Source organism: Bacillus sp. (in: firmicutes) (genome assembly GCF_031983925.1).
Taxonomy (GTDB): Bacteria; Bacillota; Bacilli; order Bacillales; family Bacillaceae_G; genus Bacillus_A; species Bacillus_A pacificus.
Genome location: NZ_DALYZR010000003.1, coordinates 519,044 through 572,545, shown reverse-complemented (window position 1 = coordinate 572,545; position 53,502 = coordinate 519,044). Strand labels below are relative to the sequence as shown.

Annotated in this window: 78 protein-coding genes (2 of these 78 only partly in view); 24 read left to right on the top strand and 54 right to left on the bottom strand. The window is 36.3% G+C overall.

The annotated features are described in order from the left end of the window. The 25 genes from RTP99_RS14530 to RTP99_RS14410 form a co-directional block, all read right to left on the bottom strand. Positions 1–182, bottom strand: the 5' portion of a protein-coding gene (locus RTP99_RS14530; RefSeq protein WP_270691815.1) for a hypothetical protein. Its footprint begins 64 nt before the window's first position; the window shows 182 of its 246 coding nt (coding positions 1–182); the start codon lies at positions 180–182; its stop codon lies beyond the left edge, outside the window. A gap of 37 nt (positions 183–219) precedes the next feature. After that, on the bottom strand, positions 220–642 hold the full coding sequence (locus RTP99_RS14525) for a hypothetical protein (RefSeq protein ID WP_270691822.1): 423 nt from the start codon (positions 640–642) through the stop codon (positions 220–222). Between the two features lie 162 nt (positions 643–804). Then, positions 805–978: a hypothetical protein gene (locus RTP99_RS14520; RefSeq protein ID WP_284994718.1), complete on the bottom strand. Its 174-nt coding sequence runs from the start codon at positions 976–978 to the stop codon at positions 805–807. A gap of 182 nt (positions 979–1,160) precedes the next feature. After that, entirely contained in the window at positions 1,161–1,697 is a 537-nt protein-coding gene (locus tag RTP99_RS14515) for a dUTP diphosphatase (protein WP_270691816.1), read from the bottom strand. A 60-nt stretch (positions 1,698–1,757) separates the two neighbouring features. Next, the gene (locus RTP99_RS14510) at positions 1,758–2,102 is read right to left on the bottom strand and encodes an organic solvent tolerance protein OstA (protein ID WP_270691817.1); all 345 of its coding nucleotides are present in this window, start codon (positions 2,100–2,102) and stop codon (positions 1,758–1,760) included. An 80-nt stretch (positions 2,103–2,182) separates the two neighbouring features. Then, complete coding sequence (locus RTP99_RS14505; RefSeq protein ID WP_046646661.1) at positions 2,183–2,467, bottom strand: hypothetical protein; 285 nt, start codon at positions 2,465–2,467, stop codon at positions 2,183–2,185. A 1-nt stretch (position 2,468) separates the two neighbouring features. Further along, a complete protein-coding gene (locus RTP99_RS14500; RefSeq protein WP_046646660.1) occupies positions 2,469–3,008 on the bottom strand; it encodes an ERCC4 domain-containing protein in 540 nt (179 codons plus the stop codon). Next, positions 3,005–3,385, bottom strand: a complete 381-nt coding sequence (locus RTP99_RS14495) for a YopX family protein (protein WP_073569429.1) — start codon at positions 3,383–3,385, stop codon at positions 3,005–3,007. Before RTP99_RS14495 ends, RTP99_RS14500 begins: the two co-directional genes overlap by 4 nt. Before the next feature lie 2 nt (positions 3,386–3,387). After that, positions 3,388–3,816: a hypothetical protein gene (locus RTP99_RS14490; protein WP_073569430.1), complete on the bottom strand. Its 429-nt coding sequence runs from the start codon at positions 3,814–3,816 to the stop codon at positions 3,388–3,390. Between the two features lie 266 nt (positions 3,817–4,082). Next, positions 4,083–6,437, bottom strand: coding sequence for a phage/plasmid primase, P4 family (locus RTP99_RS14485; RefSeq protein ID WP_270691818.1), 2,355 nt, complete (start codon positions 6,435–6,437; stop codon positions 4,083–4,085). Between the two features lie 71 nt (positions 6,438–6,508). Continuing rightward, a complete protein-coding gene (locus RTP99_RS14480) occupies positions 6,509–6,985 on the bottom strand; it encodes a DUF669 domain-containing protein (protein WP_073569432.1) in 477 nt (158 codons plus the stop codon). Between the two features lie 20 nt (positions 6,986–7,005). Further along, the gene (locus RTP99_RS14475) at positions 7,006–7,167 is read right to left on the bottom strand and encodes a hypothetical protein (RefSeq protein ID WP_154304926.1); all 162 of its coding nucleotides are present in this window, start codon (positions 7,165–7,167) and stop codon (positions 7,006–7,008) included. Next, on the bottom strand, positions 7,164–7,841 hold the full coding sequence (locus RTP99_RS14470) for an AAA family ATPase (RefSeq protein WP_046646653.1): 678 nt from the start codon (positions 7,839–7,841) through the stop codon (positions 7,164–7,166). The genes RTP99_RS14475 and RTP99_RS14470 overlap by 4 nt, the downstream gene beginning before the upstream one ends. Then, positions 7,842–8,258 carry a hypothetical protein gene (locus RTP99_RS14465; RefSeq protein WP_073569433.1) on the bottom strand — a complete coding sequence of 139 codons (417 nt, stop codon included), beginning with the start codon at positions 8,256–8,258 and terminating at the stop codon, positions 7,842–7,844. A gap of 2 nt (positions 8,259–8,260) precedes the next feature. Next, the gene (locus RTP99_RS14460; protein ID WP_073569434.1) at positions 8,261–8,515 is read right to left on the bottom strand and encodes a hypothetical protein; all 255 of its coding nucleotides are present in this window, start codon (positions 8,513–8,515) and stop codon (positions 8,261–8,263) included. Then, positions 8,512–9,066 (bottom strand): host-nuclease inhibitor Gam family protein, encoded by a 555-nt coding sequence (locus RTP99_RS14455; protein WP_073569435.1) that lies wholly within the window; start codon positions 9,064–9,066, stop codon positions 8,512–8,514. The genes RTP99_RS14460 and RTP99_RS14455 overlap by 4 nt, the downstream gene beginning before the upstream one ends. Next, positions 9,044–9,328 (bottom strand): hypothetical protein, encoded by a 285-nt coding sequence (locus tag RTP99_RS14450; RefSeq protein WP_073569436.1) that lies wholly within the window; start codon positions 9,326–9,328, stop codon positions 9,044–9,046. Before RTP99_RS14450 ends, RTP99_RS14455 begins: the two co-directional genes overlap by 23 nt. Then, positions 9,328–9,531 carry a hypothetical protein gene (locus RTP99_RS14445; RefSeq protein ID WP_073569437.1) on the bottom strand — a complete coding sequence of 68 codons (204 nt, stop codon included), beginning with the start codon at positions 9,529–9,531 and terminating at the stop codon, positions 9,328–9,330. The genes RTP99_RS14450 and RTP99_RS14445 overlap by 1 nt, the downstream gene beginning before the upstream one ends. Beyond that, a complete protein-coding gene (locus RTP99_RS14440) occupies positions 9,516–9,731 on the bottom strand; it encodes a hypothetical protein (protein ID WP_073569438.1) in 216 nt (71 codons plus the stop codon). The genes RTP99_RS14445 and RTP99_RS14440 overlap by 16 nt, the downstream gene beginning before the upstream one ends. Before the next feature lie 19 nt (positions 9,732–9,750). Further along, positions 9,751–9,906, bottom strand: a complete 156-nt coding sequence (locus tag RTP99_RS14435; RefSeq protein ID WP_165915393.1) for a DUF6906 family protein — start codon at positions 9,904–9,906, stop codon at positions 9,751–9,753. Next, positions 9,903–10,160 carry a hypothetical protein gene (locus tag RTP99_RS14430; RefSeq protein ID WP_239694354.1) on the bottom strand — a complete coding sequence of 86 codons (258 nt, stop codon included), beginning with the start codon at positions 10,158–10,160 and terminating at the stop codon, positions 9,903–9,905. The genes RTP99_RS14435 and RTP99_RS14430 overlap by 4 nt, the downstream gene beginning before the upstream one ends. 91 nt (positions 10,161–10,251) lie before the next feature. Further along, complete coding sequence (locus RTP99_RS14425) at positions 10,252–10,605, bottom strand: YqaI family protein (protein ID WP_046646643.1); 354 nt, start codon at positions 10,603–10,605, stop codon at positions 10,252–10,254. Further along, on the bottom strand, positions 10,606–10,773 hold the full coding sequence (locus RTP99_RS14420) for a hypothetical protein (RefSeq protein ID WP_166668129.1): 168 nt from the start codon (positions 10,771–10,773) through the stop codon (positions 10,606–10,608). 19 nt (positions 10,774–10,792) lie between these two features. Then, on the bottom strand, positions 10,793–10,981 hold the full coding sequence (locus tag RTP99_RS14415) for a helix-turn-helix transcriptional regulator (RefSeq protein ID WP_270691819.1): 189 nt from the start codon (positions 10,979–10,981) through the stop codon (positions 10,793–10,795). A 141-nt stretch (positions 10,982–11,122) separates the two neighbouring features. Next, complete coding sequence (locus tag RTP99_RS14410) at positions 11,123–11,350, bottom strand: helix-turn-helix domain-containing protein (protein WP_065383384.1); 228 nt, start codon at positions 11,348–11,350, stop codon at positions 11,123–11,125. Positions 11,351–11,508: 158 nt separating this feature from the next. Here RTP99_RS14410 and RTP99_RS14405 point away from each other — a divergent pair, with 158 nt between their 5' ends. After that, positions 11,509–12,141 (top strand): LexA family protein, encoded by a 633-nt coding sequence (locus RTP99_RS14405; RefSeq protein WP_144535507.1) that lies wholly within the window; start codon positions 11,509–11,511, stop codon positions 12,139–12,141. Positions 12,142–12,220: 79 nt separating this feature from the next. After that, positions 12,221–13,282, top strand: a complete 1,062-nt coding sequence (locus RTP99_RS14400; protein WP_270691820.1) for a tyrosine-type recombinase/integrase — start codon at positions 12,221–12,223, stop codon at positions 13,280–13,282. Positions 13,283–13,369: 87 nt separating this feature from the next. On the opposite strand, the gene RTP99_RS14395 is transcribed toward RTP99_RS14400, so the two are convergent. The 7 genes from RTP99_RS14395 to RTP99_RS14365 form a co-directional block, all read right to left on the bottom strand. Beyond that, entirely contained in the window at positions 13,370–13,723 is a 354-nt protein-coding gene (locus RTP99_RS14395) for a YxeA family protein (protein ID WP_000833156.1), read from the bottom strand. A 105-nt stretch (positions 13,724–13,828) separates the two neighbouring features. Beyond that, a complete protein-coding gene (locus RTP99_RS14390; RefSeq protein ID WP_000809688.1) occupies positions 13,829–14,467 on the bottom strand; it encodes an O-methyltransferase in 639 nt (212 codons plus the stop codon). Then, complete coding sequence (locus tag RTP99_RS14385; RefSeq protein ID WP_001224264.1) at positions 14,454–14,795, bottom strand: hypothetical protein; 342 nt, start codon at positions 14,793–14,795, stop codon at positions 14,454–14,456. Before RTP99_RS14385 ends, RTP99_RS14390 begins: the two co-directional genes overlap by 14 nt. A 172-nt stretch (positions 14,796–14,967) precedes the next feature. Beyond that, positions 14,968–15,156, bottom strand: coding sequence for a hypothetical protein (locus RTP99_RS14380; protein ID WP_000892291.1), 189 nt, complete (start codon positions 15,154–15,156; stop codon positions 14,968–14,970). 289 nt (positions 15,157–15,445) lie between these two features. Beyond that, on the bottom strand, positions 15,446–15,799 hold the full coding sequence (locus tag RTP99_RS14375) for a HesB/IscA family protein (RefSeq protein ID WP_000573827.1): 354 nt from the start codon (positions 15,797–15,799) through the stop codon (positions 15,446–15,448). Positions 15,800–15,840: 41 nt separating this feature from the next. Continuing rightward, on the bottom strand, positions 15,841–16,707 hold the full coding sequence (gene dapF / locus RTP99_RS14370) for a diaminopimelate epimerase (protein WP_000077382.1): 867 nt from the start codon (positions 16,705–16,707) through the stop codon (positions 15,841–15,843). Positions 16,708–16,948: 241 nt separating this feature from the next. Continuing rightward, positions 16,949–17,188 (bottom strand): YuzB family protein, encoded by a 240-nt coding sequence (locus RTP99_RS14365; RefSeq protein WP_000595026.1) that lies wholly within the window; start codon positions 17,186–17,188, stop codon positions 16,949–16,951. Between the two features lie 351 nt (positions 17,189–17,539). Between RTP99_RS14365 and RTP99_RS14360 the strand changes: the two genes are divergently transcribed. The 4 genes from RTP99_RS14360 to RTP99_RS14345 all read left to right on the top strand — a co-directional run bounded on the left by RTP99_RS14360 (position 17,540) and on the right by RTP99_RS14345 (position 20,509). Beyond that, complete coding sequence (locus RTP99_RS14360; protein ID WP_000682074.1) at positions 17,540–18,610, top strand: NAD(P)/FAD-dependent oxidoreductase; 1,071 nt, start codon at positions 17,540–17,542, stop codon at positions 18,608–18,610. A 230-nt stretch (positions 18,611–18,840) separates the two neighbouring features. Further along, the gene (locus RTP99_RS14355) at positions 18,841–19,014 is read left to right on the top strand and encodes an aspartyl-phosphate phosphatase Spo0E family protein (protein ID WP_001103326.1); all 174 of its coding nucleotides are present in this window, start codon (positions 18,841–18,843) and stop codon (positions 19,012–19,014) included. Positions 19,015–19,068: 54 nt separating this feature from the next. After that, positions 19,069–19,728: an ABC transporter ATP-binding protein gene (locus RTP99_RS14350; protein ID WP_000470287.1), complete on the top strand. Its 660-nt coding sequence runs from the start codon at positions 19,069–19,071 to the stop codon at positions 19,726–19,728. Further along, a complete protein-coding gene (locus RTP99_RS14345) occupies positions 19,712–20,509 on the top strand; it encodes an ABC transporter permease (protein ID WP_000679251.1) in 798 nt (265 codons plus the stop codon). Before RTP99_RS14350 ends, RTP99_RS14345 begins: the two co-directional genes overlap by 17 nt. A gap of 173 nt (positions 20,510–20,682) precedes the next feature. On the opposite strand, the gene phnA is transcribed toward RTP99_RS14345, so the two are convergent. The 5 genes from phnA to RTP99_RS14320 form a co-directional block, all read right to left on the bottom strand. Continuing rightward, positions 20,683–21,024, bottom strand: a complete 342-nt coding sequence (gene phnA / locus RTP99_RS14340) for an alkylphosphonate utilization operon protein PhnA (RefSeq protein WP_000212737.1) — start codon at positions 21,022–21,024, stop codon at positions 20,683–20,685. A 235-nt stretch (positions 21,025–21,259) separates the two neighbouring features. Further along, on the bottom strand, positions 21,260–22,054 hold the full coding sequence (locus tag RTP99_RS14335) for a DUF2628 domain-containing protein (protein WP_011040806.1): 795 nt from the start codon (positions 22,052–22,054) through the stop codon (positions 21,260–21,262). Between the two features lie 297 nt (positions 22,055–22,351). Further along, positions 22,352–23,029: a CPBP family intramembrane glutamic endopeptidase gene (locus tag RTP99_RS14330; RefSeq protein ID WP_000447121.1), complete on the bottom strand. Its 678-nt coding sequence runs from the start codon at positions 23,027–23,029 to the stop codon at positions 22,352–22,354. A 74-nt stretch (positions 23,030–23,103) separates the two neighbouring features. Further along, the gene (locus tag RTP99_RS14325) at positions 23,104–23,907 is read right to left on the bottom strand and encodes a nucleotidyltransferase domain-containing protein (protein ID WP_041184796.1); all 804 of its coding nucleotides are present in this window, start codon (positions 23,905–23,907) and stop codon (positions 23,104–23,106) included. A 52-nt stretch (positions 23,908–23,959) separates the two neighbouring features. Continuing rightward, a complete protein-coding gene (locus RTP99_RS14320; protein ID WP_000248590.1) occupies positions 23,960–24,268 on the bottom strand; it encodes a YuzD family protein in 309 nt (102 codons plus the stop codon). Between the two features lie 206 nt (positions 24,269–24,474). On the opposite strand from RTP99_RS14320, the gene RTP99_RS14315 reads away from it, so the two are divergent. Both RTP99_RS14315 and RTP99_RS14310 read left to right on the top strand, forming a co-directional pair. Beyond that, positions 24,475–24,711, top strand: coding sequence for a NifU family protein (locus RTP99_RS14315; RefSeq protein ID WP_000431159.1), 237 nt, complete (start codon positions 24,475–24,477; stop codon positions 24,709–24,711). A gap of 195 nt (positions 24,712–24,906) precedes the next feature. Beyond that, entirely contained in the window at positions 24,907–25,122 is a 216-nt protein-coding gene (locus RTP99_RS14310) for a hypothetical protein (RefSeq protein WP_001125488.1), read from the top strand. A gap of 61 nt (positions 25,123–25,183) precedes the next feature. On the opposite strand, the gene yutH is transcribed toward RTP99_RS14310, so the two are convergent. Further along, entirely contained in the window at positions 25,184–26,185 is a 1,002-nt protein-coding gene (gene yutH / locus RTP99_RS14305) for a spore coat putative kinase YutH (protein WP_000581277.1), read from the bottom strand. 120 nt (positions 26,186–26,305) lie between these two features. On the opposite strand from yutH, the gene RTP99_RS14300 reads away from it, so the two are divergent. Continuing rightward, positions 26,306–26,797 carry a phosphatidylglycerophosphatase A family protein gene (locus RTP99_RS14300; RefSeq protein ID WP_000665103.1) on the top strand — a complete coding sequence of 164 codons (492 nt, stop codon included), beginning with the start codon at positions 26,306–26,308 and terminating at the stop codon, positions 26,795–26,797. Positions 26,798–26,817: 20 nt separating this feature from the next. On the opposite strand, the gene RTP99_RS14295 is transcribed toward RTP99_RS14300, so the two are convergent. Next, positions 26,818–27,297, bottom strand: coding sequence for a GNAT family N-acetyltransferase (locus RTP99_RS14295; RefSeq protein ID WP_000402410.1), 480 nt, complete (start codon positions 27,295–27,297; stop codon positions 26,818–26,820). A gap of 161 nt (positions 27,298–27,458) precedes the next feature. Between RTP99_RS14295 and RTP99_RS14290 the strand changes: the two genes are divergently transcribed. From RTP99_RS14290 to RTP99_RS14270, 5 genes are all read left to right on the top strand, one after another. Next, entirely contained in the window at positions 27,459–28,562 is a 1,104-nt protein-coding gene (locus tag RTP99_RS14290; RefSeq protein WP_001106074.1) for an HpcH/HpaI aldolase/citrate lyase family protein, read from the top strand. Continuing rightward, positions 28,507–29,853 carry a phosphoribosyltransferase family protein gene (locus RTP99_RS14285; RefSeq protein ID WP_000856289.1) on the top strand — a complete coding sequence of 449 codons (1,347 nt, stop codon included), beginning with the start codon at positions 28,507–28,509 and terminating at the stop codon, positions 29,851–29,853. The genes RTP99_RS14290 and RTP99_RS14285 overlap by 56 nt, the downstream gene beginning before the upstream one ends. Before the next feature lie 5 nt (positions 29,854–29,858). Further along, a complete protein-coding gene (locus RTP99_RS14280) occupies positions 29,859–30,971 on the top strand; it encodes a cysteine protease StiP family protein (protein WP_000241499.1) in 1,113 nt (370 codons plus the stop codon). Beyond that, positions 30,968–31,783 (top strand): HAD family hydrolase, encoded by an 816-nt coding sequence (locus tag RTP99_RS14275; protein WP_000575371.1) that lies wholly within the window; start codon positions 30,968–30,970, stop codon positions 31,781–31,783. Before RTP99_RS14280 ends, RTP99_RS14275 begins: the two co-directional genes overlap by 4 nt. Before the next feature lie 544 nt (positions 31,784–32,327). Then, a complete protein-coding gene (locus tag RTP99_RS14270; protein ID WP_000683407.1) occupies positions 32,328–32,909 on the top strand; it encodes an NAD(P)H-dependent oxidoreductase in 582 nt (193 codons plus the stop codon). A 225-nt stretch (positions 32,910–33,134) separates the two neighbouring features. Here the strand turns inward: RTP99_RS14270 and RTP99_RS14265 are convergent, their stop codons facing one another. The 3 genes from RTP99_RS14265 to RTP99_RS14255 all read right to left on the bottom strand — a co-directional run bounded on the left by RTP99_RS14265 (position 33,135) and on the right by RTP99_RS14255 (position 35,153). Further along, entirely contained in the window at positions 33,135–33,899 is a 765-nt protein-coding gene (locus RTP99_RS14265) for a TIGR01457 family HAD-type hydrolase (protein ID WP_000276467.1), read from the bottom strand. Between the two features lie 109 nt (positions 33,900–34,008). Further along, positions 34,009–34,641 (bottom strand): helix-turn-helix transcriptional regulator, encoded by a 633-nt coding sequence (locus RTP99_RS14260; RefSeq protein WP_000503352.1) that lies wholly within the window; start codon positions 34,639–34,641, stop codon positions 34,009–34,011. A 71-nt stretch (positions 34,642–34,712) separates the two neighbouring features. After that, on the bottom strand, positions 34,713–35,153 hold the full coding sequence (locus RTP99_RS14255) for a DUF86 domain-containing protein (protein ID WP_000274011.1): 441 nt from the start codon (positions 35,151–35,153) through the stop codon (positions 34,713–34,715). Positions 35,154–35,300: 147 nt separating this feature from the next. Between RTP99_RS14255 and glpX the strand changes: the two genes are divergently transcribed. The 3 genes from glpX to RTP99_RS14240 all read left to right on the top strand — a co-directional run bounded on the left by glpX (position 35,301) and on the right by RTP99_RS14240 (position 37,425). Further along, positions 35,301–36,272: a class II fructose-bisphosphatase gene (gene glpX, locus RTP99_RS14250; RefSeq protein WP_000439091.1), complete on the top strand. Its 972-nt coding sequence runs from the start codon at positions 35,301–35,303 to the stop codon at positions 36,270–36,272. 17 nt (positions 36,273–36,289) lie between these two features. Then, complete coding sequence (locus RTP99_RS14245) at positions 36,290–36,556, top strand: DUF3055 domain-containing protein (RefSeq protein ID WP_000392606.1); 267 nt, start codon at positions 36,290–36,292, stop codon at positions 36,554–36,556. Between the two features lie 371 nt (positions 36,557–36,927). Further along, a complete protein-coding gene (locus RTP99_RS14240; RefSeq protein WP_001174570.1) occupies positions 36,928–37,425 on the top strand; it encodes a hypothetical protein in 498 nt (165 codons plus the stop codon). A gap of 36 nt (positions 37,426–37,461) precedes the next feature. Here the strand turns inward: RTP99_RS14240 and RTP99_RS14235 are convergent, their stop codons facing one another. Continuing rightward, positions 37,462–37,764 carry a YutD family protein gene (locus RTP99_RS14235; RefSeq protein WP_000435941.1) on the bottom strand — a complete coding sequence of 101 codons (303 nt, stop codon included), beginning with the start codon at positions 37,762–37,764 and terminating at the stop codon, positions 37,462–37,464. A 118-nt stretch (positions 37,765–37,882) separates the two neighbouring features. On the opposite strand from RTP99_RS14235, the gene RTP99_RS14230 reads away from it, so the two are divergent. Further along, positions 37,883–38,461 carry a YhcN/YlaJ family sporulation lipoprotein gene (locus RTP99_RS14230; protein ID WP_000744038.1) on the top strand — a complete coding sequence of 193 codons (579 nt, stop codon included), beginning with the start codon at positions 37,883–37,885 and terminating at the stop codon, positions 38,459–38,461. Between the two features lie 38 nt (positions 38,462–38,499). On the opposite strand, the gene RTP99_RS14225 is transcribed toward RTP99_RS14230, so the two are convergent. After that, positions 38,500–39,231 (bottom strand): MerR family transcriptional regulator, encoded by a 732-nt coding sequence (locus tag RTP99_RS14225; RefSeq protein ID WP_000178117.1) that lies wholly within the window; start codon positions 39,229–39,231, stop codon positions 38,500–38,502. Between the two features lie 100 nt (positions 39,232–39,331). Here RTP99_RS14225 and RTP99_RS14220 point away from each other — a divergent pair, with 100 nt between their 5' ends. Beyond that, positions 39,332–40,147: a YhfC family intramembrane metalloprotease gene (locus tag RTP99_RS14220; protein WP_011040809.1), complete on the top strand. Its 816-nt coding sequence runs from the start codon at positions 39,332–39,334 to the stop codon at positions 40,145–40,147. Positions 40,148–40,170: 23 nt separating this feature from the next. Here the strand turns inward: RTP99_RS14220 and RTP99_RS14215 are convergent, their stop codons facing one another. Beyond that, on the bottom strand, positions 40,171–40,614 hold the full coding sequence (locus RTP99_RS14215; protein WP_000738183.1) for a hypothetical protein: 444 nt from the start codon (positions 40,612–40,614) through the stop codon (positions 40,171–40,173). 132 nt (positions 40,615–40,746) lie between these two features. Here RTP99_RS14215 and RTP99_RS14210 point away from each other — a divergent pair, with 132 nt between their 5' ends. After that, positions 40,747–41,301, top strand: coding sequence for a histidine phosphatase family protein (locus RTP99_RS14210; protein WP_000721033.1), 555 nt, complete (start codon positions 40,747–40,749; stop codon positions 41,299–41,301). A 74-nt stretch (positions 41,302–41,375) separates the two neighbouring features. Continuing rightward, positions 41,376–41,855, top strand: a complete 480-nt coding sequence (locus RTP99_RS14205; RefSeq protein ID WP_000272744.1) for a YbaK/EbsC family protein — start codon at positions 41,376–41,378, stop codon at positions 41,853–41,855. Between the two features lie 20 nt (positions 41,856–41,875). Here the strand turns inward: RTP99_RS14205 and lipA are convergent, their stop codons facing one another. Then, positions 41,876–42,772, bottom strand: coding sequence for a lipoyl synthase (gene lipA, locus RTP99_RS14200; protein ID WP_000166370.1), 897 nt, complete (start codon positions 42,770–42,772; stop codon positions 41,876–41,878). Positions 42,773–42,961: 189 nt separating this feature from the next. On the opposite strand from lipA, the gene RTP99_RS14195 reads away from it, so the two are divergent. After that, entirely contained in the window at positions 42,962–43,945 is a 984-nt protein-coding gene (locus RTP99_RS14195) for a M23 family metallopeptidase (RefSeq protein ID WP_000944661.1), read from the top strand. Between the two features lie 36 nt (positions 43,946–43,981). On the opposite strand, the gene yunB is transcribed toward RTP99_RS14195, so the two are convergent. The 3 genes from yunB to RTP99_RS14180 form a co-directional block, all read right to left on the bottom strand. Continuing rightward, positions 43,982–44,713, bottom strand: a complete 732-nt coding sequence (gene yunB / locus RTP99_RS14190; protein ID WP_011040810.1) for a sporulation protein YunB — start codon at positions 44,711–44,713, stop codon at positions 43,982–43,984. A 54-nt stretch (positions 44,714–44,767) separates the two neighbouring features. Then, a complete protein-coding gene (locus RTP99_RS14185; protein ID WP_000248463.1) occupies positions 44,768–45,070 on the bottom strand; it encodes a YunC family protein in 303 nt (100 codons plus the stop codon). A 65-nt stretch (positions 45,071–45,135) separates the two neighbouring features. Continuing rightward, a complete protein-coding gene (locus RTP99_RS14180) occupies positions 45,136–46,527 on the bottom strand; it encodes a bifunctional metallophosphatase/5'-nucleotidase (RefSeq protein WP_071713399.1) in 1,392 nt (463 codons plus the stop codon). 598 nt (positions 46,528–47,125) lie between these two features. Between RTP99_RS14180 and RTP99_RS14175 the strand changes: the two genes are divergently transcribed. Then, positions 47,126–47,455, top strand: a complete 330-nt coding sequence (locus tag RTP99_RS14175) for a PadR family transcriptional regulator (protein WP_000356633.1) — start codon at positions 47,126–47,128, stop codon at positions 47,453–47,455. Then, the gene (locus tag RTP99_RS14170) at positions 47,455–48,201 is read left to right on the top strand and encodes a VanZ family protein (protein ID WP_000151201.1); all 747 of its coding nucleotides are present in this window, start codon (positions 47,455–47,457) and stop codon (positions 48,199–48,201) included. Before RTP99_RS14175 ends, RTP99_RS14170 begins: the two co-directional genes overlap by 1 nt. 241 nt (positions 48,202–48,442) lie before the next feature. Here RTP99_RS14170 and sufB read toward each other — a convergent pair whose 3' ends face one another. The 5 genes in view from sufB to sufC are tightly spaced (at most 48 nt apart) and all read right to left on the bottom strand, a layout consistent with a single transcriptional unit that may run on beyond the window. Then, on the bottom strand, positions 48,443–49,840 hold the full coding sequence (gene sufB, locus RTP99_RS14165; RefSeq protein ID WP_001118823.1) for a Fe-S cluster assembly protein SufB: 1,398 nt from the start codon (positions 49,838–49,840) through the stop codon (positions 48,443–48,445). Positions 49,841–49,888: 48 nt separating this feature from the next. Continuing rightward, positions 49,889–50,320, bottom strand: coding sequence for a Fe-S cluster assembly sulfur transfer protein SufU (gene sufU / locus RTP99_RS14160; protein WP_000009523.1), 432 nt, complete (start codon positions 50,318–50,320; stop codon positions 49,889–49,891). Beyond that, the gene (gene sufS, locus RTP99_RS14155) at positions 50,310–51,530 is read right to left on the bottom strand and encodes a cysteine desulfurase SufS (RefSeq protein ID WP_001020761.1); all 1,221 of its coding nucleotides are present in this window, start codon (positions 51,528–51,530) and stop codon (positions 50,310–50,312) included. The genes sufU and sufS overlap by 11 nt, the downstream gene beginning before the upstream one ends. Further along, positions 51,530–52,822: a Fe-S cluster assembly protein SufD gene (gene sufD, locus RTP99_RS14150; protein ID WP_000152160.1), complete on the bottom strand. Its 1,293-nt coding sequence runs from the start codon at positions 52,820–52,822 to the stop codon at positions 51,530–51,532. Before sufD ends, sufS begins: the two co-directional genes overlap by 1 nt. Positions 52,823–52,837: 15 nt before the next feature. Beyond that, positions 52,838–53,502: the 3' portion of a Fe-S cluster assembly ATPase SufC gene (gene sufC / locus RTP99_RS14145; RefSeq protein WP_000929157.1), read on the bottom strand. The gene runs 121 nt beyond the window's last position; only the last 665 of its 786 coding nucleotides appear in the window; its start codon lies beyond the right edge, outside the window — the gene reads right to left on this strand; its stop codon occupies positions 52,838–52,840.

The window sequence follows — 53,502 nt, the reverse complement described above, 5'->3', positions numbered from 1 at the left end:
TAAAACAAAATACTTGCACCTAAATTTGCTCCAGGTATTAATACTAAAAACAAGAGAAATATGTCTGGACCAGTTTTTGTTTCTTTCATTACCCATTTCATGATTTTACGACTAACAAGTACGCTCCCTACATATAGAAACAACAATACTAGTGAAAATAAAATTTTATTAGCAACTGGCATATGTATACTCCCCCTTTCTCCCAAATAACTATTTTGTTTAGTTTTCTAATAAACTCACACGTTGCAAATATCTAGCTAAAAAGTAACCGCTAAATCCTTCTAAAAACACCACTTGCGAGCCACTACTTGATTTGAATTGATCCGTCCGACAAGTCCAAATTTTACCGTTATAGTGATCCGCTTCTCCACATGTATGCATCACTACTTTGTCGCCTATTTTTAATTCATCCACTACACCGAACGCCATTTGATACGCTTCTTTGTATTTACGTTTTATAAAATCAACTTGTTTCCACGTTCTAACGTTTTCGAAGCGCCCTTTCATGTAATTTATACAAACATGATCTATATCTTCTGGTGGGCTAGGGAAGTAAGTGGATGATTGCTTACCGCTACTCGTTGTATAAGTCATTTCTACGCCACCATCTTCATTCTTTATCATTTCAAATGTAGGTTTCATTTTCATTCCTCTTTTCTCCCAAATAACGCTTTGGTTATAAACTAATATCCCTGAATCCCCAGTTCTTGACGTCTAAGAATCTCTTTTTGGATTGCTGTACGTAACGTAGCTATTACTACATTCTTATCATTACCAATAAACAGCAAAGCATCTTTTAAAACACTAGTAGGATACATTCTTAAGTCCATCATTTAATAGCACCTCACTTTTATACGAAATTAAAATTTGACCAGTAGCAACTGGTACTACTGGTGCTACTGGCACTGGAAAAACGACCTCATTTCCAATACTTACAGGAAGTCCTAACCCAACAGTTGGTTCAGCTATTTTCAACAAAATTCAAAATTGGTCTTTATCAAAAACTTCAATATCATGTAAAACCTGCGTAAAGATTACGTTGATTCAGCCTATCTACCCAATAATCGTTATATAATGAACTTGCAAATACCCGATTTGCACAATACGTCCTTTCCATGCGACTTATGCTTGAGTGCTAGGAGAAATCCTAGCCTTTTTTATTAATATCCAACCGCTAATCGTTTGAAATTCTCTTCATTCTTCTCCTTATACATATGAACCACGTCATTCCATGTAAACCCAGCAAATACAATTGTTTTATAGAATAGATCCATGATGCCTAACATAGATTTCTTCGCACCAGCTTTATCCTTATACTCAACTTTTCCTATTAAGTAATTAATGTTTTTATCCATATGGAAGAATGCTTTATTGAAACCATTAATTTTACTTGTTGTAATTTCAACTTTTCGTAATTCACGTTCTAATTTAAAGTCCATCGCAACAGATAACCAGAAATGAAGAATATCAACCATTTCTTCTAATAATGATTCTTTCGGCTGTTCAAATTTTGTTGACCACATCTTGAAAGCATTTGTAACGTTCCATGCTTCATTTACTTCATTTTTTAATGCATAAGCTTTATTGAACATCATGTCATAGCGAAGATAATTCTTTTTATGCTTTGATTTAATATCATCATCAAGTGCCTTTTGCATTTTAAATAATTCTGTTAGATCCACTACAGTATTAGCCATTTTTAATTACATCCTTTCAATTTATAAGTGATATCCTGAGCCGAAGCCCAGGACTATTATTTATTCAGCAATCGTTTCTTCATCAACAATCTTTAATTGACCAGGAGCAACTTCCGTTGTCCCATCTGGATTAACTTTGTAATCTACACCTTCATGTGGCTCTTCAAAACTCATTTGTCCTTCTGGAACATCATCATTTTGTGGACGACTCTCCATCACTTCTTTAGGAGTTTGATAAGCGAACGTTAAATCAATCAAGAAATACTGACCGTATTTGTTATATTTCTCTGCGATTTTGTGCATTTGAAGGTTGTCATTTTCTTTAGCAGCTGAAATGATTTCCTCCGCCTCTTCACGTGTATCTGCATAATGTTGTTCCTTTTGATTAAGTTGTACTTTTGCCATTGATAAATCCCCCTAATTAATAATTGTTTTTTGTGATTCGACTTAAATTAAACCAATTAGACCTTATTGAATGTTCAATGTTATTTTTCGTTATTAATTACAGCGTTTCTAGCCTTAGAAAGTCTTTCAGCCGCTTTCAGTCTTTGTTCTTCTGTCATAACTCGTAAATTCTTCATTGTTACTTGTTTTTCTTGAAGAATGCCTTTAACAGCCGTTGGCCTTCCATCCTCTTCTTCTAAGGTTTGTAATTCACATAGATTACTAAGTTTTCGAATATGTTTAGGAACAGTAGAGTAAATATTCCACTGACCTGTACTATTATCAAAAACTAGTGTAGTTTCTTGTTCTTCACGAGAATATGTCATATTAAAAGGCTCCTGTTTTAAGATAATGTCTAGCTTGGTAGTAAAAGTGATAATATATCCAGTTACCGCTGTACTTGTTATCTAAATACACAATTTCAAAATCGTATTTTGCTTTAAATGTATTAAGTCTTCCAAGTAACGCTAATGGATTATATTTCGAACGATATTGACCCTTTAGCATCTTTTCGTACCCTTTAAGGTCCTCCACAATTAAAGTGAATGGAATGTCCTTTGAACGAATTAATTCATTTTCAAACGCTGTTTGAGTATCCTTTTGTAAGTTCCCTGTGATCTCATCCATGTGAGCTTTTCTTTCTACTCGACTATCTAAGTAAATGTCACGAGAAATGCCTAACTCTTCATTTTTGGGAATCATGCAGCCGTAATCACCCGTATCTAATTTTTGTAGCTTTACTGGTATATCCTTTTGATTTAAATAATCAAGGATATGACCATTTACGTTTTCACGAGTATCGATAACGATTGTGAGTGTTTTAAGGATTTTATCTATTTCTTTATCTGTGTAATGGAAACGAATCATTCTGATGCCTCCAGTAACTCTGGGTTTTCGTAGGTATTTCCGATGACTTCAAATGTTTGTTTACCGTCTTTTCTATTTCTTAAAAGTTCGAATAACGACCATTCATAAGTGCTGAAAAATCCTTCTTCATACGTAACAGCTTGGCTCTGTACATCTTCTCTTAATTCAAAATTTGATACGATTTTTAAAATGTCACCCTCGTAAATTTCGCTGCCGTTCTTATCTTTTAACCCTGTATATTGTCGTGGTTCCGAACACATAAGCCATTCATCAGTTTCACACTCTAAAATCCACCAAGTATTATCATCATCTTTTGATATACATTCGCTATAAATCCAAGCACCGCCATCATAAGCCTTAAACTTAATTTCTCTCATCTTCATGCTCCTTTCCTTGCATATAAAACCGCACGTTCATATATTTTTCTAGCCATTGCATTCGATTCATCATTTTCAAATTGTCGATGATCGTCATAAACATCTGTCCATCCGTTCTTAGCAAGGACAATCGTCCAGTCATAAAATAATTGCAGCGAATCTTCTTCATCAAGTAACCACTTATGTAATTTCTCGTTATGCTGCCATCCGCAAAAGTGATGGAATATCTTCATTAATGTGATTTTCTCCGAACTTTCGTCTTTCCAAGATTTAAACCAATCATAAATAGCTTGATAGTTTTGTTCGGCTGCTTGCATAACTTCCGTTGGAATTAAATTTTGTTTCTTTATCGCAACTTGATTGTCTTTTTCATCAAGATAGATATTTGCACCAGATTTCCAAATTGCACTTAAAATTAATAAAACCTGCAAATCTATCACCTCTGTTATCAAAAGTTACTTAGAAGTGTTACTAAAAAACACCGAAAATTAGTATGTGTTACTTTTTAGTAACCCACTTGACCCTTAGAGCTCCAAGGGATTAAGGCACCTAGGTTACTTTTGTTACCTATTTTGAGCATTAAGCTCCCTAATAGAATACTTATATATATATTTATTTTTTGTTTATATATATTTTTAGTAACAAAAGTAACAAAAAGAGTATAAAAAGTACCTTGAGCCCTTATGTATCAAGGGTTTTAAGTAATTTTAAATGGGTTACTTTTAGTAACACTTTGGCTATTTTCATCGTTTTTCAGTAACTTTTGCTGCTGAAAAGTATTTTTTCGGTCTGTTAAAGTAACACCTTTGATGTAATACTTATTTTTGTTACCACGTTCTCTTTTGAATCCTTGGGATTCTAAAATTCGGTAAAATGCTCTATTTTTCAATTGATGCTCACCATTTCGAAAACACCAATTGGAATAAACTTCATATAATTCTTTTGCTTCAATTTGAACATCTTCTCGTTTAAAACAACATTCGAATATAAACGGACCGAGAATATCCATTTCCTCTTTGTAATCACCAGTTGCTTTCATTACAATTGCTGGATCGCTTAGTCCCGACTTCTGCCACTTCAAGCAACCCTCAATCGCCCAATTCAGAATGCCAGGCATTTCAAGACTTATCTTCTCTGGTAATTTCTTATCACGCTTCTCTTTTGGAAGTTGTAAGTTAAATGGAATTAAGCGAATACGTCTCCAAATACCTTCATCAACACCCTTAATTACTGGCTTATGATTTGTAGTGAAGAATACTTTAAACTCTGGTATGAACTCAAAATATTCTTGTCTAAGGAAACGTGCTAACACTGGCTCTCCACCTGTTATTTGTTTTACAAAAGCTTCTGAGAGTTGTTCCCCCTCTTCACTTTCAATTGCAGATACAAAGCGTGCGCCTACTAATCTAGCGATATCATTATTGGCTCCTGTTTCTTTTTTCTTGATGAAAGTATCAGATTTCGCTTGTTTACCGTATTCACCCAACAAGTCCTTAATTGTATTAATAAAGGTCGATTTTCCGTTGGAACCTCCACCAATCAAGAAGACCATTATTTGCTCCGTAATTTCTCCTGTTAGGGAATAACCAATTAACCGCTGCATATATTCCACAAGTTCTTTATCACCTTGGAAAATTTGATCTAAGAAATTAAGCCATTCTGGACATTTCGCATTTTCATCAAATGAAACATTAGTAATTTTAGTTAAACCAAGTTCCCGATCATGTTGCTGCAGCTTCCCTGTTTTTAAATCCACAATACCGTTCTCGACATTGAATAAATATTTATGTCTATCAAAGTCCTCGCGTTCTCCTGGTACTAATGGCATAAGGTCCTTAATACTGTTCATTCGGATGTTTCTACGTTCACACATTCGCGCCCATTTCGTTTCCGCTTCATCTTCTGACTTATATAAGCTGCGAAGTACTTTGGCTGTAATTCTTTCAATCTCTTTTTTTGTATCTAGCTTCCAACGTTTGCCGTCCCATATGTACCAGCCAATATCGCTAACATATTTGATTACATGGCCATATTCATATGCGATACGTTCAGCATTTCCCAATTCAGTTAAACGGAATTTCTTTTTCGGCTTGTCCTCCACAACTTCAACCGCATCTTCATTAATGAAATCAAAGGAAAATTCTTCGAATTGCTGTTTGTTATCTAAAATAGTTGTGGAAGTAGATGAAATGGCTGTTCCTATCGTTCTTTCGCCGTATGTTTCATTTGTATCGCTAAAATGGATAACGTCCCATTTATCACGAATCAAGCTAGTCTCACGGAACATCGTATCCATTCGAGTTGCTGATTTACCTGTCCAGAAAGCTAAGTGGTTACATAAAGCAAGATCAGTTGCCGAATGGTCATTATTTATTAAGTTGCCGTTGTATAATGAACGAATCTCATCACCGTTTTTACTTCTAAACATTCTTTCCCACAAAACTTCATTTGAAATTTTAATTTCATCTTTTTCAAACTCTGCTAAATTCACACGACCTTGAATGTCGCTATCATCAAAATATTTTTCAAATACTTCAGCTAGTTCATCCGTTCGCTCGTATACATCATTGGAATTCTCACGATTTCCAGTAAAGGTAAAGAAGCGGCCGTATGAGTAAATTTCTAAACCGTGCTTTGTATTTTTACGACCAGTACCTAAAACAGATTGTGGAAGACCACCTCTGATAATGATGTGAATCCCATTTCCTGAAGGTGAAAACTCTGTATAGCTATCTAATGTATCGATAATCTCTGTTGCAAATGCATTTGTTTTTTCATCTACAACGCACTTATCAATATCGACTCCTATATACTTATCCTGCTTACTGAATACAAAGCCTATTCCGTCATAATCACCTTCTAAGTAGAATTTGACCGCTGTTGCAAATGTTGACCATGTACGTCTGTTATTTGCTTGAGCCATTTCACCAGTGACTTGATATGGAACTTTTGTTGGTTTGCCGTTTCTTTTTTCCTTACGCCATAAGATCCATTGCGGAAGGGCTTTTAACTCAGTAGGGATTTCATTAAAATTGTATGGATTTTCTTTCATTGCGCCCTCCAATTAGCTTTTTAGGGTATAAAAAAGAGAAGTCGGCAAAACCAACCTCTCTATTTAGTTATTTAGAATGGTAAATCATCATCGCCCACCGTTACTGCTGGACCACTTGTAATTGGATTTACATCCGACACATCATAGTATTTTGCTTTAGCAGCTGTTCGTTTTTCCTTCTTACCATCAACTACTTTGTCATACTCTTCATGCTTTACAGTGATTTTTAAATTCTTATTGATAAGTTGTTTCCCCATATCTTCAGCAGAAGTGAAAGCATGATTATTACCAAAACCGCATGCTTTTAATAATGAGTTAACGATTCGTACTGAAACCTCATGTTCGAATGTAAACATGTTATAAAGTACTTTTGCACCTTGATGATTTTGTGGTACATCACTGCGAATCTCGAAATCTACCGATAATTTATCTTTACCAGCTTGTGTTTTACCAGCTTCCGCATTTACAATTACCGCTTCATATTTACCTTCGGCAACTAATTCAAATCCTGTGTTTACGTTTGTTTCATCAAATTTAAAGAATGACATAATATATTTCCTCCAATTGTTTAATATGGTATTACCGCTAAAATATTATGTGGATGAAGTGCTTGCCCATGACCTACAACAAGTATCCCTCTATGTTTTTCACTATGATAAACATCAACTTTTTGCATAAATTGCTTCGCTAACTTCTTTTGTATTTCAATGAGTCGCTCTTGTGTCATCATGCCTTCTCCACATTCGCTAATATTAATTCTTCTTGTATGCAGCCTTGGCGCGTATCTAAATGATTCTTAGCGTAAACACTTTGGTCACCTTCTAAGATGAACCCTCGTGTCCCATCGGCTTTTTTAACTAATCGTCCAACGACATGAACAATTCCCATAATGTGATTAACGATTTTATCTCGAATATCAGGAATGAACTGTGTATATTGCTGACCATCATCATGAATGATAGTTCTTGTTGTCTCCCAAGCCGTGAAAATAATATTTGCATCTAATGCCTTAAATGTTTCTACTAACTTTAAAAGATGGTTATCTAGCAAAGCGTAATGCTTCAATTCAGGCATACCACTTTTAGTATCTTCGCCTTTTTTAAGCAACCATAACTTTTGATAATGCGTTAAATTATCGATGAAAATATTGTCATACTTATCGATATTAGCTTTTGCAAGTGCATAAAACTGTAGAATGCTATCATGCGGATTGCTCTCATCAATTTCAGCTACATCTACATTTTCATAACCAGATAACACTTGGCTTGTCCCATCAATATCAAATACCAATGTTTTTCCTGGTAATAACCCAGCAACCGTTGTTTTCCCACTGCCTGGTTTTGAATAAGCAATAATTTTTGCTCTTTCACTTTTCGTAATTTCAGTACCGTTTTTGGTTTTCATTTAGCTCACTCCTTTTTCATCTAGCAATCCAAGGTTATATGCTGCTTTCGCTGTTCTATGGCCAACAAGATGCCCTCCAACAGTATTTGCATAAGGAGATATTCTCCCTTGATAATAACCAGTTTTCAACTCCGTTTTAGAGAATGGATGTCCTAGCTTTAAAACTGGACCTCCAATAAATTTCAGCTTCTTTTTTGCCCAGGAATAATACTTTGTCTTTCCAGTTAAATGCAAAGTGTTTCCGTCCCTATCTTTGTAATACCAATCTGATAATTCGGGACCTATTTCACTAGCTCCACATTCATAACAATGGTATGGGCCACATTGCACCATTCCCACCCCTACATCTACCCAATCGGCTTCCATGTGCGATTGGCAATAAGGACACTCTCGTGTCGGCGTATCGTATGCCCCCATTCTTATACCTCCACAATCGAACGTCTTTTTATGCCAATGATTGGCTCTGTGTATCCAGCAAGCTCTAACTGCCTTTGAGCTTTTCTAAATACATAATCGATATTTTCATTTTCTTTTATGGATCCGTCAGGATTTAAATGTTTATTAGGAATCCATATGTTTTGATTTGTTCCACCTAATGTAAATCGTTTCGCTGCATAGTTTTTGTAATTGCGATTAATAAGTTCTAACCTTATTCCTTTGTAAAACTGAATCATTCCTGAACTTCCACACTATAAGAAATAGATTCAGGCTTAACCGTAACTCCTGGAACAATTTGTCCATTTTCATCTACAACAACTTTTTCACCGCTGATTTCAACTATTTTTAATTTTTTCTTTAAATCAGTCCAGCTGACTTCATTCTTAATGCAATCATCAAGTTCGTTTTCAATAGCATATTGGAGAAGGTCATGTTTATTTTTCTGTTCCGGGGCTTCCTTACTCTTACGAGTTTTCGATTTACCATAAGGCGTACTAATTGTTTTCTGCTTTGGATCCACTTCAAGTTGTTCCATATGATAACGTCGGATATGAGTTTCAAAGAATGAAATGCTATTGTGGATGGGCTTTAATTCATTTTTCTCCCAATCAGTAATACGCTCACGTTCATCATTTGCTAGTGTTGTAATTTGCTTTTCTTGTGCTTTAAGAGCTGAAATTTTACGGAATGCCCAATTTAATTGATTAATATCCGTAACCTCAAACTGTTGCTCCGCATCTTGTAATTGGTCCACTTCCATTAATTCATTTTGTTGTAATACATTCATCGATATTACCTCCAAATTTATTTTTAAATTCTTTTGCAGTGTAAAGAGAGAAATATGTAAATCCATTTTTCGTAAATTCAACTTTCACAGGATACTGTAGAGAACCAGTCTCTTTCACTTCTAAACTACCTTTTTCATCTAGTAACTTTTCAAACAAAGCATCATTAACTTGTACTTTGTTATCACTATAAATGTCTAAAATCCCATTAGTCCTAGCCGAACCAAAAGCTTGTACATGCCCTTCAATTACGTTGATATCCATCAAAATTCCACCACCTTGGCATATTCCACTGTTTTGCGGATTACTTCTCCACCAACATCAATGGCTACTTGTTTTGATTCTTCATATTCAAATTCCATTGCACTTTTCACTAACTTAGTTACGACCAATGGATTCGCTTTACTAACAAATAAATTACCTACACTTACTAGATATATAGTTTTAGGTGCTAATTGTTTATCCATGCAGATTCACCTCGCTTAAAAGTAAAATCAGGTCCATTCGCTTTACCTTTACGTCCAGCTTCAGCTTTGGACATCTTAGGTGTAGTTATGGCTTCTTCTACGCTCATTTTCATTTTGTTACTTGTACGTGTATATAAAAGTGATTTACTAATTCCGTTAGCGGCTGCACGTTCAATTTGTTCCGGCGTAAATTTACACATTGATATGTAACCTCCTAATCTATGAATTTGGAATCATACGTGTTGCACCAGTAAAACGATGTACCAGGTGCAATTCCTCGTTTACCTTCTTAAAAATCAACCAATGTTCTGGATTTAATTTATAGGACTGAATATGAATCTTTTCACGTTTGTTTGGCTTCTTACCGTTCTTCACGCTTGTCCCTCCTTGATTGTCATTGGAGTAAATTCGAACGTCCCATCAACAATACTTTTTATATCAATCGTTAATTCAGTAAATGATTTTTGCTTTTCATCATAAAAACCAACTACAATACTTAAGGGTTTTACAAATTTAACGATGCATGGCGTGCTAATTTCTGTACGTCTGCTGTAGTTGTATTTACTCAACCAATATGCGGTACCACTTTTAATAGTTTCTGTATCAAATTGCGGTTTGTTTACTATCATGCATTTCACTCCTTTACAGGAAATCTATTCATGCTATAATGACTGTGAATAATTTTACTTAAATCACCTGTTGGCGCAGGTGGTTTTCTTTTTATACAGCTCGAAAGCATTCAACATTTTGTTTCTCAATTAAGTAATCCGTTAAATTTTCTTTAAGTACGACATCCTGACCAAACACAAAATATTTATCATCTTGCTGAATTTCACAACCATAGCAATCTTCAATTGGATGATCAGGTTCTTTAATTGATTCCTCTTCAGCAATCTCTTCCACAAATATTGCGTCGATATTATGTTTATTGAGATGGACCAACTGTTTGCTTAATCCTTTTGTGTCCCATTCAATTTTTTCAATAGAACCGAAACCATTTATAATTGTTTTAAATTGTTCTACTGTAAAACTTGCTTTAGCACCTGATTTAAAAACCAATGTTACTTCCTTCAATTAACTCACCTCCCTTCGAGTTGAAACCTTACGGTTCATTTCGTACATCTTGCGCTTTGCTTCTAATTCCATAGCCAGTAACAATGTAGGGCTGTTCTTTGCTTCAGCACATCTTTTTCTTACTTCATGACCTTTCATGATTCTTGTTGCGGATAATACTCCGTTCATTTTCCTTCACCATCCTTGTTTATTTTTTAAATAAATCATCCACGGTTGTCTTAAAGTGTTGAGCTAATTTTTTTGCTTCCGTTAAAGTAAAATCACTCTTTCCTTTTTCTTTTAAGTAATAGGTCTGTTTCGATATATTTATTACTTTACCGGCAGCTTCCTGAGTCATTCGATTTTCTCTACGGGCTATAAAAAGATTTTGATACATAACCTCATCACCTCATTTCGACAATAATTCTCTTAAAAGAACAGTTTGTTCTTTATAAAGTGACAAAATTCGACATTTTGTTTTGAAAAAAAAGTGAGGATTTCTCCTCATCACCTCACTACCTTTAAACGGTAGTTGGAGTCAAAAAAAATCATCATCATACTTCCCGTCATTAATTATAGGCAATCGAATATTATCAGATGGTATTTTATATACTATAGATGCTTTCTTTAAAACATGACCCGGAATAGCTGTAATACCTTGTTCATAATTACGAAGTGTTTTCCCAGTAACACCAAGCATTACAGCCGCATTCTCTTGACTTAATTCAGCGTTAACTCTTGCTGCTTTTAATGTTATCTGCAACATATCATTACCTCCTTCCGTTAATTTCTACACTCAATATACTACCTTTAAACGGTATAGTCAATACTAAAAAGTATAAAAAATACCTTTTAAAAGTATTTTGCCTCTTTACACAACTACCGAAAAACGGTAAAATAGTATTAGAAAGTGAGGTGATATCAATGAGTAGCCAACAAGAAATGAAAGATATTATGGCAACAAATTTAAAAAAACATGCTAATAAAAAAGGTGTATTTCAATCTGATATTGCAAAAGAATTGGAGTTACCGGAAACAACTGTTTCAAATTGGTTTAAAGCAAAAACATATCCAAGACCCGATAAAATACAATTGCTAGCTGATTATTTTAATATCAATCGATCCGACTTAACTGAAGATAAGCCTTCTAATTTATATGAAGCTCCTATTCATCCAGTTAAAGTACCTATATTGGGAAAAATAGCATGCGGTTTACCTATCAGTGTGGAAGAAAATTTTGAAGGATTTCGTTATGAAATGCCAGATATTTTGCCACGAGGAGAAGTATATTATTTAGAAGCTAAAGGGAATTCCATGGAACCAACTATACCTAACGGATCGTTTGTATTAATTAGAAAGCAAGACGATGTGGAGAATGGTGAAATAGCTGCTGTACAAGTTAATGGTGATACGGAAGCAACTTTAAAAAGAGTAAAAAAACAAGGTAACGTTGTAATACTAATGCCAGATAATACTTCATATGAGCCTTTAATCATCACAGAAAGTACTCCGGCAAGAATCATTGGTAAAGCAATTAGATTTACCAGAGATCTTTAAATTTCTAGCGCTAGCAATTTAAAAATTAAGAGTAGACGACGGTCTACTCTTTTTAATACACAAAAGAGAGGAACTAAATATGACCATATACAAAGACGAAAAAAGGGGTACTTATTATTTTGTAGTTAGAGTTAGACAGTATGACGGAACTTTAAAGCAGGTAAAACGTCGTGGTTTTAAAACAAAAAAAGAAGCCCGTGAAGCTGAAGCAAAGATGTTGATTGAAAAAGAGACCACTTCAAGTTTAACTTTTTCCCAAATCGCTGATAGTTATTTTGAATGGTATTCACAAAGACGTAAACAGTCTTCAATTAACACTATAAAAAACGCAATTTATAATCACTTAATAAAAGAGTTTGGGAACATGAAAATGGATCAAATCACTGCAAATCATGTAATGCGTTACCAAAACAAAATGATGAGTAAATACTCGGCTGAGTACTTAAAAAAATTTCATACAACACTTTCAGCTATATTTAACTTCGGAATAAAATTTCATGGGCTAACTACCAATCCTGCTAGAATCGCTGGGAATTTTGAAAAAGACTCAAATAAGAGGATAAATTTTTGGGAGTTTGAAGAGTTTAAAAAATTCATTTCAGTTGTGGACGAGCCATTATACAAAGCCTTTTTTACAACACTTTATTATAGTGGTGCCAGAAAAGGTGAACTGTTAGCTTTAACATGGGCGGATATTAATTTCGAAGAGAAGACAATTGATATTAATAAAACAGTATATAACCGTCAGGTTACAGAACCAAAAACAAAGTCTTCTAAACGCATTGTCATGTTGCCTAATTTTACAATGGATTTATTAAAAGACATAAAAAAAAGGGCCAATTTATCGGTCCCAGTTAAAGATGATTATGTTGTGTTTGGTGAATTCTATGACTGTATAGCTACGACTACACTACATAAAAAATATAATAAATACCTAAAGGCATCTGAAGTTAAAGAAATTGTAATGCATGAATTTAGACACTCTCATGCATCATATTTAATAAATAAAGGCGTTAGTCCACTTGTAGTAGCTCAACGCCTAGGTCATTCAGATGTAGCAACAACTTTAAACACTTATAGCCACTTATATCCATCAAAACAATCGGAAGTAGTTGCATTTATGGAGAACGATTTGGTATAATCGTTACCAAATCGTTACCACGAACGTTTCAACCGTTGATAATATAACGTTAGTAAAGACCCTGTTCGTCAATTCCTTTTTTCTGTCTTATTTCACATTTAATTTTTCTTTCACTTTCGCTGGAAGCTCGTCTTTCTTCACTTCTTCCCAAGCTGATACACCTTTTTTATCTGAGTGGTATACGCGTAAGAATGCTTCTTTACGAAGGTTTTTTTGTGCCATAAATTCTAATTCTTTTTCTTTACCTTCTTTATCAAATCCAGTTAATTTATATTGGTAATCTTTATATGGTTCACCATTATCAGATTTACCATTATACTCTTTTCCATCTACTGTAATTTGAACGTAGTACTCATCTTTACCCATACGATTTAAATCACAGCCAACTAAAAGACTCGCAAATACAACTAAAATACTAAAAAGTGCAATATATCTTTTCATTTCCTTCACCTCATGTGTTTTTCTTATATTGTTATCTTAAAGCCCAGAGCTTAAAGAAGAAATTCAAAAACATGACATGAACATTACACTTTTGTAAGATAGTAATTATTTCTTCACTTTAGAAACCGTCATCCCGTCACCAATTGGAATAAGTACAGATTCTAAATTTGGATGAGCTGCTACTACTTCATTAAACTTCTTCATAACTTCTGTATAACGTTTTTGTTTCGCACCTTCATCAGCTACACTACCACCAGCTAGAACATTATCTGTAACAATTAAAGCACCTGGCTTAGCAAGCTTAATGCAGTACGTTAAGTAATTTTCATAATTCTCCTTATCGGCATCGATAAAGAAAAAATCAAATCGATTATTACCTGTAGCTAATATTTCAAGACTTTGTAAGGCAGCACCAGTCATATATGACACTTGTTTTCCGAATCCCGCTTTATGTAGATTGCTATGTGCTACCTTTGCATATTTTTCTTCTAGTTCCAGTGAAGTTAACGTCCCCCCTTCTCCAAAACCTTTCGCAAGACAAATTCCGCTATACCCACCTAATGCACCTATTTCTAAAATATCTTTCGCTCCAGAAATAGAAACTAACATCGTCAAAAGTTTACCAGAAGAAGGCGATACCGATATGGGCGGCATTTCGTTTTCTTTTATGGAAGCAATCACTTCATCCAAAAGTGTATCTTGACTACAAAATACGGAATCAATATAACGATTAATTTGTTTCATCAGATGCAGTCCCTTTCTCTAAATCTGCCTTCTCATCTAACATAGGCGCTTCTTCTGTTTCACTCTCATGTATTTCAAATAGTTGTGTAAATTCATTAATAACCATATCAATTGCTTTTAATTCCCCAATTAAAATTTGCTGAATAGACTGGAATTCTGGCTCACTTAACTGTTGTTTAATTGTCGCTCGTTTCAAATTCATCATTTCTAAAAAAGCAATTGCTCTCCCGCGTCGAAATGTTTTCGGCCCGCGATGATGCGATCCATCTCTCCCTTTATGACGCTCACCACGGTGGTGTCCTTCTTTCATGAACTTATCTTTTCTCATTTCAAATCCCCCTTTGTATACAAATGTATACGTTTATTTTATTAATCACAAGTGTATACGTTTGTATACATAATGTCAAAAGAAAAAGCCTTAAGGGAGATGAATTTTATCATTCATCTCCCTTAAGGCTTTTTCTCCACTATCTCTTTACTACCAATTTTTTATGTACCGATTACCGCCAATAACGTCTTTCACGCCAGTTTCGCCACTTATCATGGGCTTTATCACGTAATTTCCTTATACCGTTTATTACACCTTCTATTATGCATTCTATTATAATATCTATCACAATGTATCTTATAAATCTAAGAATAGGACCTATAATGTACTTCAATATAAATTCAAAAATATTTTCCAGCATATATCCTCTCTTTCTGCCCCTCAATTATAACTCGAAAAAAGAGAACTTTAAAAGAAGCTCAAATAACTAGCAATGAATGAATTGAACAACCTAAAGCTACTTTAGCAGTTTCGTTTTCAATATGTGAAAAGTAATTTCTAAATGATGAAGTGACTATATATTGTTTTCTAACTTTTGAGCGAAAGTTTTTTACATAAGTTTCATTTTGGACTTTTACGCCAAAAGAAAAGACCTCCTTAACGATTGCATTCCATCGCTAAAAAGGTCTTTTTCTATTTCAGCTAAAAACTTAGCACTCTTCTGGCTTACCAGCATTCGTCGCTGTACGGAAAGATGATCCACATCCGCATGATGCGATTGCGTTTGGATTGTCGATTGTGAATCCGCCGCCAAGCATAGATTGTTTATAATCAATTTTTACTCCTTTAACAATGGGAGCACTTTCTTTATCGATAACAAATTCGACACCGAAAAACTCAAGAACTGTGTCGTCTTCGTTTGGTTCTACTTCAAATCCTAAGCCGTAAGAAAGACCACTACATCCGCCGCCGTGTACAGCAAGGCGCACGTACTTCTCTCCATCCTCAGCATCTTTTAACATATCTTTAATTTGAAAAGCTGCTTGTTCTGTAACTTCAATCATGAAATACACCATCCTTTCTGTTCTCATTCTATTATACATCTTTACGCTTCTATCTTGTACTCATACACTCCGCGGCAAATTACTTCCGCTGGTCCTTTCATTAACACATTGCCTTCTTCTGTCCATGCAATCATTAAATCGCCGCCAGCTAAATGAACTGTAATTTCCTTACCACGTTCCATTTTTCCATTTAAAATAGAGGCTACAACTGCAGCACACGCCCCTGTTCCGCAAGCTTGTGTTACACCAGATCCACGTTCCCAAACGCGGAAGTTCATCTCTTCCTCATTTAAGATTTCGATGAATTCAACATTTACTCGTTCCGGGAACATTTCATGTGTCTCAAGGACTGGACCAAGCGTTGTAAGAGGTGCTTGGTCTACATCATCAACAAAAATAACTGCATGCGGATTTCCCATTGAAACAGCTGTAAATGCATAACGATGATTATTGTATAAGAAGTTTTCACGAATAAATGGTGTTTCACCTTCACCAAGCATCGGTATTTCTGCACGTGTTAAACGAGGTGCTCCCATATCGATTTTCGCTAATGTAACTTTCCCTTCTTCTACCGTTACTTCCGCCGTTACAATGCCAGCTAACGTTTCAATTGTGAAAACTGTATCTTCTACTAGTTTATGCTCATACGCATATTTCGCTACGCAGCGTAAACCGTTACCACAGCTCTTTCCTTCTGATCCATCATTATTAAACATGCGCATTTTCACCGGCGCTACGTCAGATGGACAAATTAAAATCATTCCATCTGCTCCAATACCAGTATTAATATTTGAAACCTTTTCCGCCACAAGAGCTAAATCTTCTTCAGGAATTTGTTCTTCAAACATATTTACATATATATAACTATTGCCAAGACCATGCATTTTTGTAAAAGAAAATTGGCTCATTTGTATTCACTCCAAAAATAATTTGTTATTTCAAGTATAAAATGCACGCTTTTAGAACACAATATGAATGTCCCCCGTTTCTCATATTTGACAACATTTGGCGATGAGCCAATCTTGCGCAAATTGTGTAAGAAAAAGCCCTTCTAAAAGGGCCTTTTTTTATTTATATACAGTATTATCTCCCTGCGAAAGAAGATTTTATCTCATAGAAAAAGAAAAAGGTGCTGCCGATTGCAACACCTTAAAACATTGGATTTTCATCCAAATACTCATATACATTATTAACAAGCTCTTCTACTGTAGCACCTTGTACTACTTCACCATTTACAAGTGCAAACGGTCCTTCAAAACAAATGCCACAATATCCTAAACAACCATACTCCATTACATCTAAATTCGGATCTTTTTCTAATTTCTCTAAAGCTGCTTGTGAACCACTTGCAAGGTTACCTACACAAAATTCAATTAATGGTTTAATCAAAATTCTCCCCCCTGTACTACAAAACAAATTACTTTCTGACTTCATCTATAAGAAAAAAACTAAGCTGTTTCTTGTTGTTTTCATTACACCTTCTAAACTATTTAGTTACTTCATTATTTCACTTCAAAATAGATGATTCCTTCTATATAACATGCTACTTGCGATGAAATGGTAACTAAATAAGAAAAACAGTTTACTCTACTTTTCTTCTTATTGTACAACAGAGTATTCATTCATGCATTGTTATTTGTTCACAAATTCGATATAATTTGATTGAGTAAAGTCAAAATATTTTATTAATATAAAATTTTATGATTAGGGGATATTTCAACAGAAAAGGGGTAATCCATCATGAAACACCTCGTAATATTAGGTGGCGGCTACGGTGGAATGAGAATTCTGCAGCGGCTACTTCCAAGCAACCAACTTCCAGATGATGTACAAGTGACATTAATCGACAAAGTACCATATCATTGCTTCAAAACTGAATATTATGCATTAGTTGCGGGTACTATTTCAGAAACGCATATTCGTATACCGTTTCCTGAACACCCACGCCTCAATATTCAATATGGCACAGTAACAAATATTGATCTCGAAGAAAAAGCTGTTCATCTCGATGGCGGCGAAGCGATCCAATATGATGATTTAATTATTGGACTTGGCTGTGAGGATAAATACCATAACGTTCCTGGGGCGAAGGAATATACACATAGCCTACAATCGATTGAACAAACACGTAAGACATATGAACAATTAAATAGTCTAGAACCAAATGCAACAGTAGCTGTCGTTGGCGCTGGATTAAGTGGCGTTGAAGTTGCAAGTGAACTTCGCGAGAGTCGTTCTGATTTAAAAATCTACTTATTTGATCGAAAAGATAGAATTCTATTCCCATATCCAGAGAAATTAAGTAGATATGTAGAAGAATGGTTCGTAAAACATAAAGTTACTATCATACGAAACTCTAACATTACAAAAGTAGAGCCAAATATTGTGTACAACCACGATGAACCACTTGAATGTGATGCAATCGTCTGGACAGCTGGTATTCAAGCCAATGAAGTTGTTCGAAACCTTCCAGTTGAACAAGATGGTAGCGGACGGGTTGTTTTAACAAAATATCACAATATTCCAAATAACGAGCACGTATATGTTGTAGGAGATTGTGCAGCACTTCCACACGCACCATCTGCACAACTTGCTGAAGGGCAAGGAGAACAAATTGTCCAAATATTATTAAAACGTTGGAATAATGAACCACTTCCTGACGAACTACCTGTCATTAAATTAAAAGGTGTTCTCGGCTCTCTTGGTAAGAAGCATGGCTTTGGTTTGCTAGCAAACCAACCATTAATGGGACGTGTACCTAGATTACTAAAATCCGGTATCCTCTGGATGTACAAATATCATAACGGTTAATACTTTACAGACTGTCTACTAAGTAGGCAGCCTCTCTTATTCGTTAAAATATAATTATCAGACACATCTTTCTCAATATGAATCATGATTTATTTTTCATTTTCATATTAAAAACTACCAATAAACAGTGTATGCTATTTATAAGTTGTTTTATTTCCTTTAAGGCCGAATTCATTCGGTCTTATTTTTTGTGTTGTAAATACTTTTACAGGAGGCATTCCATTTCACTTATGAACGTTACGAAACTAAACGATCGAATAGAAGCGAAGAAGAAAGAGTTGATTCATCTCGTTGAACAATATGGATTCACTCATCATAAAGTAATTTCTTTCAGCCAAGAATTAGATCGTTTACTTAACTTATTAATAGAAATCAAGACGAAGAAAAAACGTTGCTCTTTATAACCGTTACCTTCTCTTTTTTGATACGATAGAACTAGAATCAGAAAGGAGCCATCTATGTTTATATTAAAAGACGTTACATATAAAGATATACTGCACATTCCTTATTTACAGATTCAAAAAGAAAAAATCACATGTATAATCGGTGAGAGTGGGAGCGGAAAAAGCACATTGCTCCGTATGTTAAATGATCTACAATCTCCAACATCTGGAACAATTGAATATAACAGAAAATTGATTTCTGACTATCCCCCTATTCAATTACGACGTGACGTAGTCATGCTTGGGCAAACGCCACCTATTTTCGATGGAACCATTAAAGACAATCTATTAATGGGACTTCGTCTTTCTGAAAAACCATTTCCAAATGATGCCGCCTTGCGAAGTGCATTAACGACTGTTAGCTTAGAAAAAAATTTAGAAGACAACGCTAATTCATTATCAGGCGGGGAAAAACAACGACTTGCTTTTGCACGTATCGTACTTATGGATCCACCTGTTTATTTATTAGATGAACCAACTTCGGCGCTAGATAGCGATACAGAACGACGCGTTATGAAACAATTCACTACGCTAGCAAGAGAAAAGAACAAAACAGTTATCGTTATCACACACTCGCAACAACTTCCAGAAGAAATTGCAGACGATATTATTGAGATTAGTAAAGCAAACGGTGCAACTAGAAAGGACGTGCTCTCAGTTGAAGGGCGTTATTGAACTCCAAATTTGGCAACTTGCCGCTGCATATATTTTCATTCTTATTTTAATCGGGCTCGTGAAATTAAAAGGGATACCTCGCGAAAAACAAATCGCGCTCGCAACGTTCCGTATGACGATTCAGCTCGTACTCGTTGCCTATGTCCTTACATACGTATTTGAAAATAGTAATCCATTTTATACAATTGCTCTCATTACTTCTATTACTACCTTTGCAATTTTTAATATTTATAAACGAGTGAATATCCCAATGTCTAAAGAATTAAAACGAGTAGCCGCCCTTTCCATGGTAGCCGGATCAATTGGGCCACTTCTACTATTTATCTTTGTTATTATCGGACACGATCCGTGGTATGCACCGCAATATATCGTTCCGATTACCGGAATGTTAGTTGGGAATGCGATGACAGGTGTTTCTCTCGGTGCAAATACGTTCTTAAACAATATGAAATCGCAAAGAGGTCAAATCGAGGGGGCACTTATGCTCGGTGCCACACCGAAAGAAGCCGCTGCTCCGCTCATACGCGACGCTTTTGACTCCGCTATTTTACCAACAATCAATTCTATGGTCGGAATGGGAATTATAAGCTTACCGGGCATGATGACCGGTCAAATCTTATCTGGTGTATCACCATTTACAGCCATTCAATATCAAATCGCAATTATACTCGGTATTTCAGGAAGTACCGCTTTTGCTGTTATTATCTTCTTGCAGCTTGGATATAAAACTTTCTTTAATAAGCGGTGTCAGTTGAAGGAAATTGACTATGACGGACGGTAATCTGGCTTTTTGCTCGGTAAATGATGCACCTTTCTCGGTGAGTGAAATTATATCGACGATTTTTCGAATATATCTATCATAACTCAAAATATATCAACGATTTTTGAAATATATCGACTTACCGACAAAAAATGACAATAAACAAGAGGAGGCTAGTCGCCTCCTCTTTTTACTTACGCCTTCTTCACGAATTGTGATTTTAACTTCATAGCTCCGAAACCGTCGATTTTGCAATCAATATCGTGATCACCATCAACTAGACGGATGCTCTTTACTTTCGTACCGATCTTCACAACTGAAGAAGTTCCTTTTACTTTTAAATCTTTAATGACAGTAACAGCATCGCCGTCTTGAAGAACGTTTCCGTTCGCATCTTTTACAACTTTTGCACCATCATTATTTTCAGCTTCTGCTTCTTGGCCCCACTCATGAGCACATTCTGGACATACGAAAAGAACGCCATCCTCATACGTATATTCTGAATTACATTTTGGACAATTTGGTAAAGTAGCCATAAATTCATTTCCTCCGTTCATTATTTATACGTAAAAATCAAAATTGATGTTTACATCTCGATAAATAAAATTTGTACAGCATTTCTTTATAGTGCCATAGTCTCACGTTATTGACAAGCCTACCTGGAATTCTCATTTTTTATTGTATTTTACAAAATTTCAATTCGTATGGTGTTTTACAATAAAAAAGAAGAACCCTCACAAGATTCTTCTTTTCAAAATGGACGAGTTCTCGCTAGAACCCCCAACCATTTTCTTCGATGTAAAATTGATACTCTTCTAGCTCATCTTCACTTAACTTCTTATTATTCTCATATACTTCTTGCCATTCAAAATAGTCTTCATTAAAATAAACAGCAAATTTAATTTTCACATTTTTCTTCTCTGTATAATCATAGCCAGTAAATTCTACTACATCATAATCTTGTTCTTTCTTCACAAACTTCCAAGTCGGATTATCCGTCATAATCTCTAAAGTCACACCTTCACCACTTGAACGAACAACATTTTTAATATTTGGCTCAGTTGGTAATAAGGAAAGTCCAAAGGTTGCTCCGCCAAATACTAACCCTACTATAATGTGTAAACCAATCATACCAGCAAAACTAGCTCCACCCTTTGATTGTAAATAATATGCCTTCTCATGATCTGGCATATCTTCTCCCTTATGTAATACACGAACAGCGTGCTTATAATATAAACGGTTTCCTTGCCATCCAGTAAATATCATCATTCCTAATTGAAAAACTAGACCAATTGATAAAAAAATTCCATCTGGAATGTCTATAAAAGGAGGTATAAGTATACTAGGAACCGATAATAACATAAGGATAATAAAAAATTTATACATTTTACGGTAAGCTAACCAAAAAGGTGGGAAGAAAAAGGCTACCCAATTCCACGTATTCCCTTGCGCTGGATTTTCTACTTTGCCCCACTTAAAGTCATAATAAGCTGTATTCTTTTGAACAACTTTATGTAATTCTTGTGGAGAAATCGTTTCTTGTAAAACAGTGTCCTTCACGTACATCATCCTTTTCTCATATCTACATACGTGTATTTTATAGAAATAAAAAGAAGGAATCTAACAAAAAGTACATATATTTCATAAAAATGAACAGAAATCGAATATATTCCGACAATTATCCGTTTCTTATTCCATGTTACTTTTAAATATATTAGAATACTTATGAATGATAGTTTTAATACACTAGGTTAACCATTTTGTATATTTGATAATAAAAATGTTTCACATGAAACTATCCATATTTCGTATTATCTTTCCTCTACAAAATACGAAAGACGCCCTTTCAAAAAGGCGCCTTTTTTACAGTTGAAAATTTACTAATAAATTAAATGAATTGTTTAATACATGAATTCCAATTGGAACGAGTAAATTGTTTGTTTTCTTATAGGTGTAGGCTAAACATATCCCTATACCAAAAATATATAAAATACTCCCTACTGTAAGGGGATGCCCTAAAGTAAATATGAAAGCACTTATAACGGCACTACTAAGTGTAGAGAAGCGCTGAGATAATTTCATAAAAAACATACCTCGGAATACAAGCTCTTCCCAAATCGGCGCAAAAATCGTGAGTACAACTACATATAAAATGATTTCATTTTTAGTAGGCTCTATTACTATATTAGATCCCTCCACACCAAGCCCATGTGGTAAAACTAAATTTAATACCGCAAGATATATAAGCAGTACGATCATCGTCATTACTATTGTTACATAATGTTTAAAATGGTTGAACTGTATTGATTTTACTAACTGCACACAGTAATTTCTTGCTGGTGCATACATTACAATAATCATACAAAACGTGAAGGGTGAAATGAGATGATTTACATACCACGGATATAATGAGAATTCATATAAAAAGTTCAAATAACCAATTCCATACATTACCCCAAAAATAATTCCGATCATACCGATTACTTCTAGCATACTCATTTGTACATTCTTTTCTTTATATGTAACTAATTCCGTTTCCATCCTATCCCCTCCAGTATAATTAAACTTTTAAAACCATTATATACCAATTACGACACAAAAAGAGACGATACAATTTACTGTATCGTCCACTTCCCTCTACACGTCTCAATTAAATGCAATAAAAATCTCTTCGTCATATCTGCCCTTCTCCATCTTGAGAGCATTCGCTTTTCTTTTGGATTCTGCCGTATTCTCTCTACTTCTTTTAATAAAGGTCCCCATTCTTCCGATGAATGTTCTAACAAGTATTGCAATCCTCTATCTTTTGAAACGATTGTTTTATGATCTAGTGTATATAAAATACGCCCCATCGTAACGACCGCTGATTCTACCCATTCTTCTATAAAGAATAAATATGGCTGCTTCGCCTTCCCGCTCCAGTACTGTTCTACGTTGTATTTCATCGTATTTACTACATCATCCCACCTTATTTGGAACGAAAGGTCTTCTGCTTCTTTCCCGATCACTGTAATACCTTGATTTTTCAATGTCCACCATGTGACTGCATTAATATCCCAATGTCCTATATTCGCCTTACCATCTGCACAATACACGTACTCATTCATTTCATCATTGTATTTTCCTAAATCAGCAAGCGGAATATACATACCATCCATTCTTTTCCCTAACGTACTACCACTAAGTTTCTTATGAAGCTCTACAAGTTGCTGTTTTTCAGCTTCATTCACGGGATCACTTATTACCGTGACAAAATCAACATCGCTCGTTTCTGCATGAAATGCACCGAGTGCGATGGATCCGTAAATATATACCCCGACTATTTTTTCATCTAAAAAAATTTCTTTCAGTCCTCCTATGTACTGCTCCATCAACTGCTCTACTTCTTTCAGTAACGCATGCTTCACTACATTCTCCACATCTATCCCTCCAATAAAAAAAGCCTTTGCAAATTCGCAAAGGCTTCCTGCTTTATAAATATTTCTCGATTTCTTCGTAAACATCCTTCAAACGAGGATTTCCTTCTCCAACAATTTCTCCATTTACAAGAACGACCGGATAAAATAAATCTTCCTCCACTACGCGCTCTGCGAATGCTTTTTTATCTTCATCTTCTTGTTCTTCTTGAAAATCAATATACTCGAAATTAAATTTATTTTCTTGTCCTTCATATTTACGACCAATCGCCGCTTGTAACCACTCAAACGTTTCTGTTGAAGATGGCATTCCAACGCAGCTCGCACAAATTACTTTCGTCCCATACACTTGCACATTAACCATTTCTTCTCCCCCACTTCTTGTTCTAACAGTATATTCAGATACCTTATTACATAAGCACATCATTTTACAAACTCATTCCATACCCCTATACTGAAAAAACACGTTGTAAACATGATAAAAAATTTCGGCAATAAAACAAGAACAGAAAAAATAGATTTTCCCCTCTATCTTGATTATAATAAAACTGATGAAAGGAGTCGATAAAAATGGAAAACCCACATATGCAAGAACAAGTACTAGAAGTATTAGATAAATTACGTCCATTCTTACTTCGCGATGGCGGAGACGTTGAATTAGTAGACATTGAAGAAGGTATCGTAAAATTACGCCTTATGGGTGCATGCGGAAGCTGCCCAAGTTCTACAATCACACTAAAAGCTGGTATCGAACGCGCATTACTTGAAGAAGTACCAGGCGTTATCGAAGTAGAACAAGTATTTTAATCTAAAAGCAGAAGCGGCTCGTTCAGAATCGCCTTCTAAAAGGAGACCAAATTTGGTCTCCTTTTTTTATACAAATCACATTTATCCGTTAACATCATAAAACAAAATTGGAAATCCTTCTCAAAAAATGCGATAATTGATACTATATAGTGAATCGTTCACACATATAAAGTAAAAAACATAGGGGGACGACACATGCCAAAAATGGGGAACACGTTTTTAACAATTCAAGAACTAGAAAAGAAAAAAGAGTATTTATTAGACCTTTCATCCGTTATACCGACATGGAATGCGAGCTATCAATTTTTATTTAAAGAAATCCAGCAAGAATTATTGAGTAAAGTAAATGAAAAAATCGAACAACATCAATTCATTTTAAATATATGTGCAGATCAACAGGTAGGGGCATAATGTATTACATATAATTGTGGTATATAAAAAAGAGACCTCAATCGGTCTCTTTTTTATATTTTTAAGACAGCCAATCTAATTTTCTAATCCCGAGCTTATCAACTGGTAAACGAAGTGAGCCATAAAAATGTTTCATAAATTGCTCAGAGCGGTTCACATCGTGTAAAATGGCTTCTAAGCGATCCCTATATATGCTTTTTTGTTCTTCGTTTCCAGTTTGGTAATATCGTTCGACTGTTTCAAAATAGTGAAGCGGGAACAGGAGCCTTGCAAATAATAGGCGCCACCCAAATGAGGATAGCGAATAGTTCCGTTCATAATCTGTAACAAATTGAACGATTGTTTGCTCCCAGTCTTTCTTTTTTTCAATCATCATATAGCGGATTAATTCTGCTATATCTCGAGTCGGGTGATCATACACCCAGTCAAAAGGAAGTTTGAGACGCTTCGTTTGATGCCATAATAAAGGTGTGAATCGTTCTTGGCAAATTGTTGCTGCATCCGTTAGTTGCGGCGTATCATCCATCTCTGTATCAACAACGTATTGAATGGCATTTTCCGCAACTCCTAAGTAATACGGGAAGGATTCAATAAACAATTGATCGAATACGTCTGTAGGGTGGTTCATCACTTGTGACTGCCAAAACTTTTCTAACTGATCGAGCCTTTTTTCCCATAACGCTTTCCATTCACCAATGCGGCTTAGTTGCTCAATTTCTTCTGGAAAGAATGCACCTCGTTTATGGAATATGGAAAGCTCACTTCCTAATGATATAGCATGCCGCTCTAACGTACGCATACCTTTTAATAAGCAGTAATTTTGTTCTTCTATCTCACTTACATAGTAGCCGTGTATAGTCGGAACGAAAGTCGCTACAGTTATATCCCCTTGCTGGTTCATATAATCACTGAGCTTTTTCATCTCTACAAGTACTTCTTCCTCCATTTCTCCAATTGGAACAAGTACATAAATTTTGTTGCGAATCCAAAAGCTTTTATAGGGGCCAAGGGGGATTAATTCTTTAACATGCATATGATAATGCTCATAAATATGATGAATCATCGCAGTCGCCACCTATGGTTTTTCTTTATATATATGAGCTTGTGCTCGCCTTTCATTCCTATGCACATGATAAAGCAACGAAACGTATACAAATACTAAAAAGAAAAAAAGGTGATAAACATGAAAGAATCAAATCAACTACAAGAAAGAGCATTACAACTATTACAAGAACGCGGTGTAACAATTGACGATATTGCTGAGCTTGTTCATTTTCTTCAAAAAAAATATCATCCAAATTTAGAGATGTCAGAATGCCGTTATAACGTTGAGCGTGTATTATCAAAACGCGAAGTACAAAACGCACTAATTACTGGTATCGAACTCGATGTTCTCGCTGAAAAAGGAATGTTAAGTGAGCCATTACAAGATATCGTAAAACGTGATGAAGGCTTATACGGAATTGATGAAGTGATCGCACTTTCTATCGTTAACGTGTACGGTTCTATCGGTTTCACGAACTTTGGATATATCGATAAATTAAAACCTGGTATTTTAGAATACTTAAATGATAAATCAACTGGAAAGGTGCATACATTCCTTGATGATATCGTTGGCGGAATTGCTGCCGCTGCTTCAAGCCGTTTAGCGCATAGAGCTGAGCATTCGGAGTGAAATATGAAAGACCGTCAGTGTCATACTGACGGTCTTTCGTATTCCATGAGCATAAATTCTCTTCGACGGCTCAAAAAAATAGGACCTTGTTGAAAACCTATTTTTTTATATAGCGTAATCGCTCTTGTATTAAATGTCGCTACGCTAAGTCGAAACGTTTTCGGCTTATATTCTTTCGCTGCAAAAGCTATCCCAGCTTGAAAAAATATTTTCCCCAGCCCTTTCCCTGTTAACTCCGGCTTCATGCCAAGTCCGATATCCATTACATCTTCTCCACCATATAAATGAGCATCTCTTCCCCCTGGCACTTGTGCATTTTCCCCAAAACAAAAATAACCGATAAACTCTCCATTATCGTCACAACAGCCATAATACGTCCCATCTAATAATTCCTCTATTACTTCTTTCTCGCCTGAAAAACTATACAAATTATAAGGTTCTTCGTACGTCCACGTATTTATCTCATTTGCTTCTTCTACCGTCAGCTCATGTATTTCCACTTTCTCTTCCCCCTATTATATTTCTACTAACAATATTCGATACTCATCTTATAATTCATCTTTCTCAATATATTTTTTTAATTTCTCGCTTTATTTCCATGGAAGATATTTCTTATTATGTTACGATTAAACAGAATCATTTGAAATAAGGTGGTGACAATTTGAATTATTTTTCTTATCTCTCCTTAGAAGAACGTCAAAATTTTTTCTATAAAGAACCTCTTAGTTTTTCAAAAAATATAGAGAAAGAGCAATTAGCGTACGCATTAGGTGCTACACTATATACTCCTGGCACGAAAGAAACTATCGCGGAAGATATAATTAGAAAAAAACATGTGGAAGCTACCTCGATTATTTTTTGTCTAGAAGACTCTATCAGCGATAAGGAAGTAAAGTTTGCAGAGCAAAATATCGTCTTTCAAATACAGCAAATCTCCAACTTGGTCAGTGATAACATACTAAATCAAGCAGACATCCCCCTTCTTTTTATTAGAGTTAGACAGCCAAGTCAAATGAGGACAATTGTTACTGAATTAGGTAGTGCGGTTCATTGCTTATGTGGTTTTGTCTTTCCAAAATTCACACCCGTTAATGGAAAGTCTTATATCGATCAGCTTGCCTATATAAACAAGCTATATTCATTATCCCTTTACGGAATGCCGATTTTAGAATCCCCAGAAATTATGTATAGAGAAACACGTGTAAAATCATTGTTACAAATAAAAGATCTACTAGATTCCTATCGTGATTACATCTTAAATGTACGCATTGGTGCTACTGATTTTTCAAGCATATTTGGTATTCGGCGTAATAAACACACCCCTATCTATCATATTACTGTTGTTCGTGATTGTATTTCCGACATTATTAATATTTTCTCCAGAGCAACAAATGGATATGTTATTTCAGGATGTGTATGGGAATATTTTTCTAATGATTACGAAGAAGGGCTCATTCAAGAGGTATCGCTTGACCATGCAAATGGATTAATTGGAAAGACAGTCATTCACCCATCTCATATTAAAGTTGTACAAGCAATGCACATTGTTACAATGGAAGATTATTTAGACGCAAGGTCAATTTTACAACATGCAAATACGTATAACGGAGTGCTAAAAAGCAGTTTTGCTAACAAAATGAATGAAGTAAAGCCCCATTATAACTGGGCTCGCAAAACCATTTTAAAATCTAATATTTACGGGGTGCTACATGAAAACAAACAATTCACCGATCTCCTTATTACAAACGCAAAACAACACGTATAACGTTTTGAATAATATAAAGGTTCATGTAGAAGTACGTGATAATCCATATAACTTAGAATTAGACAATCTTTTTCAAATGGCTGCGAGAATCAATAAGAAGCGGAGTTTTTTATTTGTAAGTACAATTCTTGGAAAGCATCTTCCTATTAAACCTGCAGTCTCTCTAGCAAGTGGATTTGCTCTCGCTGCAAGATATATGGAAATACTACATAATACTTTTCATCCATTTCAAAAAGAAATTTTAAATCTTATTTCATTAGAAGTTGATGAAATTCCAGAAGAAATATTTCATTATCAATATCCCTTGCCAGAAGAAGTTTTATTTATCGGATTCGCTGAAACAGCAACAGCACTTGGCCATTCTATGTTTCAATGCTTTCAAAATGCAAAGTATGTACATACAACTAGGGAATCGATACCCAATCTCGAATCTGTCATTACATTTGAGGAAGAACATTCCCATGCAACATCACACCGTTGTTATGTGGATAAAAGCTTTTTTCAAAACAACAATCCAATCATTCTCGTAGATGATGAGATGACAACTGGGAAAACCGCACTAAATATTATCAGGTCTATTCAACAGCAATTTCCACGAGAAGAGTATACCATCGCTTCTTTATTAGACTGGCGTTCTAATACTAATAGAAGACAATTTAAACAACTAGAAGAAGAACTTCAAATAAAAATTCATGTTATTTCTTTATTAGAAGGCCGCATTCACACAACTGGCCAGCCATTGAATATTACAAAAACAGATACTCATATTGAAGAAACAAAACCTTATTTCAAAAAACATACGATTATTTGTCCAGCATTATCCTATACATCAAATTATATAAAATATACTGGACGCTTTGGCATTTCATCATATGAACAAAAGCACATTCATTCTTTTGCTCAAGAAGCAGGAAAAATGTTACAAAGAAAAAGAATTGGAAAACGAACACTCTGCCTCGGAACGGGTGAGTTTATGTATATTCCAATGAAAATTGCTGCTGAAATGGGTGAAAATATTTTATATCAATCTACAACACGAAGCCCTATCCACCCTGTTTCAAATGATGTGAACTACGCCATTCATAATCATTTCTCTTATCCAAATCCCGAAGATTCTACTATTACAAATTACTTTTATAATATTTCACCCCATGAATACGATGAAGTATTTGTGTTTATGGAACGTGATGTAGGAGAAGAAGCCTTATCACCTCTTCTACAGCATTTACAAACAGTTATTCCTTGTATTCATATCGTCTCATTTTCAAATAGCATAGAAAAGGAAGGTTGATAATTATGGTAAAGGTAAATTCCCATATTAGTAGTTACGATCCAAATGATGCTATTCTTCTATTAAAAGATATTAGTGATTTAATGAAAGAAAGTTCCACAGAAACGAGAGAACAAGCCATTCAAGCTGGCATACATTATTCTGAAATGTTACCAACGGAATATAAACCATCTAAAGCATATATGGATTTATTCTTTTCTTCCCTGCAACATTACAAACACAAACTAGCCATCGCTGTCGGAGTTGTCGCTGAACAAATTATACAGACTAAAGGAACGAATCTCGTCCTCGTCTCATTAGCGCGTGCTGGTACACCTATTGGTATTCTTATAAAACGCTACATACGCTATCAATATAACCTTGATGTACCTCACTATTGTATTTCTATTATTCGTGGACGCGGCATCGATGAAAATGCACTTCACTATATTTTAGAACATCATCCTACAGAAACAATTCAATTCATTGATGGCTGGACTGGAAAGGGCGCAATAAAAAAGGAATTGGAACAGGCAGTACATACATTTAACGAGAGAAATAATACACACCTTTCTCATTGTATGGCTGTACTTGCTGATCCCGGTTACTGTACTTCAATTTACGGTACACGCGAAGATTTTCTTATCCCTAGTGCTTGCTTAAGTGCGACCGTCTCTGGACTAATTAGCCGCACTGTACTAAATGACACCTATATTGACCCAAATGATTTTCATGGTGTTAAATATTATAAAGAGCTAGAACAAGAAGATTTATCAAATTTCTTTATCGATGAGATAACAGATTTATTCCCTTCTGTTCATTCTCATATAGATAATCAATTACATTATATTGCTTCAACATACACCGATCCATCTTGGCAAGGATTAAAAGATATACAATCTATCCAAACTCACTTTGAAATTGATGATATTAATCTAATTAAACCAGGAGTCGGTGAAACAACTCGCGTATTACTCCGGAGAATACCGTGGAAAATTTTAATACGAAAGCAAGACACTCCTGATTTAAAGCATATTTTACTTCTTGCTAAAGAAAAGAATGTCCCTGTTGAAATATATGAGAATATGACTTATTCATGTTGCGGACTCATTAAGCCTCTTAGGGGGAATACGATATGATTTTCGCCAGTGATCTTGATCAGACACTTATTTATTCCCGTAAATCATTTCGTGCTCATATAGAAGATAATTCAATTCAGCTCATTGAAACTTTAGATGGAAAAGAAATTTCTTTCATAACATATAAAACCATTACACTACTAATAAAATTGCAACTGCATTCATATTTTATCCCAGTTACAACAAGAACGATTGAACAATTTCAACGTATTACTTTATTCCAAAATGAAATCATTCCTGAATATGCCATTACAAGTAACGGCGGTAATATCCTTCATAACGGTAAGCAAGATGTTACTTGGAACAAAGAAATAAAAAAAAGAATTTCAGTAGAATGTATAGAGAGGAACGATATACTAAAGGAATTTGAACAAATCGCTCATAAAGATTGGGTTATATCACAAAAAACGGCTGATGATTTATTCCACTATTGCATCATTAAACGAGAGAACATTCCTTATGATGAATTATCATCCTTCACTTCCTGGTTAGACAAACAGGGCTGGAATCATTCACTTCAAGGTAGGAAACTATACTTTGTACCAAAACCAATTAACAAATGGGACGCCGTGCAATATATACAAGAAATACTACAAATGGATACTATTATTACAGCTGGGGATTCTTTACTTGATTTATGCATGCTTGAAAAGGCGAACTATGCCTTCGCACCACTTCATGGTGAATTAGGGGCAACATATAATCATTTACAACCCCATATTGTAAAAACAGATGCAATCGGCATATATGCCGCAGAAGAAATCGTAAGTAAATCACTTCAAATCATTCACAGTTCATCACCTACCTCATAATTGAAATATGCACAATTGCATACGCACGCCCATGGAACAAATGGTACAATTTATTCGAATCGCTGTTGCTACACTTCTTGATCAAAGAAAAGGCGTTAAAACGGATATTAGCGCCTTATCAAACTCAAGCAATTGGCACATTTTGTCATCTTGAAAGACACTCGAAAGAGTGTCTTTTTTTCTATACCTTACAAGGACTTACTCATTTCAAAGCATAAACACATAAAATAATGTAACTCTTTACACGCATGAATCCCTTTCTAAAAGTTGCGAAGTAGACTCAAAATAAAGAAGCACTCTTGGCTAGAGTGCTTTTTACTTTCAAACAAGGAGGTTACATAATATGGATAGTACTCTCGTATTTAACTTCGGCATTGGTATTGTTATCATTTTATTTGTTTTCTTTGTTCTTTGTATGAGCGGAGTGTAGAAAGACGATTTGAGGCGTCTTTTTATACATATGTATTACTTGACTTTCGCAAAAGAAGTAACAATAATGGTTACAGTGAAACCATTCACATATCCACAAATAGGAGGAAGAACAATGAAACATGTAATCGTTTATGCACACCCAAATACAGAAAGCTTCAACCATGCGATTTTAGAAACGGTAAAAAAGGAATTAGAAGAAAAAGGTCATGAGGTACGCGTTCGCGATCTATACGAATTAAACTTCAACCCAGTATTAGGCGCTTCCGATTTCATCTCATTTTCTCAAGGAAACACACCAGCAGATATTAAAGAAGAGCAAGAGCATATCTCTTGGGCTGATAGCATTACATTCATTTACCCAGTTTGGTGGGCGGGACTTCCTGCTATTTTAAAAGGATACGTTGACCGTGTATTTAGCCACGGCTTCGCTTATGCTTACGGTGAAAATGGCATCGAGAAGTTATTAAGCGGTAAAAAAGGATTATTATTATCTACAATGGGAAATACGAAAGAGGCATACACAGCAGGGGGTATGTTTGAAGCAATGAAGAAAACAGCAGATGTTGGTATTTTTGAATTTACAGGCATTGAAACAATTGAGCATACATTCTATACAAGTGTCCCTTCTGTGGATGATAGTGTGCGTAAACAATATCTTGAAGAGGTTAAAGATGTTGTGAATCGTGCGTTTTAAATAACATTATATCAGCGATTTTCTAAATATATCAGCGCAACTCAAATTATATCGGCGATTTTCTAAATATATCAGCGCAACTCAAATTATATCGGCGATTTTCTAAATATATCGACTTATCGACAAAAAACGACACTAATTACAACTGAATATTAGCCCACACCAATCGGGCTACCCGCAAATATTAGAAAAAAGCTGCTCCAAAGTTTGGAACAGCTTTTTTCATTACATCTTCTCAATCCATTCCGTCAAGTTATGCACAACTTGCGTCGGTTGAACTTCGTATTCTGTTAACTTCTCCACAGTTGTTACTCCAGTGTGGACAAGAAGTGTATGCATACCAGCATTTATTCCTGCTAAAATGTCTGTATCGTAGTTATCCCCAACCATTAATGCTTCATTCTTTTCTATGCCAAGCACTTTCAAGGCTTGTTCCATAATGATTGATTCTGGTTTTCCGATAAAGATTGGATCCACACCTGTTGATACTGCTACAACTGATGTTAATGAACCGTTACCTGGTAATAATCCGCGCTCAGTCGGAATGGCAATGTCTCCATTTGTAGAAATAAACGTTGCGCCGTTACGCACAGCAAGACAAGCTTTTGCTAATTTTTCATATGTGATGTCACGATCTAAACCAACAACAACGAAATCAGGATTTTCATCTACAAGTTCAAATCCTTTTTCCACAAGCGCATCGTGTAAACCTTCTTCACCAATCATATATACAGTTGCGTCTTGTTTACGTTCGTAAATGAAGTTTGCTGTTGCCATACTCGTTGTGAATACTTGCTCTGCTTTCGCTGGAATATCGAAACGAACAAGTTTTTCTGCCACTTGTTCTGGTTTACGAGTTGAGTTATTCGTAACGAATAAATACGGAATGCCGCGCTCTCCTAACGCTTTGACGAAGTCGCTTGCTTCTTCAATTTGTTCTTCTCCGCGATACATTGTACCGTCTAAGTCAATTAAGTAACCTTTATACATCGATTATGTCTCTCCTTCTATGCTAACGTTCTCACCTTATCATACCACTCTTATATTACCCGCTTTTCCAAAAGAAAAAAACGCTTTACCTTAAAGCGCCCCATAACGTTCATTTTTTCTCTTTTATTTGGTAAGAACAACTACAATCGCCCTCGCACATGTTTGCTAGCGTTTTCACATCTGCGTTCGCAAATAAACGATTATACATCTCTTTTTCATCTTCACACACTTGCGGGAATCTCTCTGCAATTTCCTTTAACGGACAGTTTTGTTTTTCAATTACGAAAGAGTTCTCTCCATCTCTCTTGATTTGAACCATATAACCATTTTTCTCTTGCATAGCTGCTATCTCTTGCACTTTATATGCTAAATTCTTTTGATTACTCACTCGCTTTTGCAACTGTTCTTCCATACGCTTCGTTCTCTCTTTTAAAACGTAACGAAGTATTTTTTCATCGCCCATTCGAGCTAAATCTTCTAGCATATCAATCGCAAATTGCTTATACTCTTTCGGAAATGTATCTTCTCCCTTTTCGCTTAATCCATACAAATAAGTTGGTCTTCCGACATGTTGCCTTACCATCTTGGAATAGATGAAACCATCTTTCTCAAGATTACTTAAATGTCTTCGAATTGCCATTTCTGTAATCTCTAAAATTTCAGCTAGTTCCGCTACGGTGTGCTCTCCCTTTACTTTCAACAACTGCACAATTTCATCTTTCGTCGTACGTGCTTCCCCCATGCTTCACCCTTCTCCCTCACATACAATATAAGACCCCCAAAAGGCATTCCCTGGGGATCTTATAAGCATAATTATTCTGGTACAAATGCAGATACAGGTCCTAATTCCTTCTCTAAATAACTGCGAATATTTGCTGGGTATTTCTCTACCACTGCAATATGTTTTTGAATCGTCTTATATAATTCATCATGATTCATTTGAATATAATCTTGCGTAAGCATTTTTCGAAGAAGGATAATTTCTTTCATCCCTTGTCCATCTTCTGTACTTATCACTCGCTCGTCCATTAAAATATCGATAATATCTTCATAACTTCCTGGATCGCGCATAATAAATCCATCAATCATCGCATTCCCTACATCTAATACACAATCAATCATTAGATGAGCTATGCGTTCTAATGCGTAAAATTCAAACTCGGTTTCATATATCTTTTTCTCTTGAAATGTACTTGTTGCTCGTTCTAAACATACTAGCATTTGTTCTATTTTCTTTCTGTCTACAAAATACATGAATGTCACCTACCTGGAAATTAAAGCATTTACATTTTAATTGTAACGCTTTCTTCTGAAAAAATCGACAATTTTTCGAATTCACCTTTTCTCCGTTATTTGTTATAGTTATATTTGTATGATTTTTGAAATTGGAGGAATGGAACCTTGGAACGTGAACTCGCACTAGAAATTGTCCGTGTAACAGAAGCAGCAGCATTAGCATCCGCACAGTGGATGGGCCGCGGAAAGAAAAACGAAGCAGATGATGCAGCAACTACAGCAATGCGTGATATGTTCGATTCAGTAAACATGGCAGGTACAGTTGTAATTGGTGAAGGAGAACTTGATGAAGCACCGATGTTATATATTGGTGAAGAACTAGGAACAGGTAACGGTCCAGAAGTAGATATCGCCGTTGACCCATTAGAAGGTACAAACATCGTTGCAAAAGGTCTTGCAAATGCAATGGCAGTTATCGCAATCGCAGATAAAGGAAACCTTCTTCATGCTCCTGATATGTACATGGAAAAAATCGCGGTTGGTCCAAAAGCAGCTGGTAAAATTAGCTTAGATGATCCAATTGAAAAAACAATTGAAATTGTAGCAGAAGCTAACAATAAAAAGATTCGCGATCTAACAGTTATCGTTCAAGAACGTGAACGTCATCAAGATATTATTGATCGTGTTCGTGCAAAAGGTGCACGCGTAAAATTATTTGGTGATGGTGATGTTGGTGCGTCAATCGCAACAGCACTACCTGGAACAGGTATCGACTTATTCGTAGGTATCGGCGGAGCTCCAGAAGGTGTTATTTCTGCAGCAGCATTAAAATGCCTTGAAGGTGAAATGCAAGCTCGCTTAGTTCCAATGAACGAAGAAGAAGAAGCTCGTTGCCGTGAAATGGGATTAGAAGACCCTCGTCAACTTCTAATGCTAGAAGACTTAGTATCTGGTGATGACGCAATCTTCTCAGCAACTGGTGTATCTGCTGGTGAATTATTAGACGGCGTAAAATTCCTAGGCGGAGATTTAGCTGAAACATACTCTATCGTAATGCGTTACAAAACAAGAACAGTACGATTCATTAAAACGCATCACCATTTAGATCATAAGCCACACTTAAACTTAGATATTTAATAAAAGGAGCCATGTGTATGGAAGAACGTTTCTTTCTGTACGACGACACTGTCGCTACAAAAACTCGTTTCGTAAGCTTTATGGGAGAAAATGAGCGTCACGATTTAGCGCTATTATACTCCGATCGTCATTACGGTAAAACAATTGTCCTTGATATGCAGCGTAATAAATTCGCAATCATCGGCGCTGACGATTTAAACGAACCAGGCTACTTAGAGCACGCATTTTCTATGACTGAAGAAATTGCAGAAGAACTACGCTCATTTTTATTTGAACTTATATAATTTATTTTAGGCACCAGCTTTTTAGCTGGTGTTTTTTATCATAAGAATTTTCAATTTTCAATCTTCTGTGTTATAATGAAAAATAAATCTATTTGGATAGAAAGGACGTTATCTACGTATGCCAATAACTACTTTGTAATGGACCAGCAATTGGATAGCATTACTCTCAAAAAAGCACCATGCTTTTTCAAGGGAGTAGTCTGCCCATTCCCATTACAAAGGAACGTATTGCATCTGTAGTATGATGTTTACGGAGGTTCCTCTTTGGGGAACCTCCTTTTATTTTTGTCTTTTCCTCATGTCTTCATACTACAAGACATCCAAATAGCTGTATTACGTTTCTTTGCCACTACTATAAGAGGTGAAGGAAAATGCAGAAAGTACAACTTTCTTGGAGTTTATATGAAAACGAACAAAACACAATCGAAAAGTATTGTAAAAATTGCAGACGCACTACCCTATTTACCGACACAAATATTCGTAGGCATAATGCCAACGGAAAAAATATATATCGTTTTGCTATTTATAAATGCCCGAAAGATCATACGTGGAATCAAAAACTTCGTATTTATAAATCATTTACTGATCATGTGGAAACAGTCGATATGCCTCAGCAAGATCAAACGGAAACAACTACTACCATTTCCATTACACAGCATAAAGAAAGTGGCATAGCCGAAATCACAATTGTATTAGACCTCGTTTTCGGTTCCCACCGGATGGATAAAACTTTATCCACATATATTTCCGACTGGAGCCGTACACGCATTGTGAATAAAATTAAAAACGGTGATATTCAATTGAACGGACAACAAATGAAACCAAATACAATACTTTCTGAAGGCGATCGTATCTCGATTTGTTTATAATGCAAAAAATCCTCTTACAATCGTAAGAGGATTTTTTTATTTCTTCACTTTTCGTAATACGAAATGTGCACAACCGAAGTTGCAGTACTCGTATAAATACTCCGATAACGTACTAATTTTCGTATCATATGTCGCACGCTGGTTACTATCATCAAAGAAGCCGCGCAATCTAAGTTGCTCATAACCCCAGTCCCCAACGATGTAATCATATTTATTTAAAATTTCTGCATAGCGCTCTTTAAATGCTTCTTCACTAAAACCGTCACGAAAGTTTTTAATTACTTCGTACTGCACATTATTAATGCTCACCGTAGCATGAATCTCTTGCTTTTGCTCCATCATTAACTTCCTCTCTAAGCATTCTTCTTTTTATCGTATCACAAAGCATACCAACCAACAATTTCAAATACAAAAAATTGAAAATTAGTGCATGCTATGGAGAAGGAGGTGATACATCGTGAAAAAACAAATTATCCTTTCTCTTCTCACTCTTTCCTTATTTGCAGGCTGCCAATCAACGAATAAAGCCGAAATGGAACGTGAAGAAGGAAGTCGTGTTCTTGTTTCCAATAAAAACGACATGTATCATACGGAAAATACAAATACACGGCTTACAAGAGTCGGTTATTCATCTAAACAAAAGCATGAAGTGTCTAACAAACAAGTAGGAGCCATTAACCGTGAGAAAGTCGCTGAAATGATTACAAGCATGACAGTCAAACTTCCTGACGTTACAAACGCTGCTACGCTCGTTACCGATGATGAAGTATTTGTTGTATACCGTGCAAACACAACAGATCCAAAACTCGTAGCGGATCAAGTATATCGAGCTGCTTTGTCCATCGTCCCTCGCTATTATAAAGCATATGTATCAACAGACCAAAAGTTGATTTCTCAAATTCAAGGCCTTCAATCTGGTGCCTTAAATGATACAGAATATACACAGAGCCTCGATATGTTAAAACGTGAAATGAGTAAAAATCCTCATTTGAACAATACGGGGGATCAGACTTTGAATGATATGATAAAAAAATAAAGAAGGTGGAGAAAACCTCCATCTTCTTTATTTTTTTACTATTTCTTACGATTTGCGTAAACCTCCATCGCATCACACATAAACTGAGCTAATCCTTCACCAAACTTATCGATATTTTTCGTAAAGCGCTCATCAGCGACGTACATTTGACCAAGTCCTTTAAAAGCATCTAATGAATATTCACCGAAGTTTTGCAAGTAATTGTACCATACTCCAATTGCTTCTTGTGCCTCTTTAGAATCTGGTGCACCATGTCTAAGCGCCGCTAAGTTTCTATAAATCGTATTAAACTCTTCTTGATTGTCTTTTGACATACCTTTCGCATATTCATTCGCTTTATCTACAGCTGCGTCTCCCCATCTTTCACGCGCTTCTTCTTCGTACGGATTATGGCTGAAATCGAAGCCTTCAAATTTCTCTTTGTTCGTCATTTCAATCTCTCCTTTTGTATGCTGAATTGTCTTATCAATCGTCGCAATCACTTTATCTAACCGAGCACGCTTTTCAAGAAGCATTTTTTTATGAAGCTGCAGTGCCTCTTTCCGGTCAAATGATGGACTCATGATAATGTCTTTAATTTTCTTCAAAGGGAAGCCTAGTTCTTTAAAAAATAAAATTTGCTGCAACGTCTCTAAATTTTCATTGGAATACAAACGATATCCAGACTCTGTCGTCTCGTCTGGGGTTAACAACCCAATTTCATCGTAATGATGCAGTGTGCGCACACTAATTCCAACTAAACTAGCTACTTCTTTTACCTTCATTGTCATGTGTATCTCCCCCTTAATACATACGATAAAGTATGACGCAACGTTAGAGTCAATAAGTAAATTCATTTTATCTTAAAAAGTTTCATCTCTCCTATATTTCATGCATAATAGATATGTACATATATTAGAAAGCGGTGAAAGTATGGTTTCAAATACTGTAATTGCCAGCATCATCTTTCAACTCATTGTCTCGATTCTGGTCCCAATTATTGTACTCGTTTATTTCCGTAAAAAATATAATATAAATTGGAAAGTGGTCGGCGTTGGTGTTCTTATCTTTATCGGATTTACCCAAATTCTCGAAACACCATTCCACCTATTTATGCGCGGTAATCCAGCAATCGCTCCAATTTTAGAAAATCCATTTGTCTTCGCACTCTATGGCGGACTCACTGCTGGTATTTTTGAAGAATTAGGACGCTTCGTTGCCTTCTTCTTCCTACTAAAAAAATATCAAGAATATAAAGATGGCTTTGCTTACGGAATAGGTCACGGCGGGATAGAATCCATTTTAGTTGGCGGATTCTCTGCATTCCAAGCACTTATATTTGCGAATTCAATTAACAACGGTAGCTTCGCCCAGATGGTCGAAAAAATGCCAGAACTAAGCCGCCTACAAGACATGTTAATTCAGCAACCTGCCTACTTATACTTCCTTGGTAGCTTAGAAAGAATTATGGCACTCGTGCTGCAAATCGCCTTTACAATGCTTGTCTTATACGCAGTGAAGCAGAAGAAATATATCTTCCTTGTGTACGCTATACTATTCCACGCACTTGTAGACTTCTTCGCGGCACTTTACCAAACGAAAACAATTAACATCTTTGTTGCAGAAGGAATCACCCTTCTCTTCACAATTGGTGCTATCATTCTTATTCGTAAAATGAAAGAGAAATTAATGAGTGTGCCGGAATAAAAAATAACCCACCAATTGGTGGGTTATTTTTTATAAGGATTATCATAGTGATGATAACTTTTGCCACTTTGCAGCTCCTTCTTTGTTTCTGCATCTATAACGATGTACTTGTGTAACTCTTCTACTTCATTTTGAGAAAAGGAAGCGAAAAAATAAACTTGGCGATCAGGGTGAATAAAAGAATCTTGAAGCACCACTTCACCCCGACAACCCGCGGCTGTTTTTTGTAGAAAAGAAAGTTCTTCATCGGGTACTTCTTTAAATAAAATCTTTTTTCGAACACTATACGCTGCATTATTGTATTCTTTATACATTTTCTTATCTAACTGTTCGTAAAACACATCTTCGCTCACAAATGGCTTATTTCGATTACTTGGATAACCTAACTTTTGATTGGACTGTGCATATGTTGTGGACATTTGCGTCAGAAAACACATCATGAGTACGATACATATCATTTTTTTCATACTGGCACCTCAATTTTCATTATCCACATTACTTTTCCACATATATAAATCACTATGCCGTTTCCAATAAAAAGGAATTTTTTTCGCATTTGTCGAAGTATATAGCGTCAACTTGAAAGATGGGGATGAATTATGAAGAAAATTATTGTAATACGACATTGTTCAGCAACTGGCCAAGAACGTGATGCCGAATTAACGACCGATGGAAAAAAACAAGCAAACACCCTTGCTACATTCCTCTTAGAAAACCAACTACAAATAGATCATATTATTTCAAGCCCATTTGTGCGAGCTATCGATTCTATTCGGCCCTATGCACTCCAAGCTAATTTGTCTATCCAAGAAGATGAACGATTAGCTGAACGCATATTAAGCGACGTTCCAATGGACGATTGGATGCAAAAACTAGAATCTACTTTTATAAATATAGATATTGCCTTTTCAGGCGGAGAGTCAACAAAACAAGCAACGGACCGTGCTATATCGATTATCGAAGACGTTTTAAAATTAAACCATACTACAATATTACTCGTTACACATGGAAACTTACTTACGCTCATTTTAAAGCACTTTGATCATACGATCGGCTTTCATGAATGGAAAGCTTTAACGAATCCTGATATGTACGAAATTACAATTGATGAACAATGTAGCCTAAAACGATTATGGAAAGCACCGTCCAAGTAATATCTCTTTCCAACACATTCAGTTGACGCCACGAGAAGAAACTGTACTAATAATAGAAAGGGGTATCACTCCATATGTACGAAGATGTACTTGCTTTACTACATAAAACAAATGTTTCTTATGAAAAGTTTGAACATGAACCGGTACTCGATTATGAGACAGATCGGATCGTACGCGAGAGGCTTGGCTTACAAGGCACTCCAAGTAAAAGCTTATTTTTAAAATCAAAGGCTGGAGATTATTACGTATTTTTCACGTTAGAGGGCACAAGGCTTAACCGCGGAGAGATGAAAGAACTAACGGGAGAACGCTTATCTCTCTGTTCTCCTGATGAACTGCGAGACAAAACTGGTTGTACGCCGGGATGTGTAGCTCCTTTCGGGTATTCACACGATGTAACAATTATTGTGGATAACGCTATTTATACGTACGATAAAATTTTAATTACACCTGGTGTACCTGAATTTACAATTGAATTATCCACAGAAGAATTAAAAAAGATTTTATTAACATGTTCAAATACTGTTTTGGAGTACAAACAAAAAGAGAGCTAATCATTAGCTCCCTTTTTTCATTATTTTGCTTCTGCTGTGTTTTCTTTTGCAGAACGAACTTGCTCGTCCGCATGGTAAGAAGAACGCACAAGTGGGCCAGCTTCACAGTGGCTAAAGCCTTTGCTAAGTGCAATTTCTTTTAGCTCTGCAAATTCTGCTGGTGGGTAATATTTAAGAACTGGTAAATGCTTCTTAGATGGTTGTAGGTATTGTCCAAGAGTTAAAATATCCACATTGTTTGCACGTAAGTCATCCATTGCTTCAATTAAATCTTCTCTCGTTTCACCTAAGCCCACCATAATGCTCGATTTAGTTGGAATATCAGGCTGCATTTCTTTTGCTCGACGTAAAAACTCTAATGAACGATCATATTTTGCTCTAGCGCGAACTCGGTCAGATAATCGACGTACTGTTTCAATGTTATGGTTTAAAATATCTGGTTTTGCATCCATTAACATTTTTAAGTTTTCTTCTACTCCACCCATATCAGATGGTAATACTTCGATTGACGTAAATGGATTTTTACGACGTACAGCGCGTACTGTTTCAGCAAAAACAGCTGCTCCACCATCTTTTAAATCATCACGTGCAACCGCTGTTATAACAACGTGCTTTAAGCCCATTTGTACTACAGAATCTGCTACGCGTTCTGGCTCTTGTAAATCAAGCTCAGTTGGTAAGCCTGTTTTAACCGCACAAAAACGACAAGCACGTGTACAAACCGCACCTAAAATCATAAATGTTGCTGTTTTTCTTACAGCCCAGCATTCATGAATATTCGGACATTTTGCTTCCTCACAAACTGTATGAAGATTTTTAGAACGCATCATTTTCTTTAAGCCTGTATAGTTTTCATTCGTGTTTAACTTAATTTTCAACCATTCGGGCTTGCGCTTATATTCTGTTTGTTTTGTCATGGTTATCAACTCCGCACAATATGAAATAGTTTACCGTGTTCGCTTCTTTCAATGTAACATATCTATTCTAACGTATGAAAGCGATTTGCTCAAATGAAGATTCTAAGATTTTTTCCAATCGTTCCCTATAATGAAATACTCCGTATATCCCACACTAAAAAGAGTGATGATGTGAAAGGAGTCTATTTCATGCTTCGAAAAATTTCTCTTTTGCTTTCGATTTGCTTTCTTCTCCACCAAAACATCGCTTACGGTGAAGATAATCAGCAAAGCATATACGAAAAGCGCATGGCACTATATAAAGAAACCGAGCAAGCTTCAGGCATTCCGTGGTATTACTTAGCTGCAATGGATCAATACGAAAGAAATATACGGAGCGTAAGAAAAGATATTCCGAAAAAACCAGATGCCATCATTTCCCTTTATTTCAAACCAGAAATATGGGCTGGACCTGTTAATGGTAACGACACTCTCCCCCATACAATTGCTCTATTTGGCGGGTTAGGTTTAGATGGTGACAAAGATGGATTTGCAAATGCAAATAACGACCGTGATCTTTTGCATACAGCAGCAACGATTTTAAAGAAACAAGGAACGTCAGAAGAACGTATTAAAATCATGCTCTGGGAATATTATAGACGTGCGAAAACAGTTGAATTAATTACCGAATACGCCCAAATTTATAAACATTATGGACGTATTAATTTAGAAGGAAATGCGTTTCCTCTCCCTATTCGCAGTGACCATAGCTACCGTAGTACTTTCGGCGCTGGAAGAAGCTTTGGAGGAAGAAGAGTTCATGAAGGAACTGATATTTTTGCAGGCTATGGCGTACCAGTAAGATCCACTTGCTATGGCATTATTGAAACAAAAGGCTGGAACCGCCTTGGCGGATGGCGCATCGGCATTCGCGACCTTCATAATAATTACCATTATTACGCTCATTTAGGCGGATTCTCAAAAGAAATACAGCTTGGGCAAATTGTCGAGCCTGGAAAAGTAATCGGATTTGTTGGTAGCACCGGTTACGGCCCTCCTGGCACAGCTGGAAAATTCCCGCCCCACCTACATTTCGGCATGTATAAAGACAATGGTTATACAGAATGGGCTTTTGATCCATACATGCATTTAAGTCTTTGGGAGCGAAAAGAACGCGCGAATACAAAACGATAACCGTAGCACATTGCTACGGTTATTTTTTATATTCGACTAACTATCCGTTTTCTTTTTATCAGGTACAGCAACACTTCCGCTTCCATAATACGTAGGCACTTCCCCTTGAACGATACGCGTCGCAATCGGAACATCTTGTTTTACTTTTATTTCTTTCGTATGAAATGGAATAATGACTTGCAACGTCACTTCCATCTCCATAATAATTTGAATCGCTGTCGTATTGATTCCGTGCGGCTCAATTTTTTGTTTAATATCCGTATTCACATGACCAATCGTTGTGAAATCAATTGGAATGTCGGGTCCGATATTTCCAAGAAGTGCATTATTTGTTACACGGCCAAACGGAACTGCCATCGTTGCCCCATTTTTTTCAGAAATACCTAGCCCCTTCAAATTCCCTTGTTCTACTTGCTGTAAATATTTTTCTATGTATGTGGTCGTTGACGTTACGATTTCATTTACTTGCTTCGTATTTAAATTAATTGTGGACACTTTACCGTTTTTATCATTTTGTACTTTCATTAATGAATCGACATCGAATCCCTCATCGATCCTATCTTTTACCGCCTTCGTCATAACCGCTGTCGCCATTTTATGTGTCTCTACTTCTCCATATTTCATTAATGTCGGCTGAATGCTGCTATTCACAATCCATAATCCTTGCACGAGTAATATAATAAAAAGAATAAACGACATAAGCAGTATGTGCCGAAAGGAAATAGGTCCCCTTCGAAACCGCGAATTTTTCGAACGAAATATACTCATACAAAACCCTCCTTCTTATATCATTTCTATGCAAGAAGGAGGGACGATATATGCTTATCTCATTTTTAATAATGCTTCTTTTCCGATTGTGCCAGCCGTAATACCTAACGCTTCGGCTTCAATCGTTACTGATTCTAGCGGTGCTTCAAGAAGTTGTTCAATCGTTCTTACACCAACCGCGCGGCCAGCAATAATACCTCGATCCCCTAACTTCTCATTTAAAAGACCTACATCTAATGCACCGCACATAATATATCCTTTATCGCTCATTACAGCTAGCAAATTTGTCTTTGGAAGTTTGACGCTAACCGCAATAAACGTATAATTATCGATTATAATTGGCTCCACATTAACCATAGTTCACACTCCTCTCTTTCTTATCTGTATGACAAGAGAAAAATGAGTGTTACAAGTTAACTAGCCTATAGTTTGACGGAAGATGTATAAGTTATTAACATGTCTGTTAACACATCTCTAAGTAGTTCTGGCATATAATATTGTTTGTCAGAAAGTGTGGATAGCTCTGGGTATAAGTAGCCGAATGTAAACATATCAATCGTTCCTACTGTATATATACGATCTAACTCAAGCGATTCTCCGTTAATCAATACATCTTCGAGTAAAATTTTATTCCCAGGAATCGTATCTGGAATGACTTCTACACCAGCGTAAATCATTTTTCCCATTACTTTCCCGCGGAATCCGAATCCTTTTACCTCAAGGTTCTCCATATTCGGGCGACGTGCTTTCAAGATCACTTCTCGTAACGTTTTCCCAGGCACTTTCAATAAACATGGATTAATGGGATGTGGACAAATTCTGTGAATATCTCCGCGCGTCACAACGCCTTCTTCTAATCCTTCAAGAAGTACACCAGCGTTCACCATGCCAATCTCTGCACCACACCAGTTTTTCAGCGCATTTGCTAACATGTGCGAAAATGCTGTCTCATGAAACCAATTAACCGGTAATGATTCCTTTAAATGAACGACAGGCTCTTCCATAATATGTTCACTTTCTTCCTGCAGCGCTTCAATTGTGGATAACGGTTTGCTATAAGCACCTAAACGTTCAGTTTTAATCGCTCTACCATCCTTTTTCAACAACTTCTTCGTCTCTTTATCCACAGTAAGTTGAACGTGCCCAACGTAACGTCCCCACTTCTCACAACAGCATAGTAACGTATTATTCATAAGAACACCACGCTCAAATAAATGATGCGTATGTGCCCCTAAAATAACATCTATATCATAATGCTCCGCCATATGCTCATCCATGCTTTTTCCAAGGTGAGAAAGGACAACCGTTATATGAGCCTCACCTCTCACTTCTTCTAAAATAGACTCTAAATGCTCGATTGGATCTTCAATATGCCAATCTAACATTTGATAAAACTCTGGATACGCAACCGTTAATCCGATAAAAGCAATCGTAATCCCATCTGTCGTTGTATGTAATTTATAAGGCTTTGCCCACTCTGGACGTACCCCTTCTTTTTCAAATAAATTCGCGACAAGCACCTCAAATCCAGCATCATCATATAAACGATTCAAATGCTCCTTCGCTAACGTAATTCCTTCATTGTTTCCGATCGTTACATAATCATATAACGCCTCATTTAAAAGCTTCGTATTGCCAAGCCCATTCGTCGCTTCCGAAATACTATGAAAACGATCCACATGATCGCCGATATCTACAGTCAAAACGGTCTCTCCCGCTTCCTGCCTTCGCTTTTTCTCTCCTTGTACAAACCGAGAAATTTGCGGCCAATTTTCAAAATGACTATGTATATCGTTTGTATGATAAAGGTGGATAATTGTTTCTTTATTTATATTCAGAGAAAAAACCTCCTCTCAGTTCCTTACTGCCATTTACGCTATGCGCACGCAATAATCCTGTAAATACTTTTCGTCTTTTCTTGCTATTTTACATTGTACTCGCATTGTGAGAAAAAGCAAAAGATTGCCCTTTTCATATGAAAAACTTTCTTTTTTAATTGTTGGGTTAGTTGGTAGAACGTGGGGGGGATTTGTCAGAAAGTTTGTTGAGTGTTTTACGAGGTGTTTGGTGGATTTCCTTGTGGGGGGCCTTGTGGGGGTTTGGGGATTCCTTGTGGGGGTTTGTCAATATCTTAGCCTCAACTACTTCCATTCGGCCACTTCATGCATATCATCTAAATATTGAGGGGTATACGCCCGCTCTGCTATGTCGTAATTTGTTGATAAGTCGATATTCCTTGTCGAATCGTCGATATATTGAAATAATCGCTGATATATTGAAATAATCGTCGATATATTTGAAAAATCGCTGATATATTGAAATGTATACTAGCAGGGGTATACTCATGCACATATACCTTGTAACACGACATATGTCGTGTTACAATCTCATTATAAGGTGGTGAACCATAAAATGGATAAAGAGATATTAAAAGGAAGTATTGATATTTTACTTCTCTCCATCATTAAACAGCACGATACGTACGGATATGAAATTATTCAAAAGCTAAAAGAAAACAGCAATGATTTATACACAATGAGCCAAGGTACACTCTATCCAGCACTCAAACGTCTGGAACAAAAGGATTTAATAAATTCCTACTGGGGTGAATCTGAAACGGGTATGAAACGAAAATTTTATCGCATCACTACGAACGGAAAGAAAATTTTAGAAGAAAAACTAACAGCGTGGGATTCAGTTACAGCTCTTATTAAAACTTGTCAGAAAGGAGCTTTAAATTAATGACGATTGAAGAATATATAAAGAGTATCGTTCAAAAAACAAACCTATCCCAATCTGATAAAAGCGAACTATACTTCGAAATTTATGATCATCTCATAAGCTTAAAACAAGAATTTCTCGATCAAGGAAAATCTGAAAAAGAAGCTACTGCATTAGCCATTCAAAACTTTGGAGAAGCCTCTACTTTAGGAACTGAAATTGAAAAAGCGATGCAATCTTCTACACAAAAATATGTACAGTGGATTGGCTGGGGATTGTTTTTACCGTATTCGTTTGTTTTGTTATTTAAACTATTGCTCGGGAGGTCAGCCTTTTACTTTGGTAATCTGAAGTACTTCTTTGAAACAGGTGACTGGCATGCTATACACGGTGGGTTAATAAACTTAATTCCTTTCAGAAGTACAATCAACTATTTAAGTGGATTCGATCCTACTCATTTACTAGATCCTTATAATATAGAAATCGTACTTATGAACACATTAGGAAACGTCATCATATTCATCCCATTCGGATTCCTGCTACCTTTATTATTTAAACAAATTAACAATGTAAAAATAGCATCCAAAATTTTTATTAAGTTCATTTTATTAATTGAATCGTTACAACTCCTTACCTTTACTGGTGTTTTCGATATTGATGACATCATACTCAATATGCTAGGAGCTTTAATTGGCTACGGTTCTTTTGTTGGGACGAAGTATATTTTGGAACGTGTTAAATCTGTGGATAAGGTGGATACGATTTAGGTTCGGGGTATATGACCTGTTCTTCCTGTCGTAATTTGTTGATAAGTCGATATTCCTTGTCGAATCGTCGATATATTGAAATAATCGCTGATATATTCGGAGTTATCGTCGATATATTTGAAAAATCGCTGATATATTTAGCCAGAAACCCACCTGGGTATCTCGGCTAACCCCACCCCAAGCCAAGCTCACACAATAAAAAAAGCGCCCTGCACAGCAGGGCGCTTTCTTCATACATATATTAACCGATAGAACCTTCCATCTCAAACTTGATTAGGCGGTTCATTTCAACTGCGTATTCCATTGGAAGTTCGCGAGTGAATGGCTCGATGAAGCCCATTACGATCATTTCTGTAGCTTCTTGCTCAGAAATACCGCGGCTCATTAGGTAGAATAATTGTTCTTCTGATACTTTCGATACTTTCGCTTCGTGCTCAAGTGAAACGTAATCGTTTTTGATTTCGTTGTAAGGAATTGTATCAGATGTAGATTGATTATCCATGATTAACGTGTCACATTCGATGTTAGAGCGAGAGTTTTTCGCTTTTGGTCCGAAGTGTACGATACCACGGTAAGTTACTTTACCACCATGCTTCGCAATCGATTTAGAAACGATTGTTGAAGACGTGTTTGGTGCTAAGTGAATCATTTTTGCACCAGCATCTTGGTGTTGGCCTTTACCAGCAATCGCGATAGATAATGTTAAACCACGAGCGCCTTCGCCTTTTAAGATAACTGCTGGGTATTTCATCGTTAATTTAGATCCGATGTTACCGTCAATCCATTCCATCGTTGCGTTTTCTTCACAAACCGCACGTTTTGTAACTAGGTTGTATACGTTGTTCGCCCAGTTTTGGATTGTTGTATAACGGCAATATGCATCTTTCTTAATGATGATTTCTACTACCGCACTGTGAAGTGAGTTAGTCGTGTAAACAGGTGCTGTACAACCTTCTACGTAGTGTACGTGTGCGCCTTCGTCTACGATGATAAGCGTACGCTCGAATTGTCCCATATTTTCAGAGTTAATACGGAAATACGCTTGAAGTGGTGTATCAACTTTCACACCTTTTGGAACATAGATGAATGATCCACCAGACCAAACTGCAGAGTTTAATGCTGCGAATTTGTTGTCTGTTGGTGGGATTACTTTTCCGAAATGCTCACGGAAAATATCTTCGTTCTCTTTTAATGCGCTATCTGTATCTTTAAAGACGATTCCTAGAGCTTCTAGGTCTTCTTTCATGTTGTGGTATACAACTTCAGATTCGTACTGTGCAGATACACCAGCTAAATATTTTTGCTCAGCTTCTGGAATACCTAATTTATCAAATGTCGCTTTAATTTCATCAGGTACTTCATCCCAAGACTTCTCAGATTTCTCAGATGGTTTTACGTAGTACGTAATTTCATCGAAATCTAAGTCGTTTAAGTCGCCGCCCCATTGTGGCATTGGCATTTCATAGAACTTATCCAGTGATTTTAAACGGAAGTCTAACATCCACTGTGGTTCTTCTTTCATACGTGAAATCTCTTCAACGATCTCTTTTGTTAAACCGCGTCCAGCACGGAAAATCGAAACGTCTTTGTCTTTGAAACCATATTTATAATCGCCGATATCTGGCAGTTGCTTCGCCATGTTGGTGTGTCCCTCCTTAGATAACCTCGTTTTTAGGAACCTTTAACATTACTTATCTTCGTTTAAGCCCTTTTCTAACGCTTTCCACGCTAATGTTGCACATTTAATACGTGCAGGGAACTTGCATACGCCTTGTAATGCTTCAATATCTCCTAAATCGATGCTGTCATCGTACTCTTTTCCTAGCATCATGTCAGAGAAAATTTTAGAAAGCTGAAGCGCCTCTTCAATTTTCTTACCTTTTACTGCTTGTGTCATCATGGAAGCTGAAGACATTGAGATAGAACATCCTTCTCCTTCAAACTTCGCTTCTTGCACAATACCTTCTTCTACTTTCATCGTAAGTTGAATACGATCGCCGCAAGTTGGATTATTCAAGTTAACTGTAACACTATCTTCTAGCACGCCATGGTTACGAGGATTTTTGTAATGATCCATAATAACTTGACGATATAACGTATCTAAATTATTAAATGACATTTGTGAAATACTCCTTTGTCTTGATTAGCGATTCAACAAATGTATCAATTTCTTCTTTTGTATTATATAAATAGAAGCTCGCACGTGCTGTTGAAGAAGCTTTCAGCCACTTCATAAGCGGTTGTGCACAGTGGTGTCCTGCGCGAACTGCAATGCCTTCTACATCTAATACTGTCGCTACATCGTGAGGATGTACGTCTTCAATATTAAATGTAACAAGACCAGCGCGATGCTTTGGACCATAAATTGTAACGCCATCTACTTCTGATAGTCTTTCTAAAGCGTATTGCGCTAATTCATGCTCATGCTTTTCAATATTATCAAGACCGATTTCTTCTAGGAAATCAATTGCCGCACCAAGTCCGATTGCATTACCGATAATCGGTGTACCTGCTTCAAACTTCCACGGAAGCTCTTTCCAAGTAGATTCTTGTAAATCTACGAAATCAATCATTTCACCGCCAAATTCAATTGGCTCCATATTGTTTAGCAATTCTTTCTTACCATATAATACGCCGATACCTGTAGGTCCGCACATCTTATGAGCAGATAATGCGTAGAAATCACAGTTTAAATCTTGTACATCTACTTTCATATGAGGTGTACTTTGTGCACCGTCAACGACCATAATTGCGCCATTCTCATGTGCGATTGCTCCGATTTCTTTTACAGGGTTAATCGTTCCAAGTACATTAGAAACATACATGATAGAAACGATTTTTGTATTCGGTGTAATTGTTTGACGAGCATCTTCTATTGAAATTGTCCCATCTGGTTGAAGCGGAAGATATTTTAAAGTTGCACCAGTTTTCTTCGCAACTTGTTGCCACGGAATGATGTTACTATGGTGCTCCATGTAAGAAATAACGATTTCATCGCCTTCTTTTACATTTTCAAGACCATAGCTAGCCGCTACTGTATTTAATGCAGTTGTCGTTCCGCGCGTGAAAATAATCTCTTCCATTGATTTCGCATTAATAAACTTGCGAACTTTCTCGCGTGCACCTTCATACGCGTCGGTAGCTTTCGTACCGAGCGTATGAACACCGCGATGCACGTTAGAATTGTATTCTTTATAGTAACGTTCTAACGTTTCAATGACTTGAATTGGTTTTTGAGAAGTTGCTGCACTATCGAAATAAACAAGTTGTTTGCCGTTCACTTTTTGATCAAGAATTGGAAACTGTTTGCGTATTTCATGAATATTCATTAGCGAACTTTCCTTTCAATTACCTCAACAAGCTGTGCCTTTACTCCTTCAATTGGAAGCTCATTAACTACAGGTGCTAAGAATCCATGGATGACTAAACGTTCTGCTTCGCGTTTTGGAATACCACGGCTCATTAAGTAGTATAGTTGAGTTGGATCTACGCGACCTACTGAAGCTGCGTGACCTGCCATTACATCATCTTCGTCGATTAAAAGAATTGGGTTTGCATCACCGCGTGCTTTCTCATCTAACATAAGAACGCGAGAAGATTGTTGTGCATTTGACTTAGATGCACCGTGTTCAATCTTACCAATTCCGTTAAAGATAGATGTTGCACTATCTTTCTGTACACCGTGTTTTAAAATCCAACCTTCAGAATGTTTACCGAAGTGAACAACTTTAGTTGTAAAGTTTTGTGTTTGGTTACCACGGCCAATTGTTACTGTTTTCGTATCAGCATATGAACCGTCGCCCATTAAGTTTGTAACGTTCTCTGAAATTGTGTTTCCGTCATTCATAAGGCCTAGAGCCCAATCAACGCGGCCGTCGCGTCCAACAATACCGCGGCGGTTAACGTAAGTTGTTACGTCTTTTGCTAATAAATCAACCGCACCGAATTTCACTTGTGCGCCTTGTTCCACGATTACTTCTGCTACGATATTTGCAATACCTTTAGCATTTTCATTTGCAACGTAGTTTTCTACATAAGTTGCAGTACTGTTCGCATCAGCTACGAATAATACGTGGTTATATACGTTAGCTTCTTCGCCGTCTACTAAGAATACAGCTTGAAGTGGCGTTTCAAGAACAACGTTTTTCGGAACATATACGAATGCACCACCGTTGATTAATGCAGCATGAAGTGCAGTTAGACGATGCTCGTCTACCTTCACGCCGTCTTTCATTAAGTACTTTTGTACTAGTTCAGCATGCTCTGTTGCAGCTGTTACGATGTCTGTGAAAATAACACCTTTTTCTTTTGCTTCGTCTGCTAAAGAAACGAATGCAGTTGTACCAGTACGTTGCACTAATACGCTGTTATTTTCATCGATTAAGTTTTTCACTGCTTCTGGAAGCTCTGTTAAAGAACTTACAGGCTCTTGCTTAGCAGCGTCGCCTTTTCCGATAAAGTCCCATTTGTCAATTTTCGTTTTATCAGGAGTTGGCATTGGAAGTGCAGTTGCTTGTGCAAGAGCTTGTAAGCGGAACTCAGTCAACCAAGCTGCTTCGTTTACTTCGCTTGCGCGTTGACGGATTGTTTCTTGATCGAAAGGTAATGTACCGATTGTCATGTTTATGCTCCTCTCTTACGCTTCTTGCTCTGTTGTTTCGTCTTCAATACCTAATTCTTTTTTAATCCAGTCGTAACCTTCAGCTTCTAGACGTTGTGCAAGCTCAGGGCCACCAGATTTAACGATACGACCGTTCATCATAACGTGAACGAAGTCTGGAGTGATGTAGTTTAATAAACGTTGGTAATGCGTAATCATTAGGCAACCGAAGTCTTCGCCGCGCATTTCGTTAATACCTTTAGATACAACTTTTAATGCATCGATATCAAGACCTGAGTCAATTTCGTCTAAGATTGCGATTTTTGGCTCAATCATCATTAATTGAAGAATTTCGTTACGTTTTTTCTCACCGCCAGAGAAACCTTCGTTTAAGTAACGTTGTGCCATTTCTGGATCCATTTCTAGGAATTCCATGTTTTTATCTAATTTACGGATAAATTTCATAAGAGAAATTTCATCGCCTTCTTCACGACGTGCGTTAATTGCAGAACGTAAGAAGTCAGCGTTTGTTACTCCGCTAATTTCACTTGGATATTGCATTGCTAGGAATAGACCTGCTTGCGCGCGCTCGTCTACTTCCATTTCTAATACATCTTCACCGTCGATGATGATGCTACCTTCTGTTACTTCATATTTTGGGTGACCCATAATTGCAGAAGATAAAGTTGATTTACCTGTTC

What these genes read in the sequence shown, in the direction of transcription:
- RTP99_RS14525 (WP_270691822.1), bottom strand. Translation starts at nt 642, where the DNA reads ATGAAACCTACATTTGAAATGATAAAGAATGAAGATGGTGGCGTAGAA.
- RTP99_RS14515 (WP_270691816.1), bottom strand. Translation starts at nt 1,697, where the DNA reads ATGGCTAATACTGTAGTGGATCTAACAGAATTATTTAAAATGCAAAAG.
- RTP99_RS14510 (WP_270691817.1), bottom strand. Translation starts at nt 2,102, where the DNA reads ATGGCAAAAGTACAACTTAATCAAAAGGAACAACATTATGCAGATACA.
- RTP99_RS14505 (WP_046646661.1), bottom strand. Translation starts at nt 2,467, where the DNA reads ATGACATATTCTCGTGAAGAACAAGAAACTACACTAGTTTTTGATAAT.
- RTP99_RS14500 (WP_046646660.1), bottom strand. Translation starts at nt 3,008, where the DNA reads ATGATTCGTTTCCATTACACAGATAAAGAAATAGATAAAATCCTTAAA.
- RTP99_RS14495 (WP_073569429.1), bottom strand. Translation starts at nt 3,385, where the DNA reads ATGAGAGAAATTAAGTTTAAGGCTTATGATGGCGGTGCTTGGATTTAT.
- RTP99_RS14485 (WP_270691818.1), bottom strand. Translation starts at nt 6,437, where the DNA reads ATGAAAGAAAATCCATACAATTTTAATGAAATCCCTACTGAGTTAAAA.
- RTP99_RS14480 (WP_073569432.1), bottom strand. Translation starts at nt 6,985, where the DNA reads ATGTCATTCTTTAAATTTGATGAAACAAACGTAAACACAGGATTTGAA.
- RTP99_RS14475 (WP_154304926.1), bottom strand. Translation starts at nt 7,167, where the DNA reads ATGATGACACAAGAGCGACTCATTGAAATACAAAAGAAGTTAGCGAAG.
- RTP99_RS14470 (WP_046646653.1), bottom strand. Translation starts at nt 7,841, where the DNA reads ATGAAAACCAAAAACGGTACTGAAATTACGAAAAGTGAAAGAGCAAAA.
- RTP99_RS14465 (WP_073569433.1), bottom strand. Translation starts at nt 8,258, where the DNA reads ATGGGGGCATACGATACGCCGACACGAGAGTGTCCTTATTGCCAATCG.
- RTP99_RS14460 (WP_073569434.1), bottom strand. Translation starts at nt 8,515, where the DNA reads ATGATTCAGTTTTACAAAGGAATAAGGTTAGAACTTATTAATCGCAAT.
- RTP99_RS14455 (WP_073569435.1), bottom strand. Translation starts at nt 9,066, where the DNA reads ATGAATGTATTACAACAAAATGAATTAATGGAAGTGGACCAATTACAA.
- RTP99_RS14450 (WP_073569436.1), bottom strand. Translation starts at nt 9,328, where the DNA reads ATGGATATCAACGTAATTGAAGGGCATGTACAAGCTTTTGGTTCGGCT.
- RTP99_RS14445 (WP_073569437.1), bottom strand. Translation starts at nt 9,531, where the DNA reads ATGGATAAACAATTAGCACCTAAAACTATATATCTAGTAAGTGTAGGT.
- RTP99_RS14440 (WP_073569438.1), bottom strand. Translation starts at nt 9,731, where the DNA reads ATGTGTAAATTTACGCCGGAACAAATTGAACGTGCAGCCGCTAACGGA.
- RTP99_RS14430 (WP_239694354.1), bottom strand. Translation starts at nt 10,160, where the DNA reads ATGATAGTAAACAAACCGCAATTTGATACAGAAACTATTAAAAGTGGT.
- RTP99_RS14420 (WP_166668129.1), bottom strand. Translation starts at nt 10,773, where the DNA reads ATGAACGGAGTATTATCCGCAACAAGAATCATGAAAGGTCATGAAGTA.
- RTP99_RS14415 (WP_270691819.1), bottom strand. Translation starts at nt 10,981, where the DNA reads ATGTATCAAAATCTTTTTATAGCCCGTAGAGAAAATCGAATGACTCAG.
- RTP99_RS14410 (WP_065383384.1), bottom strand. Translation starts at nt 11,350, where the DNA reads ATGTTGCAGATAACATTAAAAGCAGCAAGAGTTAACGCTGAATTAAGT.
- RTP99_RS14405 (WP_144535507.1), top strand. Translation starts at nt 11,509, where the DNA reads ATGAGTAGCCAACAAGAAATGAAAGATATTATGGCAACAAATTTAAAA.
- RTP99_RS14400 (WP_270691820.1), top strand. Translation starts at nt 12,221, where the DNA reads ATGACCATATACAAAGACGAAAAAAGGGGTACTTATTATTTTGTAGTT.
- RTP99_RS14395 (WP_000833156.1), bottom strand. Translation starts at nt 13,723, where the DNA reads ATGAAAAGATATATTGCACTTTTTAGTATTTTAGTTGTATTTGCGAGT.
- RTP99_RS14390 (WP_000809688.1), bottom strand. Translation starts at nt 14,467, where the DNA reads ATGAAACAAATTAATCGTTATATTGATTCCGTATTTTGTAGTCAAGAT.
- RTP99_RS14385 (WP_001224264.1), bottom strand. Translation starts at nt 14,795, where the DNA reads ATGAGAAAAGATAAGTTCATGAAAGAAGGACACCACCGTGGTGAGCGT.
- RTP99_RS14380 (WP_000892291.1), bottom strand. Translation starts at nt 15,156, where the DNA reads ATGCTGGAAAATATTTTTGAATTTATATTGAAGTACATTATAGGTCCT.
- RTP99_RS14375 (WP_000573827.1), bottom strand. Translation starts at nt 15,799, where the DNA reads ATGATTGAAGTTACAGAACAAGCAGCTTTTCAAATTAAAGATATGTTA.
- dapF (WP_000077382.1), bottom strand. Translation starts at nt 16,707, where the DNA reads ATGAGCCAATTTTCTTTTACAAAAATGCATGGTCTTGGCAATAGTTAT.
- RTP99_RS14360 (WP_000682074.1), top strand. Translation starts at nt 17,540, where the DNA reads ATGAAACACCTCGTAATATTAGGTGGCGGCTACGGTGGAATGAGAATT.
- RTP99_RS14355 (WP_001103326.1), top strand. Translation starts at nt 18,841, where the DNA reads ATGAACGTTACGAAACTAAACGATCGAATAGAAGCGAAGAAGAAAGAG.
- RTP99_RS14350 (WP_000470287.1), top strand. Translation starts at nt 19,069, where the DNA reads ATGTTTATATTAAAAGACGTTACATATAAAGATATACTGCACATTCCT.
- phnA (WP_000212737.1), bottom strand. Translation starts at nt 21,024, where the DNA reads ATGGCTACTTTACCAAATTGTCCAAAATGTAATTCAGAATATACGTAT.
- RTP99_RS14335 (WP_011040806.1), bottom strand. Translation starts at nt 22,054, where the DNA reads ATGTACGTGAAGGACACTGTTTTACAAGAAACGATTTCTCCACAAGAA.
- RTP99_RS14330 (WP_000447121.1), bottom strand. Translation starts at nt 23,029, where the DNA reads ATGGAAACGGAATTAGTTACATATAAAGAAAAGAATGTACAAATGAGT.
- RTP99_RS14320 (WP_000248590.1), bottom strand. Translation starts at nt 24,268, where the DNA reads ATGGTTAATGTGCAAGTGTATGGGACGAAAGTAATTTGTGCGAGCTGC.
- RTP99_RS14315 (WP_000431159.1), top strand. Translation starts at nt 24,475, where the DNA reads ATGGAAAACCCACATATGCAAGAACAAGTACTAGAAGTATTAGATAAA.
- RTP99_RS14310 (WP_001125488.1), top strand. Translation starts at nt 24,907, where the DNA reads ATGCCAAAAATGGGGAACACGTTTTTAACAATTCAAGAACTAGAAAAG.
- yutH (WP_000581277.1), bottom strand. Translation starts at nt 26,185, where the DNA reads ATGATTCATCATATTTATGAGCATTATCATATGCATGTTAAAGAATTA.
- RTP99_RS14300 (WP_000665103.1), top strand. Translation starts at nt 26,306, where the DNA reads ATGAAAGAATCAAATCAACTACAAGAAAGAGCATTACAACTATTACAA.
- RTP99_RS14285 (WP_000856289.1), top strand. Translation starts at nt 28,507, where the DNA reads ATGAAAACAAACAATTCACCGATCTCCTTATTACAAACGCAAAACAAC.
- RTP99_RS14280 (WP_000241499.1), top strand. Translation starts at nt 29,859, where the DNA reads ATGGTAAAGGTAAATTCCCATATTAGTAGTTACGATCCAAATGATGCT.
- RTP99_RS14275 (WP_000575371.1), top strand. Translation starts at nt 30,968, where the DNA reads ATGATTTTCGCCAGTGATCTTGATCAGACACTTATTTATTCCCGTAAA.
- RTP99_RS14270 (WP_000683407.1), top strand. Translation starts at nt 32,328, where the DNA reads ATGAAACATGTAATCGTTTATGCACACCCAAATACAGAAAGCTTCAAC.
- RTP99_RS14265 (WP_000276467.1), bottom strand. Translation starts at nt 33,899, where the DNA reads ATGTATAAAGGTTACTTAATTGACTTAGACGGTACAATGTATCGCGGA.
- RTP99_RS14260 (WP_000503352.1), bottom strand. Translation starts at nt 34,641, where the DNA reads ATGGGGGAAGCACGTACGACGAAAGATGAAATTGTGCAGTTGTTGAAA.
- RTP99_RS14255 (WP_000274011.1), bottom strand. Translation starts at nt 35,153, where the DNA reads ATGTATTTTGTAGACAGAAAGAAAATAGAACAAATGCTAGTATGTTTA.
- RTP99_RS14245 (WP_000392606.1), top strand. Translation starts at nt 36,290, where the DNA reads ATGGAAGAACGTTTCTTTCTGTACGACGACACTGTCGCTACAAAAACT.
- RTP99_RS14240 (WP_001174570.1), top strand. Translation starts at nt 36,928, where the DNA reads ATGCAGAAAGTACAACTTTCTTGGAGTTTATATGAAAACGAACAAAAC.
- RTP99_RS14235 (WP_000435941.1), bottom strand. Translation starts at nt 37,764, where the DNA reads ATGGAGCAAAAGCAAGAGATTCATGCTACGGTGAGCATTAATAATGTG.
- RTP99_RS14225 (WP_000178117.1), bottom strand. Translation starts at nt 39,231, where the DNA reads ATGACAATGAAGGTAAAAGAAGTAGCTAGTTTAGTTGGAATTAGTGTG.
- RTP99_RS14220 (WP_011040809.1), top strand. Translation starts at nt 39,332, where the DNA reads ATGCATAATAGATATGTACATATATTAGAAAGCGGTGAAAGTATGGTT.
- RTP99_RS14215 (WP_000738183.1), bottom strand. Translation starts at nt 40,614, where the DNA reads ATGAAAAAAATGATATGTATCGTACTCATGATGTGTTTTCTGACGCAA.
- RTP99_RS14210 (WP_000721033.1), top strand. Translation starts at nt 40,747, where the DNA reads ATGAAGAAAATTATTGTAATACGACATTGTTCAGCAACTGGCCAAGAA.
- RTP99_RS14205 (WP_000272744.1), top strand. Translation starts at nt 41,376, where the DNA reads ATGTACGAAGATGTACTTGCTTTACTACATAAAACAAATGTTTCTTAT.
- lipA (WP_000166370.1), bottom strand. Translation starts at nt 42,772, where the DNA reads ATGACAAAACAAACAGAATATAAGCGCAAGCCCGAATGGTTGAAAATT.
- RTP99_RS14195 (WP_000944661.1), top strand. Translation starts at nt 42,962, where the DNA reads ATGCTTCGAAAAATTTCTCTTTTGCTTTCGATTTGCTTTCTTCTCCAC.
- yunB (WP_011040810.1), bottom strand. Translation starts at nt 44,713, where the DNA reads ATGAGTATATTTCGTTCGAAAAATTCGCGGTTTCGAAGGGGACCTATT.
- RTP99_RS14185 (WP_000248463.1), bottom strand. Translation starts at nt 45,070, where the DNA reads ATGGTTAATGTGGAGCCAATTATAATCGATAATTATACGTTTATTGCG.
- RTP99_RS14175 (WP_000356633.1), top strand. Translation starts at nt 47,126, where the DNA reads ATGGATAAAGAGATATTAAAAGGAAGTATTGATATTTTACTTCTCTCC.
- RTP99_RS14170 (WP_000151201.1), top strand. Translation starts at nt 47,455, where the DNA reads ATGACGATTGAAGAATATATAAAGAGTATCGTTCAAAAAACAAACCTA.
- sufB (WP_001118823.1), bottom strand. Translation starts at nt 49,840, where the DNA reads ATGGCGAAGCAACTGCCAGATATCGGCGATTATAAATATGGTTTCAAA.
- sufU (WP_000009523.1), bottom strand. Translation starts at nt 50,320, where the DNA reads ATGTCATTTAATAATTTAGATACGTTATATCGTCAAGTTATTATGGAT.
- sufS (WP_001020761.1), bottom strand. Translation starts at nt 51,530, where the DNA reads ATGAATATTCATGAAATACGCAAACAGTTTCCAATTCTTGATCAAAAA.
- sufD (WP_000152160.1), bottom strand. Translation starts at nt 52,822, where the DNA reads ATGACAATCGGTACATTACCTTTCGATCAAGAAACAATCCGTCAACGC.